Below are 57,671 nucleotides of genomic sequence, written 5' to 3'. Positions count from 1 at the left end.
CGATTCCGGACGGCCAGGTCAGACGTATCAGCTTGAACTTTGAAAATGCCAGCCAAATCAGGACAAGGTAGCTAACGAGAATGATAAACATCGTTTGTCCTGTCGTAGCAGGTGCCAGGCTGACGCCAACGTTCTTCAGTCAGTGCCGTCAGAACGCTGTCTTTTCCCTTGTCGAGGGGATGCGACGTTAGTCCCGGCTGGCGGCGAAGATGTCTTGCCATTTCGCGCCAATCGCGATGGTTTCTGCTGATTGCCCGTATGCGGCTCCTTCCCGGGTCGGGACTCGTTTCCTTGAACAGCTCGCTGACGCCGATAGATGACGGGCTGTATTTCTGTCAAACGCATGAAGACACGGCTGAAGCTGCTCGTTCCCGCATAGCCGAGGCGCTGGGCGATCTCAAATATGCGCTGGTTGGATTCTAGAAGAAGGTAGCAGGCCGTATCGAGGCGCACTTCCGCAACCATGTCGCTGTAGCTGGTGCCCATTCGGGCGAGATGCCGCTGCAACGAGCGCGGACTCATCCCGAGTTGGAATGCGGTGCGTTGAAGCGCTGCGTCACCGTGACGCAGTGAGGCAGCAATCGCCGCCCGCACCGAGTATCGGGATGGGATGTGAACAGGCTTCATGGGACCGAAGACATGTGGTGAAGAGCCGAGACCGCCTCGTCTAGCCTTCGCTTTTGCTGGAGCATGATGGGAGAAACGTCGGAGGTCTTGCCATAAGCCGCCAAGTTAGGACCGAAGGGCGCGCCGGCTCCCACTGAGCCAGCCCAGTCTCTTCGCCCAATGCAGCGGGTACATATTTTGCAATACACGCCAACCGGGAGCCAGTAAGCTCTAAGCTTTCGGCAACTCAGCCGCACTGCACACCGAAGCTGGAAAGTCGCCGAACTCAATTTCTGCGCGAGAGCCCAAAAATGACCGTACTTCCTTTAACTCGTTGCCAATTCATTATCCCTTTCGCTCACATTTGCAATGAGATCGGTGCCCCAACGGAGGCGTTGCTGACCAAGTTTCGCCTTCCAGCTTCTTTAGAAGAAAAGCCCGAGCACTACATCCCAATCCTGCTAGCCGTACGTTTCGCGGAAGCAGCACAGCGGTCGCAAGGCATCGCAGACATTGGATTCCAGGCTGCGCGCCGGCTGCAATTCTGCCACCTGAGCGAAAAGATGCGCGCCATCATCCGCTTCTCGCCGACGCTGTTCATTGCCTTGCAGCAATTGTGCAAATGGGCAGCGCTTGAAGACACGAACTTGAGTATGTGGCTGGAGCGCGACGACAGTCACGTGAGAATTTGCAGCAAGCTTGCGGACACGGCCGGGGTGCCGCATCTTGAGCATTCGCAGTGGCTTCAGAATGTCATGTCGATGCATATCGTACGACAATTTTCCGGCCCCCACTGGATTCCGGCGACGATGGCCTTCGAAGCCCGCTATGAGCCGAGCCTCGAGACCCGGTCGTCCTGGCAAAATACCCGCTTCATATCGGATCCGAATTCCTCATGGATCGATATTCCCATTTCATTCCTGGATTTCCCCAATCTCGCAAGCGAGACGTTGGCACCTTCACATAACGACGGCGTTGGGCCGTCCGGCCACGAAATCGTCTCCGCAGTCAAATTGATGCTGCCATCCTACCTGGACGATCGAATTCCAACGATCGCAGAAATGGCAGAGATGGCCGGCATCAGCATCAGAAGCTTTCAACGTAAGCTCTCAAGCGCCGGCGTTTCATATTCTGACCTCCTTGACGGAGTGCGCTTTGAAAATGCCGCTAAACTTCTGCGCGATACGGATGCCAAGATTATCGATGTCGCATTTTCTTCGGGCTACTCCGACCCTGCGCACTTCACTCGCGCCTTCCGACGCTTTTCCGGAGTTACGCCGAGAGAGTTTCGCGACAAATGGAATCCGCAATAGGCGTCGCGTTACGCTCGTTGCGAGCCCGTCGAGATCATACACCATGGCCAGCGTGCGTTCGTACTGATGTTGGCTGAACGGTACGACTGGATGCGGGTCGCCTGTCTCCGGGCATATCGGCACGACAAATAGGAGCAGCGTCGTCAATACGGTGGAGCGGGCCGAAATGGATGGTGGCGAAGCTGACCTACTACGAGCGCTGGATCGTGGCGTTCGCCTGTATCTTGCTCAGAAAAGAGATCCTCACGCCGACCGAAATCGCACTCGAGATCAAGGAGGTCGAGGGTAAGCGGCACCACCGCCGACGACAGCGAGGGCGCGTCGACCTTCAGGCCTTCGATCGCCGACAGCGCGGAAATGGCCGGCGTGATCGCGCCGTCGCCATAGAGCAGGGCGGCGCCGACCAGGCCGACGACCAGCAAATGGGCGCGCCAGGTGCCGGGCGCCGCGTTGCGCGCCGAGAGCAGCGCCACAGCGCGACGATGCCGCCTTCGCCGCGGTTGTCCGCGCGCAGGATCAGCATGGCGTATTTGACTGAAATGATGAGGATCAGTGCCCACAGGATCAGCGAGACCGTATCCAGCGCGGCAGTTTGGCTGAGTGGCACGCCATGGGCGCGGCGGCCTTTGCGGCGGCTTCCTTCAAGGTGTAGAGGGGGCTGGTGCCGATGTCGCCATAGACGACACCCAGGGCACTTCCTCTATATTGAACTGCGCAAAGCGACCGTCATTCGGCCCCGATCGAGATCATCGCGGTTGCCGATGTCCGATCGTCGCGAACGCTCCAGGGCTCGGCGACGACCTCCAGGCGATCAAGGTCGGAATCCGGAAGAACGCGAATGTCCGCGTCGTCAACAGGGCGGATGTTCCGCTGGCCGGGCGCACCGTGCTTCAGCGTCGAGTCCAGCGCCAATCGGCGAACCAGGCCAATCCACATTCAGGATTCCCATAGCTGAACGTTGCTGAATCAGTGCGTTCCGGACGTTTTGATTCGGAGCGGGCTGATGGATGTGAAGGGCTATGAGCTAAGCGAGGCGCAACGAGCTCAGATTGCGGCTAGGTGCCTTACGACACTCCGTTTTCTGAGGGGCTCAACCGCAAGTCCATCATTCCATGTCTTCGCGCTTCATCACGGCGCCCATCAATGAGCCATCGCAAAAAGTCAGTTCCAGTAGAATTTGGTCTTGAAGCGTCGCCCAGTCACCACAGTGGTTAAGAGCGCTGCGTTTCGAGCACGACGAATTACTGTGGAGAGCTATCTGTAATCACGAGGCTTTCTCGAACGTCGTGGTCTTTGTTCGATTAAAGGCCGCTCTCAACAGAGTCCTGACTGCTGCCCTACATTATCCATCATGATGTCTATCACTTCTGCGTGTGGCGCCTGTTGAAATAATGAAGCAGGAGAAGCGTCAAACCTGAGCGACACAGATCTCGGGTTGAGTCGACAGGCGAGTTTGGGAGCGGGACAATCAAGCGGATCGTGGTGCCACGATGTCTGCTCCCTTCACCGGGGCAGGCAAGTCGAGGATATTTTTTCGCTGTATCCCGACGCATCCTGCGCATGGGTTGTGCCGCGCTTGCGGTTGCTGCCTGGTCGTTGTGCGAGTCCGCTCACGCCTTCGACTTCTTCGGCCTGCTCGGTTCAGACGATCCGCCACCCGTCAGCGCCACGACATTATCCTACCGCCTGGTGATTGAGGCCAAGACGGAAGATGGCAAGGAGGATAGCGATGCGGAACAGGCCTTGCGCGACGCCTCCGCCACCTATCGCCTTCGACAGGAGCCGCCGCCGGACGGAGACGGTCTCGTGCGGCGCGTTCAGGCCGATATCAACCCGATGCTCGATACGCTTTGGGGGATTGGCCGCTACAACGCAGAAGTCGACGTCGCCATCGACGGAGTTCCCGTCTCCCCGCTCGATGAGGCAGGGTTCACCGCCGCAGCCCGCCGGGCCGATGCCCTTCGCAACAAGACCGTTGTTCCGATCAAGGTCACCGCGCGGCTCGGCCGGCTGTTCAAGCTGCGCACTGTCGACGTCGACTATCCGCGCGACCTGGCGCCGCAAGGGTTGCCACGCCGCGCCTTTGCGCTGAAGCCGGGCGACCCGGCTGTTTCGGCCGACCTGCGCGCCGCACAGTTGAAACTCGTCGACTGGTTCCGTGGCAACGGACATCCGCTGGCGAGGATCGCCGACGTGAAGGCAACCGTGGATCACGCAGCGGGCGCGATGGATTTTCGCCTGCGGGTCGAGCCGGGCCCCAAGGCCGGCATCGGCGCCGTCACCGTCTCGGGCGACGGGGCTGTCGACCCACGGGTGGTGGCGACCCATGTTTATCTGAAGGAAGGCGAGCCTTATTCTCCGGAGCGGCTGGCGCTGACCAAGACCTCGATCGCCAAGATCCCCGCCATCGGCGGCATTCGTATCCGGGAGGCCGATAAGCTCGACGTGAACGGCAACCTACCGGTCTTCATCGATGTGACGGAACGACCGAGGCACGCGGTGGGTCTCTCGGCGAAATATTCGACGGTCGATGGTCCCGGCATTTCGGGCTACTACGAGGACCGGAACATCTTCGGCGGCGGCGAGCGCCTGCGGCTTGAGGCGTCCGCCTCCCTGTTGCAGCGGATCGACGGGACATCGTTCAACGGCTTCAACAATCTTCACGCGTCGGATTTCGGTGCGCGATTCACGGGAACCTTCATCAAGCCGGGCCTGTTCGGCACCTCCAATGATCTCTTGATCGAAGCCACGGCGTTCCGCGAACGCGTCGGCAACAACGAACTCGGCGGCTATACCGACGATACGGTGCGCGGCACGATCGGCGTGGTGCATCGCTTTTCGGAGACCGCCTCGTTGCAGGGCGGCCTTCAGGTCGAGCAGTCGAGATCGCAGGACGTGCTGGGCCGGGTCGATGCGACGCTTGTCGGCTTCACCGCGACTGGCCGCTACGACACGACAGACAGCCCGCTTGATCCCACGCGCGGTGTGCGCCTTGCTGCGACCGTCAATGCCTATTCGAAGCTGATGGGCTCAACGATCGATCTGTTTGAGGGCCGCGTCTCGGGTTCGGCCTATTACGCGCTCGATGAGCAGGCCGATTACGTGCTGGCTGGCCGGCTGGCAGCGGGCTCGCTCGCGGGAGCGCCGCTGGCTGACATTCCGGATTCGCACCGCTTCTTTGCGGGCGGCGGCGGATCCGTGCGCGGCTATGGCTTCAACACCATCTCGCCGATGATGTTCGGTCAGATCACAGGCGGCAGCAGCCTGATCGAAGGCTCCGCTGAAGTGCGCGTCAGGATCACGCCAACCATCGGCCTGGTGCCGTTCTTCGACTTCGGCTCGGTGTCCCGTTCGTCGCTGCCGGGCTTCAGCGATTATGTCGGCTACGGGGCCGGGCTTGGCCTGCGTTATCTGACGCCGGTGGGCCCGATCCGGCTCGATGTCGCGACACCGCTGAACCCACGGCCAGGAGACAGCCGCTACGCGATCTATGTCAGCATTGGGCAGGCCTTCTGATGCGCGTGCGACGGTCCCTTGTCGTCGGTTTCGCCGTAGCGGCGCTTGGGCTTGTTTGCGTCGCGGTGCTTGGCATTGTTTTCTACGGAATGGCGAGCAGAACCGGTGCAAACCAGCAGGACGTGCTCGCCAGCCTCGTCTCGCGAACGCTCTCGACGCCCGCGACCCAGGTCCACATCGGCGCCGTCGATGGCGTCCTGTCGTCGGACGCGACGGTGCGCGACGTCAGCATCACCGACAAAGACGGAGTTTGGCTGACCCTCGACAAGGCCCGTCTCGTCTGGCGGCGCGCTGCCCTGCTGATGGGGCGGCTGGAGATCGATCGGCTTGAGATCGGCACGCTCGATATCAAGCGAAAGCCGCTGCCGTCCGAGCAACCGGCCGCGGCGTCCGACCAGCCGATCCTGCCGGAGCTTCCCGTGAAAGTACAGGTGAAGGCCTTCGACCTGCGTGCACTGGTGCTGGGTCAGCCCATTCTCGGCGAGGCCCTGAGCGTCAAGGCGACCGGCAATACCGAACTGGGCTCGCCCTCTGAGGGCCTCGTTTTCAATCTCGACGCGATCCGCACCGATTTCCCGGGCCGCTTCAAGGCCGCGCTCGGAGCCTTTGTGCCGCAGGGAAACGCATTGACCCTCGACGTCACGCTTGATGAGCCCGCCCACGGCCTTGTGTCCAAGATCGGTCATTTGCCCGGCGAGCCGCCCGTTACGTTCGCGCTTGGCGGCAAGGGCACGCTCGACAGCTTCCGTGGCGCCCTGAAGTTTCAGGCCGGCCCGACGATCGACGCGGCCGGCGCGATCACGCTCGATCGCAACGGAGCGGGCCGTGTCCTTGCAACCCGCCTCTCGAGCCATCTCGGGCCGCTGCTGCCGTCAGTTGCCGCGCCCGTCTTTGCCGGCGAGACCACTCTCGACAGCACGACGCATTTCGGCGACGACGGCAGCGTCGCGCTCGACGGACTGACGCTCACAAGCCGTCTTGCGCGGCTCGACGTGAAGGGGTTGCTCGGCGCCGACAAGATGATGGATTTCTCGGCCTCCATCCGCGCCCTACCAAGCAATGGCGCCGTCACGGAAACAGATCAAGGTTCGATCCGCAGCCTGGCTTTCGACAGCAGGGTCAATGGACCGATCAAGGCTCCGACGCTCACGGCCAAGCTCGCAATGGCGGGGGCCCGCTTGCCGGACGGAAATCTCGACTCGCTCGATGCCTCGCTCACGGCGATCCCTCGCGCCGAGGCCAGCGACCTCGCTACGCATATCGTGCTGGATGTGAATTTGCGGGCCTTGGGTATCGCGCCGCGCGATCCTGGTCTCGCAACCGCCATCGGCAACAGCGCTTCGCTGGTGCTTCACGGCAGCACCGATCTGGGCGGCCACGCCACCATCGAGCGGCTGGAGATCGGCACGCCCACGGTCCAGGCCACCTATGCCGGTGACGTCAGCCCCGATCGGCTCCACGGCCGCGCGAACGGAACCATGCCTGACCTCGGCCGCTTCAGCGATCTCGCCGGGTTCAAGCTCAAGGGCTCGGTGGCGATCGGACTCGATCTCGACGCCGACCGCGCGCACGGCCGCTTCGACGCGAAATTGTCCGGCACCGGCGAGGAGATCGCGACCGGGCTCGCGGCGCTGGACGGGCTCACGGGACCGCGCGTCACGCTTGCGGCAGATGTCGGCGCGGATAGCAGCAACGATACCTACACAGTCCGCGACGTTTCGGTCGACGGTGCCCGTGTCGCGGTTCGCGCCAAGGGAACGGTAACCCGCGAGACGAGTGATCTGTCGGCGCATGTCAGCTTGCCTGATCTTGCCGCGGCCGATGCGCGCCTCACGGGCACGGCAGCTGTCGACGTCGGCCTGACCGGAGGGCTCGCTCGTCCCGGCGTGTCGTTCTCGGCCTCGGTGGATCACGCCACCGCGATGCGGCGCCCGATTCCGCACCTGGAGCTCGCCGCGACCGCCAGCGACTTCAAGGGACCTTGCACCGTCGATGCCAGGCTCGACGGTTCGATCGACGGCAAGCCGGCGCGCGGGATCATGCAAGTGAGCCGTCAAGCCGGCGACGCAGCTGCTTCGGCCTTCGCCGGATGGGATGCCAAAACCGTCGACATCGCGATCGGCTCGGTGTCCTTGAAGGGGGCAGGGACGATCGATGCGCAGAGTCTCGCGCGCGGACAGTTCCGCTTCGCTGCTGGCTCGCTCGCCGACTTCTCGCCGGTTGCCCTGATGGACCTCGCCGGCTCGGCGTCGCTCGATTTCGCCGCATCCGTCGATGGCGGCCAGCAATCCGTCCGTCTTGCCGGCAAGGGCGCGGCAATCCGCGCCGCCGGTGCCGCGATCCGCAGTTTCGATCTGCGCGCCGATGCGGCCGATCTCTACCGTCATCCGCTGCTCAACGCCGACGCCAAGGTCACCGGCGCCGAGATCGCCGGTCAGACCGTCTCGAGTATCGCGCTAACCGCGCGTGGGAACGCCGGCACCAGCAACCTTGGTCTGTCGGCCAATGCGGCCGGCTTCGATCTCGATGCCGCAGGGGTACTGACGGCTAAGGATCTCACGCGGTTCGATCTCAATCGCTTCACCGCGCGACGCGGCGCCAGGGCGATCGCGTTGCAGGGGCCGGCGAGCTTCACGCTCGACGATGGGAGCATGCGGATCGAGCATTTGGCTCTCGGCGTCGGCAACGGTCGCTTTACGGTTGACGGCAGCGTCGGCAAGACGCTCAACGTCAAAGCCATCGCCAGCGCAATCCCGCTCGGCGAGGCCGATGTCGTGATGCCGGGCCTGGGCCTTGCCGGGACGCTCGACGCCTCGGCGACGATCGCGGGCTCAACGAGCGCTGCGACAGGCCAGTACAAGGTGACCGTCAAGCAACTGACCACGCCGCAGAGCCGCAGCGCGGGCCTGCCGCCGATCGACGTCGCGGCGGATGGCCGCATCGAGGGAAGCCACGCAAGCATCGCCTCCACGATTGCCGCTGGAAAAGCCGGCACGATCACCGCCTCGGGCACGGTGCCGCTCGATGCGGCCGGGTCGATCGCGCTGACCGCGAAGGGCCGTCTCGACGCCGCTGTCGCGAATGCCGCGCTATCGGCGTCCGTCCGGCCGTATCGTGTCCGGCACCGTCGTGCTCGATGCGCGGCTAGGCGGCACGCGCGCCAAGCCTCAGATCGGCGGTGCCGCCACCTTGAGCGGAGGCACCTTCCGCGACAGTCTGCTCGGCACACGCTTCGACGGCATCGAGGCGAAAGTCAGCGCCGAGGGCGACCGTATCGTCGTGGAGCGCCTCACCGCGACGACGCCCAACGGCGGCACATTGTCGGGCTCTGGCCAGGTGCGGGTTGCGCCGGACGCCGGTTTCCCCGGCACGGTTTCGATTCGCGGACAACAAGCGACCCTTGCCGCCAGTGCGCTTGCGACCGCGCAGGCCAATCTCGCGATCGACGTCAGCGGTGCTCTGGCGCGCGATCCCCGGATCAGTGGACGGGTCGACCTGACCCACGTCGCCGTCGATATTCCTGATCGCCTGCCGTCGACGCTGAAACCGATCGACGGCATCAATCATGTGAACGCCTCGGGTCAGGCGGCTGCACGCCTCGCGACCGGCGCGCAAGGCCGAAGCCTTGAAGGGCAGCAAGGGGCGCGCGGCGCTGTTCGATGCCGCGCTTGACGTTTCGGTGTCGGCACCGAACCACGTCTTCATTCACGGCCGCGGGGTGACTGCGGAGCTCGGCGGCTCCGTGCATGTGGGCGGTACGACCAACGCTCCGGTACCAAAGGGTGCCTTCTCGCTCTATCAGGGCAAGCTGGCGGTGCTTGGAAAGACTTTGACCTTCACCAAAGGCAACCTCTCCTTCAACGGCGATCTTGCCCCCGAGCTCGACTTTGCTGCGGAGATCTCGGCCTCCGACATCACCGCGCAGGTCGGCATCTCCGGGCCCGCCGCCGCGCCGGTGTTCGCTTTCACGTCGCAGCCCGAATTGCCGCAGGACGAGATTCTGTCGCGCATCCTGTTCCAGAAGACGTCCGGCAGCCTGTCGACGTCGCAGGCCCTGCAGCTCGCGGAGGTGGCGGCGCAGTTCGCAAGGGGTGGTGAAGGGACAATGGACCGCATGCGCCGCTCGCTCGGCGTCGACAGCCTGGATGTGAGCGCCGGCGCAGGCGGCCCAATGGTCGGCGCGTCGCGCGCGATCGGCGACAGGTTGAGCGTGGGGGTGCGGACAGGCGCTAGCGCCAACCAGTCGGGCGTGTCGGCCAATGTAGACGTAACGCGCCATATCCGCGTGGAATCCGATGTCGACGCAACCGGAGCAACGTCAGTCGGAGTCGGCACGCGCTTTGAATGGTAAGTTGGGAACACTTTCTACCGAAGTCATCGCATGTGTCAGTGTCGCGTATCAAGCCTATCGACAAAATCAAACTTGCCCGAGAGGCTCGCAATTCAGATAAGCAAGCCGATAAATGCATCGAGAAGCGGCCTCGGCACCTGTCTGAGGGACGAACCGAGGCCGCTTCACAAGCGCCCGTGAAGAGAGCTCGCAAGTACGAATTTTCATGTCGAACGTGGCGATCTTTCGATCATCAGAGCTACCGCGACGATGTTCCGTCATTGATGGTTAATCGCTTCCGGCTTTCGTATGCGGGGGGTGCCAGCGAAAGTCCGCGCCACAGTAACACGGCGAATAAATCAAACTCGCCGGTTGAGGCCCATCGAATTCCGCCACAAGTACATGAGCAAATGCAGGATGGTTGAAAGCATCCACTGTGATCACTGCGAGGAAGAGTTTGCGCCGGAGGAGTTGGTCATTCTTGAGCCACCGTCCGGCCACGGTGAGCTGATTTGCGCTCGCTGCGTCGAAATCATGCTTCGTCGAGCATCGCGGAATTGCCAGATTGGCGACAGTCTATGTGCCTCTGAGTTTTGCCCCCGGCGAGGCCTATCAGTTTGACTGGAGCCACGAAGTGGTCCTGCTGAGCGGGGTCACGGTGATCGTGAAGGTGGCTCACGTCCGGCTTTGCCACAGCCGGATGCTGTTCGCGCGGGCCTATCCGCGCGAGACACAGGAGATGGTGTTCGACGCCCATGACCGGGCGTTTGCGCTGTTCAAGGGAGCCCGCAGGCGCAGCATCTACGACAACATGAAGACCGCGGTGGAGACGATCTTTGTCGGCAAGGGACGCCTCTACAATCGCCGCTTCCTGCAGATGTGCAGCCACTACCTGGTCGACCCGGTGGCCTGCACGCCGGCGTCGGGCTGGGAGAAGGGCCAAGTCGAGAACCAGGTCGGGCTGGTCCGCGAACGCTTCTTCACGCCACGGCTGCGCTTCAAGACGCTGGATGAACTGAACGCCTGACTACTCGAAAAATGCATCGCTTACGCCAAAGCGCATCGGCATCCGGAGTTTGCGGACCAAACCATCTGGGAAGTCTTCGAAGCCGAGCGACCAAAGCTCGTTCCGTATGCCGGCCGCTTCGACGGCTTCCATGCCGTGCCCGCCTCGATCTCCAAGACCTGTCTGGTGCGCTTTGACAACAACAAATACTCGGTGGCGGCGAGCGCAGTCGGACGCCCGGTCGAGGTCCAGGCTTATGCCGATCGCATCGTGATCCGCCAGGACGGCCGGATCGTCGCTGAGCATCAGCGGTCCTTCGGGCGCGGCGAGACGACCTACGATCCCTGGCACTATGTGCCGGTACTGGCTCGCAAACCTGGCGCCTTGCGCAATGGAGCTCCCTTCAAAGACTGGGTGCTGCCAGCCGCTATCGAGCGGATCCGGCGCAGGCTTGCCAGCACCGACGATGGCAATCGGCAGATGGTCGACATCCTCAACGCGGTGCTGACTGACGGTCTGCCCGCGGTGGAAGCCGCCTGTGCCGAAGCGCTCGGTCACGGCGTCCATTCCGCCGATGTCGTTCTCAACATCCTGGCCCGTCAACGCGAGCGCGCTCCACCGGCCAACATCATGACACCGGCTGCCCTGACGCTTCGCCATGCGCCGATCGCCGATTGTGCCCGCTACGACAACCTCCGGAGGACCATCTGATGGAACGGACCCAAATCTTCGACCTAATGAGATAGATCTTGCGAGCCTGGGCCTCGGTCACGCCGCGGCAAACCACGACGGTCGCTCCTGCTTCGGTGTCATTTCGTCGCTCGTCCTCCGCTCGGGGCTATAGGAACACAGGCCTCTAAGTCAGAGTTATCCGCGTTGTTGTAAGGAGTTCTGCGGTGGTCACCACGATGATCTCTGCAAAGGATCTAGAGCTGATTGCCCTTCGAGAGCTTCGAAGCGTTCTCGGGGGCGAATACATCGCCCATGTGGAAGTTGATCCCATAAGTGACGAGTGGCGTCTCAACGTGACCGCGCGGGACGGCGCCGATCTCGACCGCATACAGGAGGCAATCAAAACAACGACGAACAGGCTCAAGCAACGATACGTCCTGCGGACTGATTGGTGAGGCGCCGGTCGTCATGGGCCGACATCCTCCCCATGGATGACACCGGTTAGCCGCTCGTCCCGCTGGCCAGAGGGGGTCCGCACGAAGGCGAGCGCTACCGGCGAGGAGAAAATCCTCGGCTCGGCGCGGTTCTCCCGCCATAGCCGGCGCCCATTGACCAAGTCGTTGTAGGCGGGTGCGGGCTGCCCGATAGTTCTAGCGGCTTCCCACCCTCGCGGATCGGCGCGATCATTGGGAATGGGATCCAAGTCTCGCGAGTACATGTTCGGGTCGACGGTCAGCCATCTGGCCGAGCGTGCTGCCGATGCTCGACGGGATGCCGACATATTGGCCTGCCAGGCGTGGAACGCCCGCATGCTCGCCTTCCGGGGCCGGCCCAGCCGTCCCCGGCGCTCGGCGACGCGCTCAACGCCGCCTACCGATACCTCGAGGTGAAGTGCCTCGGCTGCGAGACCCACCAGACGGTCGCGCTGGATGTCGTCCGGCGGCCGAAGTGGACGCCGATCCACGAACTCGAGCGCTACTGCGGTGCAAGGGCTGCTCCCGCCAGCAGGGCCAGTCGTATAAGCGCAGTCATCTCGTGGCACTCCGGACCACAAAGATCTCCGTCATGAACCCGCCGTCGACCTGGTGGCCTGCGGAGCGGTAGAGCCGATGAAGAACTGACCTAGTCGCCAAACCGAACAAACCCGACGAAGTCCGGCAGGTTTGAATGCGACTGCGCAACATTCTCGATCCTATGCCTGGCCGATGGCATGAACCGTGCACGAGACTTGCTGCCGGGAATTTCAGTGTCCCGGTTCAGGAATAAACTGTCGCCTGGTGTGTGATTCTGAGACCAGCGGCCCGACAAATTGGGGAGGTATCATTGAACAACACCCTACCTCTACACGCCAGATTCATTGTTCGAAGAGGAAGCACCGACTGGATGGTTTACGATCGAGTACTTAAGGGACCGGCGCAGTTGGAAAAAGGTGGCCGTTTCGCCGAGAAACTGACGATGGAACAGGCCGAACACATCAAGCAGGCGCTCACGAATTCCCTCATTATGCAGGCGGGAGCGCGTTCGGTCTCTCAGCCACCGACGTCTACGGCTAAGCCTCGGTCGTGAAAGCGGTAATCGACCATCACATCGGTGCTCGCAAACCGCGAGATGAAAGCCACTCGGTCATCTGGGAGGCGTTGTCCGCCTGCCGCGCCTTGCGCAGGAGTCGTTCGCGCTCGATGCCCGGTGGAGTTCCTCTTGCCTCTTTGCGCCGGCGCTGAAGCGTTGATAAAGCGACGTGGAATGTTTGACAGGATGCCGTTGCTGCATGACGCACTTCCTTGCTTCGTGGAAGGCGGGAGCATGATGCTCTCAGTCACCGGTAAATTGCCAAGCGGCCGAGCGGTGATATTCAATATGTAGCTACCCAACCTCTATCAAAACAGGCCACCGCGCCGAATATTCGCGGCGGTGTCGGTTTGCGGACCGGGGCCAAAAAGCGGAGTGTGGCAGGATCACTGGCTTGTAGCTGGCCACCGTCGGCGCATACTCCCTCGATGACCGAGCAGCTACCAGCTTTCATGGCTTGCAAAAATCCCGGCACTGGCTGGAGGATCGATATTCTATGGCCCGATGGCGAAACGGAAGTTATCAAGGGCTTTGTTACGGAGCACGACGCGACCAAGTGGATTTCTGAGCACTCGACGACGTGGCAAGAAAATCCGGACCAACCGCGCTAGACAATTGACCCACCATTGGTGATCGCCACCCATAGGCGACCGATTCCTAGCGGCTTCTCTCCGCATGCGATCGGCGCCATCATCCGGCCATGCACCAGCGTCGATCCACGAAATGGTCCGGCCGCATCCTCCTGACCACAGGATGGGCGGAGATCGCGATGGGCCTCATTCGATAAAAAGTACCAAGTCATCTGATCCGGATCCATCCGCAGAACGTCACAAGATAAGAACTGGATCATCGTGTTGGAGGCGGGCACAGTTGTCTGGCCCTCGCCTGAAAGGCCTCGTGTTTCCCGAGCGACGCAAGATCGAAAATTGTAAGAAGATACGATGCCTCGCTCCGAGCCGAGCACTTCCTCGTTGTGGAAGGATACGACCCGCCTCTACAAGGCGAGGAGATAGGCAGGCTGATCGCGAATGCCCTTGAGAGCCGAATTGTAGACCGCGACCACGGTATGGCCCAGTAGAGAAGCTGCTACGTTCTTGCTCCAGATCAATCCAAACCTACGCTGGAAGGATAACATAACATTGATCAACCTTGGAAAGGAGATCAATTATGTCACGTAAAACCTTTATCGCTATTGCCGCATCTGCCATCATTGGAACGGGCTGTCTCGCGATGGTTTCAACTGACGCGTTGGCGCGCGGTGGTCGTGGCGCGGGCGGCGTTCACCATGGCGCTGGCGTTGGTCACCATGGTGTTGGCGTCGGCGCCCGTGGCGTTGGCGTACGGCCTGGAGTGGCCGTAGGCGTCGGAGCTGCTGCCGTCGGAGCTGCTGCCGTTCGCTGCGGATACGCGCCCTACCCACCGTGCTACTAACGCTATGGCAGAACCCGATCCCCGTTAAAGGGGACCGGGCTGCTGTTGGTGCGCGGTATTAGTCGCGATTGAGAGTTTGGCATCATCTCCTAGATCAATGCTTATCAGACCTGGGCGGGGTGAAGGAGCCACGAATGCCCTTGGCGAGATATTTTCTCGTTGTTGGCGCAGTGCTGCTCGTGCTGCTGTTCATTTCCAATGCATATCTTGCAAGGTCGCAAGTCACGGCAGGCGCAGATAGCAAACCTTTCATCATCCGCATTCATTCCGATCGGAAATGGCCGGAGCGCATTATTTATGATACCAGCGCCCCGAAAATCATTCCTCCGCAACTCGCGAGTACAGAGGGCAGCATCGTCGCCACGCCTTCGCTCATCGACGTTCCCGCCAGAACCAAGGAGCGGGATGCAATGGCGCAGCTGCGGCCGCCCGATGCCATCCAGCTACGACCGTCCGCATCAAGAATGCAAGAGTCAAAGCAACAGCGCTTTCGCAAAATTACAAAGAAACGTGCGAGGCCACCCGCATTGCAGGTCGCGCGGCAGTGGAGATTTGGGTGGTTCGGAAATGGCGTCTGGTAAGCCAACCTGGTCGACGCCTGTGAGACATTAGAGCTACATATCGATGGAAATTGGTTGCGCAGAAGGGCCGTAGCCCTGTGACCATTCGTCGGAAGCCGCTCGCATCGGCCTACTTCAGACGTATCGTGACTCCGCCCACGGCAGCCGATATCTTGGCGCCCACCTCCGGGCCGCTGAGCTCAGGATCACGTCATTGGCGTTCTGCAAATTGGATACCGCAAGGCGCCGCCCGCACAGGGCAGGAGCCCTCGATCGAGGCCGGGTCCTCTGAGATTGATGGCCCGACCGACAATCTTGGTAGTCGAGGCGCCGATCGTGAACCGACGCTTATGCCTGACACCGTAAACGCTTGCCGCGAAGGACGAGCACGCCCTCACCGCCGCCGACCCCAACGATGAATCCGCCTTTGGTGAAGATCACGCCGACTTGACCGGTTTCGGCACGCGATGGCGTAATGAAGCCAGCTACGCGTCCGAACATCTTCGCTACGAGACCATATATCGAGATTCAGCCAAAGCCGCATTGAAACTGCTTGAGGCCGGCAAGGATCGATCTCGTCTTCAGCGATATCGTGATGCCGGGGACCATCGACGGCGCCGGGCTGGCGAGAGAAATTCGCTCGCGGTTTCCCAAATTGCCGGTAGCGCTTACGACGACTATAGTGATGCTGCAAAGGCAGCTCTCCCAAACCTGAAAATACTGCGCAAGCCGTGCGATATCGAGGCACTCAGAGACTTCATCATATTGCGCCTCCGAGATCGCCGAGAACATCCGGTGTGCCTCTGGCGTCAAGCACGATCGACGCCTCGCACGGAAGTTGATCGGACGTTCTCGGCAGGCCGGTGTCCGCCCCTTCTCGGCTCCAAGACGACGTCCCTGAGATCATGTGGGTCGTATCGTCGCCGATATCTTGATGCTAGGCTCGACAACGGCAGGGTGCACCTGCTCCCTGCTTCACACTGGACGGGAGGACGACATGCCTGAGAGCGTCTACAAGGTCATTGAGCTGATCGGGTACCAGCAACGACTCCTGGGAAAAGGCCGCCACCAATGCGGTCGAGCAAGCTGCAAAATCTCTGCGAGATCTCCGCGTTGCCGAGGTCGTCAAACTCGATATGCAACTGGATGAAAAAGGAAAAGTAGAAGCCTATCGCGCCAAGCTCAACGTATCGTTCAAATTTGAGGGCACCTGAGCCTCACCACCTCGCCCCGCTTGCGGGGCGAGGTTTGGCTGGTTGGAGAAAGATGTCAGGCGCGGTCGCCGGATTTTCATACCTTTGTTCAGACCACATGGCTTGGAGACGCGCCTCGACCACGGCAGGGAGACAGAATGCCCAGCCGCCTCGCGCCCCAGGCATTTCCCTGGAGAGCGGCGGCGTAAGTGCTCCACTCGTTCGTCTCCTTCGTGCGACGCAAACCTCGAACCGCGCAGACAATGGCGCGCCGCCCAGGAGAGCATATTGCGATCCATGGATCCTGATTGCCTCGTTGTCTTAGATTTCCACGGTGTTAGTCTTTCGAAAACGCCCAAGGGAGGGAGCCATGGCAGATCGATCGACACAACCACCGACTTGGGACCCCCTCGTCATCGCAGGCCAATTGCACGCGATAGCGAAGCAGAGCCAATCGCTCATGCAGCGCTTTGCCGCGAGCCAGACCGACGCCACCAGGATCGGCATGGGAGACACCTCGACGCTCGGATTCGACTTCATCGACCTCATGACGAACGTGATGTCCCACCCTACCCCGGCCGCGAAGGCCCAGATCGACCTCTTCAACGAGAGCGTAGCGCTTTGGCAGAAGACCGCAGAGCGCATGTGGACAACGCGTCCTTCCGAAGCCGAAAAGCCGTCGGACAAGCGATTCAAACACCCGGATTGGACCGAGAATGCGGTCTTCAACTACGTCAAGGAGAGCTATCTCGTCGTCGCCAAGTCGATCCTTTCGACCGTCAGGGACGTCAAGGGCATGGATGAAAGCTCGGCTCGCAAGGTCGATTTCTACACCCGTCAGTTCGTCGACGCCATTTCTCCCTCGAACTTCGTCGCAACCAATCCTGAGGTCCTCAAGGCCACGCTGGATACCGGGGGACAGAACCTGCTCCGCGGGCTGGAGAACCTGCTTTCCGATCTCGATCGCGGCGACGGCCGCCTGTCGATCACGATGACCGATATGAAGGCTTTCCGGCTCGGCGAAAACATCGCGACGACGCCGGGAAAGGTCATCTTCCAGAACAACCTGATGCAGCTGATCCAGTACACTCCCTCGACGGCCGACGTTCGGAAGCGGCCGCTCCTCATCATTCCGCCGTGGATCAACAAGTTCTACGTTCTCGACCTCCAGCCGAAGAACTCGCTGATCAAGTGGGCGGTCGACCAGGGCCATACCGTATTCGTGATCTCATGGATCAATCCGGACGAGAAGCTCGCCGGAAAGGGATTCGAAGACTACATGCTCGAAGGTCCCGTGGCGGCTTTGGATGCGATCCAGAGAGCCACTGGCGAGCGGCAGGTCAACGCGGTCGGCTACTGCCTAGGTGGCACCCTGCTCGCCTCGACGGCTGCCTACCTTGCGGCGAATGATGACGACCGCATCGCAAGCGCGACCTATTTCGTGACGCTGGTGGATTTCTCCGAGGTCGGCGACATGGCCGTCTTTATCGACAAGGAGCAACTCGCCTCCCTGGAATGGCGCATGCGCGAGCGCGGATATCTCGAAGCCCATGACATGGCAACGTCGTTCAACATGTTGCGTGCGAACGACCTGATCTGGTCGTTCGTCGTCAACAACTATCTGCTCGGCAAGGAGCACCTTCCGTTCGACCTGCTGTTCTGGAATTCGGACTCGACGCGGATGCCGGCGGCCATGCACTCGTTCTACTTAAGGAAGATGTATCTCGAAAATCTTCTGGCCAAGCCTGGTGGCATTGTGCTCGCTGGCACGCCGATCGACCTGTCCAGGATCAAGATCCCGACCTTCATCCTGTCGACGCGCGAGGACCATATCGCACCTTGGAAATCAACCTACGCGGCCACGCGGCTGTACTCGGGTCCAGTCAAATTCGTATTGTCGGCATCAGGCCACATGGCGGGTGTCATCAGCGCGCCGGGAAGCAAGTATGGCCACTGGACCAATGACGAGTTGCCGGCCGATCCCGACCAATGGTTCTCCGACGCAGCCAGCCATCAGGGCTCCTGGTGGCCTGTCTGGGACGCCTGGATGACCCGCCTGGATGATGTGCGGGTTCCGGCGCGCCGGCCCGGCGGGGGCAACCTGCCCGTAATCGAGGACGCCCCGGGCGGTTATGTGCGCGTCAGAGCCGTCGCGTAACGACAGAAGCCAGTCCACCCGTCACGGCGGAGTTAAATACAAGAGGGGCTCAAGAAGCGCCGGAAACCCTAGGTGCGATGGGCAAGCGCGCACCGCTATCAAGCGTGAGTCCAGCCCGAACTGGCATCGTTGAGCCAGCGCCGGGTTGCGTCGTCGGACTAGCCGGGGACCGCGAACTGCCCGTGCGGAGCCGCGTCTTGGGCGGCAGGAACGAACACATGCGGCGCATGGAAGCGTCCGGGCTTGGCTCGATGAACGGACGCCGCGTTGGCGGACCCGCAGATAGCAATAGAAAGAACCACCGTCAGGGACAAAGGCAAGGCGGCACGCATCGCACTTCGCCTGATCACGTTGCGCACTGACTCGACTATGCTGCTATGGATCCGCCCCGAGCGACTGGCCGCCAAACTTGGATGGATCGTTGTAGCTGGGAACGTCGTGGTACCGAACCGGCGGCTGACGCAGCGCGTAGGCCGGGCCCGCAAAGGCGGCGAAGCTCGAGGCCACGCCGACAGGACGACGCGATGACGCGCGCGAGAATGATGCACTGTTGCCGCATCGGCGGATGCATTCATGTTATTCGGCGCACGGTTTGACCCCGGATCGCCGCCGAACGTTGACCCCGCCAACCTCGCCAAATCCCTTGAACCATCACCGGAATGTTCTTCACGTGTGGGGTCAATGATTGGAAGCCGATGGGGTCAAAGTTCGGCGCCTATTCACAACCGCCTTCAGCGTCGCCGCGTCGACCGCACCAGTAATCCGCATCCGAGCTCCGACAGCAAACTCGATCTCGATCGCCCCGCCGGCCGGCTCTACCGGACCAGGCGTCGCCCCCGGTTCCGGTACCTGTATCGCCGGTATGACGCTCGTGCGCTGATCGGCGGCATCCGGCGGCTCGGGACGAGACGCTCGCCGCCATCGCAGCAGCAACGAGCGCGAAACGCCATATCGCCGCGCCGTCGCCGCGACCTGGCGCGGCCTGTAAGCTCTCCAGGACGATCTCGAGCTTCTCGTCCTCGGGCCGGCGCCGTTCTTATGCTCCTCGAGCTTGAGGGACTAAGTCTCGTCGCACAGGACAGTCTTTGAGGGCACGTTGCGCACGGTCGCATCGTGGTAGGCCGCACAAGCTCGCCAGCGTCAACGAGCGGCTTCGGAATCGTGCTGAAAAGCACGTTTGTCGCACGCGAGCGTCTAAATGGCTCCGAAAGGCGTCTAAACGTTCGCACTCTGCGCTGATAGAGTGAGACGCTATTTGCTTGATCTTGCTGAGGGATTCATGGTGGGCGCACCAGGGCTCGAACCTGGGACCCGCTGATTAAGAGGCAGCTCCTTTATGGGTTGTTGCAAATACTTAGCTATAAAATCCCCTCTCGGGGCGGTCATATACATCAATAGGTTACAGCCGGATTGTAAATCATAGTCCCTGCCCTCAGCTTCTGCGCCAACGCAAATAGGGAATGGAAAGATAAATAAAAACAAAGGAGTTCGCGCGTGCCTGACCCGTCGCGTGAGTTCGAAGATGCCTAATCTCAAGAACATCTCGCCGCTCACCTGGGTGCTCGACCGCTGCCGATAAGTCGCCACCGGACTAGGCTGGCATCGCCAGCCCGCTCCACGGCCTTCCCTCACGGTTTTTGAGGCTGCGCTGGATGCCCAGCGCGGATGAGTTTCCGACAGCATGCTCGCTTTTCAAGGCCCGGTACAGCCAATCGCCTGCGCTTAGCGACGCGTCAGGCCCGCGGCCCGCGAAACCGTTTTCACCAGCTGGCGAAACCGGCCGGAAACACTCGGCTGATACCACATCCCCCAAAATGATAAGGGGAAGTGTCATGATGGAAATCGCGATCATCGGTCTGCTGTTTGTAAGCACCATCATCTTTGGCGCTCACGCTTACGACGCGATCCACAGCCATTGAAGAGTCGTGAGAGCCCCGGCGACGACGCTGCCGGACGACATCACCAGGGCTCATCACGCGGATTGCCCCCTAGAGGCCGCATCTGTTCGTCCGCGGCCGAGAAGGTGATGGTCTTCAAAATTCCGGGAGCCAGCGCTTCAGCTCTCTTTACCCGGCCAATATTTCGCCTTGGTGGCGATCCAACGCTCCGGATCGGCTTCCGTATCGAAGTCTCCGATGTGAGAATCCGGCCCATTGCCAGTCTTGACCGCCACAAACCAGCGACCATTCCTTGTCTTTTCAGGCTGAAAGTGAGGTGTCTTGATCGTCATGCCGCTGAAAATGCGATGTTGGCCCTCAACATTCCAGAGCGCTGCGACAGCACGAAAGCATAGCCCATTTGGAGCATGCTCTTCTGGCACAAAATGTATGGCCCAGACGAACTATCAGAATCGCAAGGCTGTCGTTGTTCGACTTGCAATAGATCAGGCTCGCTCCGTACTCGCGCGGATACAACGAACACGCTCTGAGGCCCATCATGGGCAACTCAGCGGATAGCGTACGGGGAACTTCGCTATGCTAACGATATCCAGGCAAGAGATAGAAACGCTCATATGCAAGTGTGACGCTTGCGGTCGCTACATGGCCTTGTTGGCCGAGCTACCGTCCGTTGGCAAGCACGAAGCCGTCCATGTATTTCGTTGCCATGGCTGCAATTCGGTGAAGTCGGTGCAAGAGGCTCGGCGCTAGTACGAAATGCTCACCGCCGACTGCGGATTGCGGCGCCAGGGACGCAATCGAACGACTCTACCGCAGCTGCGCCCGCGCTGACGCGACCGATCGCTTTGCAAGGTTACGGTGGTGGTAACCATGCCCCGCACGTCGTCGCAAATGCTGCGGTTGACGGACCGGACGACGCGCTTTTGTTTACGCAATCGGCCGGAGATCGCCGAAGGGATAGATCCGCCTCGAACAACAACCAGGAGCTCGTTGCATCGCGCTGCACCTACTGAACCTGGGTCGAGACATGCTGATGATCTGCACGCCAGAACCGAACTCGAACCGGTCTGATCACCAGGTCAGCGCACCTTGCGGCGCACCGGAAACATGCCCCAGTGAGAACAACTGATCCACTCGCCGTGGTCGGTCGCGAATGCAGTTGCCGATGTGGTAGAGGTCATGATCGTCTCCTTACATTGTACGAACGATCTGGAAGTAGGAAGCGGCCACCGCGTCACCACTAAAATTCTGTTCAGGCGCGCCTGTCGATTGGCTGGTCATCGCGAGGGCAGCACCACGCTGCTGCGCGACAATCCGATTTCCGGCTCCGGATCCGGTCCGGCCTGAACCAGGCCATCATGGCGCATCGAGAGCTCCGAAACCGGTGACGTCGCCGCCCGTTCGAGCAGTGCATGCAGCTTCGGATGAAGCCCTTCGCCGCGCGACGCCGCGAGAGCGCTGAATTGATGAAAAGCGCACATTGTCGAACTCCTGGGCTGCTCGCGGCAAGATGTGGGACTGCTACGCGAGCACGCGACAACGATCGACCGCGAACGGCCGCGCAGATCGCGTGAAACGTAACCGGCCATGAGGAGGTAGTGGGTCGCGCCCGGATATCGATTAAATACGCGTTCATTCACCGGCGCCGCCGGCGGCGACGTCGGTTTCCGGATTTCAGCAGCGTGACCAGTCCATCGCTCGCCGCGCAAATGATCGATTTCATCGATCAGAACGGCCACATCAATCTATTAGATAAATTCGATGCCGAGAACCACAATTGGCGTAGCCCCTGGAGAGACGCCAATGACCGATGCGATCGATTTCCGCCGTTCTTCAATTAAACCCGTCATCCGCGATGCCATCGTGTCGCATATGGAACAGGCGCGCTCGGTCATTCCTGGCGTCGCGCTGGCCGGAGCCGTCGCGCTCGCCGCAGACCTGCTTCACAGGGTTCCGGGGGCCGCCACGTTCAGTCCGATGATTCTCGCGATCACGATCGGGATCGCGGTACGCAATCTTGTCGGCACGCCATCCTTCGCCGGCCCGGGAATTGCTTTCAGCATGCGCCGTCTGCTCCGGTCCGCGATCGTTCTGCTCGGCTTTCAGATCACGCTGGCCCGGCTTGCGGCCGTCGGCGCAATCGGTCTGTTCGTCGTGACGGCGACGCTCGTTGCCACCTTCGTATTCACTCTCGCAGCCGGTCGCCTGCTCGGCGTCGATCGGAAGCTCACCCAACTGATCGCTGCGGGCACCTCGATCTGCGGTGCTTCGGCAGTTGTGGCCGACCAACAGCGTCACCGAGGCATCCGACGAGGACGTCGCCTATGCGATTGCCTGCGTCACGATCTTTGGTTCGATCGCAATGTTCGTCTATCCCGTGCTGCCGCATCTTCTGCATCTCGACGGCGCCGCCTATGGGCTCTGGAGCGGGGCATCCATCCATGAGATCGCGCAGGTGGCCGCCGCTTCCTTTCAGAACGGCCAGCGCGCCGGCGAAATCGCGACGGTCGCCAAGCTTGCCCGTGTCATGTTGCTTGCACCCGTGGTCCTGGCCCTGGGCGTCGCGCCCCGGGCGGGAGCCAGGCGCGGGTCCAAAAGGCCGCCCCTCCCCTGGTTTGCTATCGGCTTTGTCGCGGTGGCCGCCATCAACAGTTTCGTGACGATCCCGGCAGACGCTAGAAGCGCAACCGTCACTCTGTCGACGTTCCTGCTCACGATCGCACTCGCCGCCATGGGCCTCGAGACCGACGTCTCAAGACTCTACGCGAAGGGCTTGCGGCCAGCTATATTGGGCGGGTTCGCCTTCCTGTTCATCGCAGCTTTCAGCCTGACGATCATCAAACTCATGGGGTGACCATGACGCTCGAACAACTCCGGATCTTTGCCGCGGTCGCCGACAAGCAGCACGTCACACAAGCCGCGCACGAACTGAATCTGACACAATCGGCCACGAGCGCGGCAATCGCCGCGCTCGAAGGGCGTTATGGCGTCAAGCTGTTCGATCGGGTGGGCCGCGGCATCGTTCTCACGCATATGGGCCGCTGCTTTCTCAACGAAGCGCGGGCGGTGCTGGCGCGCGCACATGCAGCCGAGCAGGTGCTGCGGGATTTTGCCGGGCTCACGGCCGGAAAGCTTGTGATTTCCGCCAGCCAGACGGTCGGCAGCTACTGGCTGCCCGCGAGACTGCTGGCATTTCAGGCGACCTATCCCGGCATCGAAATCGAAGTCAGGATCGCCAACACCGAACAAGTCGCGACCGACGTTCGCGAAGGCATGGGCGGATGTCGGCTTCATCGAGGGCGACGTCGACGATCCTGCATTGTCCGCCCGCCGCGTCGACACCGATACGCTGGTCGCTGTAGTGGGCGCACAACACCCGTTGGCGACCCAGCAGTCGCTTCCTCCTGACTGGATGATCAGAACACCATGGATCCTTCGCGAGCCGGGCTCCGGAACGCGCGCCATGTTCGAACGGGCCTTGAAGAAACGCGGGGTACGCCTCTCCGACTTGACGGTGCAGCTCGAGTTGGCTTCCAACGAGGCAATTCGAACGGCGGTCGAGACCGGCCGCTGTGCCGCGGCCATTTCCGATCTGGTGGTCGAAAAGGCGATTGCGGCGAAGCGGCTGTTCCAGCTGGACGGCGAACTGGCGAAGCGCTCGTTCTACGCTTTGCGTCACAAGGAGCGGCATGTGAGCAAGGCCGAGGCCGCGCTGATGTCCAGCATCGCTGCGGGCGCTGCCGCGTAGAAAGACCTGCGACCGCGGGCGACACTTCTGCGACAATTGAACTGATGCCTCGCCGGCAACGCCGCGAGCGTTGTCGCCGCGCACTACCGTCCGTGCGCATTCGATCGTGTCCGGTGATCGGAACGATCTCATCATCTCGTTGGATTGCTACCGCACCGCGGCCTACGTCCTAGAGAAGCGACAGGCACATCGAACACCGCCTGCCGGAAACATCGAGATGGAGATTCACAATGATCGGTTCGTACCGCGCATTCCTCGCGATTGTCGCGCTGGCCACCACGGCTTCGGTACTCGGTGCGCCGCTCGCGCAGGCCCACAACGAGATGCATTTTTCGAGCAAAGGGAGTATCATTCACTCGCATGAGCGGTTGCGCTTTAGCAACCGGCATCTGCCGTGCAGCCATCAGGCGCCGCAGCAGCAGGTCGCAGATCCGTTTGCGGACATGATCCTCGGATGAGCGATGCATGAAAGTGTATGCGTCACCTCGACAGGAGCTCTCGATGCAGCAACATCGCAACCAAGCACGCTCTCAAGCTCTGACTCGCCGCGCCATGCTTCGCACCATCGGAGTGGCGGGCATGGCGCTTGCATCCTCGTCGGCCTGGGCAGATCAATCGGTGGAGCTGCCGATCGCCGGCGGTCCGCGACAGCGGCCGGTGACGCACGACTTCCCGCAAAAGGGATCGATGATCCTGCAGCGCACCCGGCCACCGCTGCTGGAAACTCCAATGGAAGTGTTCGATCGCGGTGTATTCACGCCGAACGACCAGTTTTACGTGCGCTGGCACTGGGCCGTGATCCCGACATCGGTGGATGCAGCGGCCTTCAGGCTTTCCGTAAGCGGTCACGTCAATCAAGTGCTGTCGTTGTCGATCGGCGATCTGCTCAAGCTGCCTCGCGTGGAGCTTGCCGCCGTCAATCAGTGCTCGGGCAATTCCCGAGGCTTCTTTTCACCTCGTGTCCCCGGTGCGCAGTGGGCGCATGGCGCGATGGGCAATGCGCGATGGACGGGAGTGCTGCTCAAGGATGTGCTCGACCGCGCGGGCGTCAAGCCAGGCGCGATTCAGGTCCGCTTCAACGGACTGGACGAGCCTGTGGTACCCGAAGCGCCCGATTTCCGAAAGTCGCTCGACATCGATCACGCGCGCGACGGCGAAGTCATGATCGCCTTCGCGATGAACGGCGAGCAGCTGCCGTTGCTGAACGGCTTTCCGCTACGTCTGATCGTGCCCGGATGGTACTCGACCTATTGGGTCAAGATGCTCAGCGACATCGAAGTCCTTGATCGCGCGGACGACAATTACTGGATGGCGACTGCCTATACCGTTCCGGATACGCCGCACGCCAACATCGCGCCGGGCCAGACCGGGGTAAAGATGGTTCCGATCAGCCGCATGGTGCCGCGGTCCTTCTTCACGAATGTTGCGGAAAATGCGTCACTTCCAGCCGCCGCCAGCGCAACAATCCGCGGGATTGCCTTCGGAGGCGACACTGGCGTCTCCAAGGTCGAGCTTTTGATGGATGAGGGCCGGACCTGGCAACTCGCGACACTTGGCGATGACTTCGGAAAGTACAGCTTCCGCCGCTGGCAGATGAGCGTCCCCCTGTTGGAGAAGGGCCATCATTCACTCATGGTCCGCTGCACGAATCTGAGCGGCGACGTTCAGCCCGCAATGCCCAACTGGAACAACAGCGGTTTCATGCTCAATGCCGTCGAGACGGCCCATATCACCGCCATTTAGGAGCAATTTCATGCGCCACGCCATCATTGCCCTTGGCGCCTCGTTGGCTGCCCTGCTAACGCCGACCTCCGCCCGAGTCCAGCCCGCTCCGGAAATCACATCGACAACCGTGGAGCTTCCTGCGGGCGATGCGCTGTTTCCGGGTGAATCCAGCGCGGATGCTATCAACAATAACTGCCTGGCCTGTCACTCCGCGGACATGGTGTTGAACCAGCCTGCCCTCTCCAGGTCCGTCTGGGACTCCGAGGTCCGCAAGATGATCAAGGCCTACAGAGCGCCCATCAACGTAAAGCGACGTACCCGCGATCGTCGACTATCTCGTCAGCACTAAGGGGACGAACTAGCGTCAGGCCTGCGACCAGCCCGAGCTGGCGTTGTCCAGCCAGCGCTCGGTGTCTTCATCCGTCCAACCGGGAATGGCGAAGCGAGGACGGGCGGACATCGCCGCACCCGGAGCTGCCAATTGTTGTCGATGGCCGTGCGCACGTGCCGCGGGGGCGACCGGACCGTGCGTTGCCGCGGAAGCGGCGAACGAAATCAGCAGAAGACCAAACACCAGAAGACAACGCATTGAGATCACCCGAGATCGTTTTGCACGATCGATGCGGCGTGCGGGACGTGCGACCGGATCCTGCGGATCACATCGCGGGAGGCTGGCCACCGAGCTTGGATGGATCGTCGTAGCTGGGCGTGTCGTCATAGTAGGTCTGCGGTCGAACGGCTGCATAGGACTCCCTCGGGACGGTGAAGGTTTGCCCATGATGCGTGATGGCCCGATGTCGGGTGTGGGTACCATGCAAGGGAGCCGCGCTCGCACATGCGGTCAGTGAGATCAAGAAGCCTGCGGCTAAAAGAGTACGCATCGAACTTTCTCCAGTTGTTCACCTTCTGGAAGTGATGCGCGTCGTTCGTGATCCCAATCTGCACGGGCTGCACGAAATATCACATTACCGGCATCGTCCGTCGCGGCACCAGCGATCGCCTTCGAGGCCGGAACGACTCGAACCGGCGCACGCACAAGAGCTCAGGACAACAATCTGCGCCAGCTATTTCCAGTACTGGGCGACAAGCGGAACAACGAGTCCGATCAGGACGCCGTTTAACCCGATGCCAACCGCGGCGAATGCGGCACCAAGCTCGTTGCGTGCCGCGACCTGGGCCGCCGCGACGCCGCTCCCGGCAATTCCGGCCGCAAGACCGTGGGCTCGCCAATCGTGGATGTTCAGCGCGGTCAACATTTTCCGACCCGCGACTGCCGCTACAATACCGCCAAGGATCGCGAGCGCGGCCGTCAGTGCCGAAATGCCACCGACCTGGCTGGAGACCGCGACCGCAATCGGCGTGGTCGCCGCTTTCGGCGCCATCGAGAACGCAACCGCGCGTGAGCCTCCAAGGAGCCACACCAGACCAATCCCGCTGAGGATCGATGTAACGGAGCCCGCCAGCAATGCAAGTCCAACACTCAGAAGATTCTCCTTGATGAGCCGGGCACTTCGCGCCAGCGGAACGGCCAAGGCGACAGTTGCCGGGCCGAGCAGAAAATTGATGGGCTGGGTTGCCGCAAAATAGACCCTGTAATCGGTCCCGGTCATCACGACGGTGCAAGCTACGAGAATGATGGCCGTGAGCACCGGGCTTGCGAAGCTCGAACCACCGCAGGCCCGCTGCAGCGCGTTACCGAGGGCGTAAGCCGACAGCGTTACCACGAGCCAGAGCACGGGCGTCGCACCAAGCGAAATCCAGAGTCGATCGATTGCAAGCATTGACAACAGCCTGACGTCGTTCAACGCGTCTTCACGCCTCGCACGGTGTCCGGCGACCGCCTCGCGGCGCGGCGGCGAATGCTCCAATGCATCACCAACCCGGTGACGGCGAGGCTCAGCAATGTCGATCCAATCAGGCCCGCGGCAATCGGCAGCCATTCCGCCCGCAGTACCCCAGTCTCCGCAATGAGACCCACGCCGGCCGGCACGAACAGTAGCCCCAGGTGACGGATCAAGGTTTCAGCAGTGTGCTCCACGCCGGCAATCACCGGCGACTTCGCGGCCGGCCCTTCCATTCTCAAGACCAGCGCGGCGGCCAGAATCGACATGCCGATCACCGGTCCCGGTACGGGAAGCGCAAGAACCTGGTGAAGCAGATCGCCGGCGAGTTCGCACGCCAGCAGAACAAGAAACGCGGGGACGATCATTTGCTACGGCGGCGTGCGCGAGTTCAACATCCGCGACAGATCGACCCCTCCAGCATTTTTTCAAGCCGCGCATCCTCCTTGTCGATGGCTGGGTTCGTGCCGAGCAGCGGCGCTTTCATGGCGTGGCCGATCCCACCGGACGACGGCAGCGCAGTACCCAGGGAATTCGTTCCCGGCGTGGCGGCACTCGTACCGAGCGCGCGCCCCATCGACATGTGCGATCCCATGGATCCCCCCATACCGCCGCGGGCAAATGCCGTGGTGACGGAGAGGGTGAGACAAAGTGCGAAGCAAAACAGGGACAACAGTTTCATGACTCGTGTTCCAGGCGTTGAGATGACCTGAACTTGAAGTAGGCGTCACGCGCGGTCCGCGCCGAGCACGATCGCGAGAGCGATCCTGACAAGGAATACAGACTCGGTACGGCGGACGTGGACGACCTCAGTTGGATTTCGTCGTCTCAGACGGATGATCCGCGACAATGCGCAGTTCCTGTCACGTAGACCTGCGAGGGTGTCACAACGGCCGATTCCGCCACGGATGCGGCCGCGACGCACGATTGCCGCCGGACCTGGACAGCACATATTGGCCAGCGTGGCGGACGAATGTCTGTATGCAGTTGGAGCCTTGGCAAGGTTCGGGTGCATCCGGGCACTGGAGGAGCGAATAGTCGAGCCGAACGACGTTTGAGTTATCGTCGTATGTCGCGAAGTAGTGACCTGCTTCAGCATTGGCGCCGCACCTGGCCCAAACAACCCTCCTGATTCCGGATGGAAGGCGAGCGATCCTTCCGGCACTCATTGGAGGATCAGAGGGGACGACCGGCACCGCATAACCAGGCGACGCCCAAGCCGAGACTGCCATGCAGATCAGTATGAATGGAATTCGTTGCATGTAGCACCTTCGCAGACCGCAGTTCCTCAGGAGGGCATCTCCGATGATTAGATCATCCAGACTTAAGACTAGGCGGTAGATGCGCTCCGGCAAGGATCATGACAGCGAATTGAAATCTCTGATCAGGGTCGCGGGCGCGCGGCCGGCACCCGACTGCCCGGAGCTATCGCGCTCCGCTCTCGAAAGTGAGTTGGATTGGTCGGCCCCGGTGCCTACGTTTACTTCGACAATCGAGCGTCTGGGATTTCGAATGCGTAAACATATCTGTGCGACGGCCGCCCTTCTGTTGAGCGGTGGCAGCTGTCTGGCGCAAGTCTCGACCATGGGCACGACCGCCATGGCCATTCCGACAACACCGGGTGCGATTGTGTCGTCTCCGCTGGCAGGGCCAAGTCCGTTCACGAGTCTGTTCTCGGCCGCGACCATTCCCGGTGCGCCGGCAACCACTCTGGCGGCGCCCCCGCTGGCGCAGGATCCGACACTTCCGGGAACGAGCGTGAATTGCGCGCCGACCGAAGTGGAGCTTTCGCCGTCCGTGGACAGCGTCACTTCCACGAGCAGCAGCGCTTCCGCGAGTCCCACGGTGGCGATGAGCGCAGAAATCCCAATGGGTACCATCACCGGCATGTTGGGGCCGAGCGCACCGACAACGGGTACAAGCTTGTCGCCGACCTTGCCGGCGGCCATGCCCGTGACCATCGTAGCCACGGTCACCGGCAGCACGACAGGCACGGTCGCACCAGCGTCGATACTCGCTGGCTCCACACCAGGAAGCTCGTGCACGTCGGCGCCCGGGAGCACGCTGACCAATGCTGCGGCCTTGCCCGCCTCCACACCCGCCGTCCCGCAAGGACCTCCACCGGGAACCATTCAGTCGCCAACGGCGGATGCCGACACGGCCGAGACCAGCATCAGCCCCGCACCGGACGTCGTGCCAGCCCCGAACACGGCCGCATGCAGCGAAAGCATTTCGATGGACCTCGCCAGTCCGGCCCCGACGAATCCCGCCGACACAAGTGGCGGTGCAGCCATGCAGGGCAGATCGCTCCCCGCAGGCTGCTAAGCAGAACTTATCGCCAAGGATGAATCGTTCCAAGACAAGCCGCCGAGCAGCTCTTCCCGCCCCCCTCAACCCTTCCGGCGAAGGCGAGCCCGGCCTCAGGCTCACCGGGCCGGACGCCTCAGCAAATCTGCGGGTCGTCTCCGTGGTCGCAGATTCCGCCTGGCTGGTCCGAGGGCGCCGCACTATCGGCGCCAACGGATGGTACGGACATCCAGGGATGGCCGTCGATTCCATCAGCAAACGGAAAGTCGCTCGCATGATGAGCGGCGTGCCGCTCGAGCATGTGGCTCTCACGTGCGCTTGCAGCCGACGCAAACATCGCGGTGGCAATCAGTGCCGCCGACAAGATCTTCAACATTGTCATCAACCTTCTCCATTCAAACACAAAGCATGTTTGCTCTGTGAGTGAGGTGCGGATTGATGCGGAAATCCGAATGCAAGACTTGCTCACAGCTCCTCAATCAGCCGTGAGCCGTTCACGATCCTCTTTGCTCAGTCAAGGCAGGTCAGCGAAGGCAATCGATGGCTTCTTGACGGTCGGTGAGTGGCGGTTTCGAAAGCATCAGCGAATCGCGAAACCACGCCCCACTTGAATCCGGATATCTTCAAACTTGATTCACTAGGCTGCCTGACATCACGGATCGAGCATCCATCGCCGACCGCGCCGAGCTAGCTAGTCTGCGGTCCGCGAACGGAGACCCGGCTTCCCTCCGTCAGGTTCAGCATCGGGTTGAGAATCACCTGATCACCCGGCTTGACGCCCTGGTGCACCTCGACCTCCGTGCCGAAATCGCGGGCGATCGCAACCTTGCGCATATGAACCACACCGTCATCGACGACTGCAACATGCAGGCCATTTTCATCGAAGACAACCGCGTCCGCAGGGATGATCATCGACTGCGTCTTGCGTGGAATGAACAGCTCGACGGTGCAATAGATGCCCGGCTGAAGCGCACCGTCCGGATTGGGCACGTCGATCTCGGTTAGCAACGTGCGACTCCCGGGCTGCAACGCGGTGGCGATCCGCGTGACCTTTCCCGGAAACACCCGCCCTGGAATCTCTGGAACCCGGATGACGGCATCGACACCCGGCTGGACGCCGAACGCCTCGTCCTGGGGAACGAAAACCTGGGTGCGGATGACGTTCGCATGCATCAGCGTGAACATGAATGTCGAACCGGCTTGCACGAGGCTGCCATTGTCGATGTTGCGCTGGGTGATTACGCCGTCGAACGGAGCCACCACGCGCTGATAGGCCTTGTCCTGCTGCAAAACCTTGATCTGGGCTTGCTGAGCCGCGATGTTCGACTTTGCCACTGCCTCGGCCGCCTGCTGTGCGCGCAGCGTCAGGCGGTCATTGTCGCCCTGCTGGGCGGTCAGCCATCCCTGTTTGACGAGACCGCTGTCGCGCGCGTTGGTGACTTCGGCGAGTTCGCGGCTCGCCTGCGTTTGCTGCAGGGTTCCCTCGGTCTGCGCCAGCGTGGCCTGGGCCTGCGCGACCTGGTGGTCGAGTTCAGGCGCGACGATCTCGGCCAGCAGCGCTCCTGCTTTCACCCGATCGCCGATATCGACGTAGCGCTTTTCGACGTAACCGCTGGTCCTGGCAAATATGTTGGCAGCTTCGAAGGCGGCCGTTGTCGCCGGCAAGGTAACGTTTATCTTGCTGTCGCTGGCGCGGACACTTGCGACCCGGACTTCGGGCACAAACCTCCGCGCTTGTTCGGACGTCGCGGCCACGTCACGCCCGGCCTGATAATGACGCCACCCACCCAAGGCGAGCCCTCCGACGAGCAAGACCAGCGCCGCCGAGCCGAACACGGCTGCTCCGGATCGCCGACCGGGCCTGTCCTCGGTCCTCAGGAAACGTCCGTTCGCCTCACTCGGCCGATCGAGGTCGTGGAGCGTCCGGTCGGGCCGCACATCTATCTCTGTCATGCCTCAGATTCCTCGAACAAGCCATGCCGCGGCTTTCCATCATTCCCCTTACGCAGCATGGCAAAGAGATAAGGGACGATGAGCAGGGTTGTCGGCGTTGCAAACAGCAGTCCGCCGATCACGGCGCGCGCGAGTGCCGCGTTCTGCTCCTCGCCGGCACCGCCGATCGCCATCGGGATCATGCCAACGATCATCGCTGCGGCGCCGTCATCAGCACCGGCCGAATCCGGGTGCGACCGGCGCTCAGTGCCGCCTCGAAGGCGGAATACCCCTTCAGCTGCTGCTCGCGCGCAAAGGTCACCAGCAGGATGGAGTTCGCCGACGCAACACCGACAGACATGATTGCACCCATCAATGAGGGGACATTGAGCGTGGTCCCGGTGATGAACAGCATGGTCACGATGCCGCAGAGCGTCGCGGGCAAAGCCAGGATGACCACGAAGGGCTCACCAAAGCTCTGGTAATTCACGACCATCAGCAGATAGACGAACACCGCCGCGAACACGAGCCCGATGCCGAGATCCCGGAACGAGTCGTTCATGCTCTGGATCTGGCCGAGGACCTGGATCGAATTGCCGGGCTTTAATTGCTTTTGCAGTTCGGCAGTGACCCTGCCGATGTCAGCCGCGACGCCGCCGAGGTCGCGGCCCTGCACGCTGGCATAGACCTCGTAAACCGGCTGGACGTTGCTCTGATTGGCGTTGGTCGGCACCGTATCGCGCTTGAAGGTCGCGATGTTGCTGAGCATGCCCGGCACCGTCTGGCCACTGGCGGCGAGCGACGTCGACACCGGCGTGTTGGCGAGCGCATTGAGCGAATTGACCTTGTATTCCGGTGTCTGCACGGCGAGGTAGTAAGGAATGCCGGAGCTCAGATCCGTCCAGAAATTCGGCGACACCTGGACCGACGAGCTGAGGCTGACATTGATGTTGGTCGCGACCGTGCTGGCGTTTAGGCCGAGCTGAGCGGCACGGGTCCTGTCGATATCCGCATAGAACGCCGGACCATCGATTTCCTGCTGGAGATGGGCATCGACGATACCCGCAATGGCGGCCAGCCGCTTCTGAAGCTCCTTGGCGACCGCCAGATTGTTGGCTCCATAGCCGACAGTCCGAACGTCGATCTGCGCCGGCAGTCCGAAGTTCAGTATCTGGGTGACGATGTCGGCGGCCTGGAAATAGAAAGTGTCCTCCGGGAACGATGCCGGTAGGAGCTGACGCAGCTTCTTGACGTACTCCGCAGTCGGCTTGTGACCATCGCGGAGCGAGATCAGAATGACGCCGTCATTGATGCCGATGGTCGAGCCGTCGGCGAAGGCCAGGTTATACGCCCGCGCCGGCAGCCCGATATTGTCGACGATGAGCGAACGATCCTTCTCGGGAATGACTTCGCGGATCTTGTCTTCGACCTTCTGGAATATGGCCTCCGTACTCTCGATCCGAGTTCCCGCCGGCGCGCGGACATGGAGCTGGATCTGGCCACCGTCGATCAATGGGAAGAAATCCCTTCCCACCAGGCTTAGCATCACCGCGCCCAGGCCAAGCATCAGGATCGCGGCAATCGGCACGACGGCGCGGCGTCGAAGCAGCAATCCGAGAAGCCGGGAGTAGCCGTCACGCAGCCGCTCGAAGCTGCGCTCGAAACCGTTGGACAGGTGTGAGAACAGCCCGTCGGAGACTTCGCCGTGGACGTGCCGGCGCTCCCCCCTTCAGCAGCAAACCAATCGTGATCGGCGTCAGTGTCCGCGACAGCCCGTAGGACGCAAGCATCGCGAACACGACGGCGAGGCCCAGCGGCGTAAACAGGTATTTGGCGGGCCCCTCGAGGAACACCACCGACGTGAACACGCAACTGATGGCGAGGGTGGACACCAGCGTGGGTACCGCGATCTCGGCCGCGCCATGCAGGGTTGCGTCCGCGAGCGACATGCCCTCCTCCGTCCACAGCCGGTGGGTGTTCTCGATCGTGACGGTCGAGTCGTCGACCAAGATTCCGACGGCCAGGGCGAGGCCGCCCAGCGTCATTGTGTTCAGCGTTTCTCCGAGGAAGTAGAGCACGACAAGCGACGACAGGATCGCCAGCGGGATTGAAATCATCACCACTAGGGTCGAGCGCCACGAACCCAGAAACAGGAGGATCATCATGGCGGTCAACCCGGCCGCGATCGCTCCTTCCCGGAGCACGCCATTCACCGAATTCGTCACGAAGACCGACTGGTCGAATAACTCCGTGATCTTGAGCCCGGGAGGTGCGGCAGCGCGAACCGCAGTCAACGCCTTCTTCACGCCGTTGACGACTGCCAGCGTCGAGGCATTGCCATTCTTGATGATGCTGAGAAGGACCGAGCGACGACCGTCCTCGCGGACGATGTTCTGCTGCACCATCGAGCCATCGCGCACCTGGGCAACGTCCTTCAGCAAAATGGTGGCGCCATTCGAGAACTTGACCGGGATCTTGTTGAGGTCGTCGATGGTCGCTGGCGTCGCATTGGTACGCACCGTGTACTGAATGTCTCCCATTTTCGCGGTGCCGGAAGGCAGCGTAAGATTTTGAGTGTTGACCGCGTTGACGATATCGAGCGGCGTCAGGCCTCGGGACAAGAGCTTGTCGGGATCGATGTCCACCATGATCTGCCGGTATTTGCCGCCGGCCGGTGTGGGCAGAGTGACGCCGGGAACCGGCGCAAGCTGCTGCCGGACACGATAACAATGCCGAAATCATAGAGTTGCTGCTCGTTGAGCTTGTCCGAATTCAAGGCGAGCTGCAGTACGGGAACGCTCGACGCATTGAACTGCACGACGATCGGCGGCTGGATGCCCGGCGGCATCAGCGCGCGAATCGAGTTGGTCGCGGAGACGATCTGCGCGATAGCAAGGTCGAGATTGACGTCGGGCTGGAAATAGATCTTCTGCACCGACAGACCGTTGAGGGTCTGCGACTCCATGTTCTTGATGCCATTGACATTGGCGCTGATGGAATACTGGCTGTATGTACTGACGCGCTGCTCCATCTCCGGCGTAGACAGCCCCGTATACTGCCATATGACAGTCACCACAGGGATACGTATCTCCGGAAAGATGTCCGTCGGCATCGACCACAGCGCCGCACCACCCAGGAACAGGATCAAAGCCGCCACCACGTAGAAGGTGTGCGGAAACCTCAACGCAAATCGGACGATTCCCATTCAAAACCCCTGCGCGCCAGGCGGCGCAAAACGCTCGGCAGGACACCCCGTCGATCGGCCAGCCGCCTCAATCAAGTTGGAATTCGGTCGCGCAAAGATGAAATGACGAAGCCATCGCGCAATTTCACCTTTTGGTCAGGCATCGCGCAACCGTGATCGGCCGCCGCTCCCGCTCACATCGAGACAAGCCTGCACAAACCAGCGCACAGGCTCGATGCTCGTGCGCCTCACGCAGCCATTCCGTCGCCGGCTGCCCGGGTTGCTTGTATCGTCGCGCGCTTGACCTTGGCGAATGCAGACGTCTCGATCTGTCGCACCCGCTCGCTCGAGATCGATAGTTCGCAACCGAGTTGGTCAAGGGTCAATGGAGGCTCCGCGAGCCGTCTGGCCTCGAAGACGCGCCGCTCGCGCTCGGTCAAGACCTCCAGCGCGGCACGCAGCGCCGCCGACCTGCGGGTCGTCTCGTCATGCTCCGCGACGATCTCCTCCGCATCCGGAGCATCATCGAGAAGCATCGCTTCCCATTCTGTCGACCTATCGCCATCGCCGATACGGGTATTCAGGGACAGATCGCCACCGAGCCGGCTATCCATTTCGATCACGTCGCGGACGGTCACATCGAGCTTGTCCGCAATGGCCTGGGCAACCTCCGGGGTCAGCGCCACAGTCTCGCCTGCGAGCTTCCTCATTTCGCCGCGCAGCCGGAAGAAGAGCTTCTTCTGCGCTGCCGTCGTGCCGATCTTGACCAGAGACCACGAGCGCAAGATGAATTCGTGGACGGTCGCCTTGATCCACCACACGGCATAGCTCGAAAACCGCGCGCCGTGTCCAGGTTCAAAGCGGGAGGCTGCAATCACGAGCCCAAGATTGGCTTCCGCGATCAGGTCGGCGATGGGAAGACCGTACCCCTTGTAGCCGCGCGCCACCTTGGCGGCGAGGCGAAGATGGCTCGTAACCAGTTCATCGGTCGCGCTTCTGTCGCGCCGCTCCTGCCAGCGCCGCGCGAGCTGTTGCTCCCGGCCGCGCTCGAGCAGGTCGTAGCGCCTGATGGCTGCGGAATAGGCGAGAATGCCAGCCGACTGCAGTGCTGGCACTCCGGTGACATTGGCGGTGGCCTTTTGAACCTGCATTTGCTGCTCCTACGTTGGTCCGGCACCTCAACTGTAGGAAGACCGCAGACTGGGCGGCCACTAAATTGAGCTTAAGAAATCTGAATTCGGGTTTAACCAGCGTTGACGCGTCTCGCTCGCCGAACCCTAAAACCAATTTTAATTGAGCTGATCGCCCCCCCTTGGCATCTTCAAGGCAGCAACACGCACTCGTCTGCGTGACACCGACCACATTAGCTTGCCATGGAGTTCGATGTGCCGTTCTTTTCCCGTGGATTCGTGCGCAGACGCGCTATCTCGCTAGCAACCAGCCTATCGGTCATGGCGACATCATTTGCTCTCGCGCAAAATCCGAAGCCCGGTTCCGAAGCCCGCACGAAGGATGCGGACGAGCAGCAGTTTCTGTTCGATATCGACCTTGCGGTGAGCAACATCAGCCGCATCATGATGCCGGCGGACGACATCGATCGTGATTTCGTCAATGTGATGGTCCCTCACCATCAGGGCACGATCGATATGGCGAGCGCGGAGATCAAGTACGGCCACAACGACGAACTTCGGCAGCTCGCCAGGAGAATGGTGAGCCAGCAGAAGCTGGAAATCTCATCCCTGCGTCACGCGCTGCCGGCCGGCGTCAATTTGATGCCATCGACCGGCGCGGAGGCTGCCGCGCGCTTATCGAATTGATGGCATCTCGCCACATCGTGAAGACTTGACAGCACTGTTCATCCGGAGCGATTCAAGATGTCCGTCCAGATCCATGATCCCCTTCGGCAATTGCTGGCGCATCCCGCCCCAGGCGGCAACGAGACGGGACGTTCGGCGTCCGTTGCAGGTGGCCGCCTGTCGCCCCTTCCGCCGACGGCCGCCGAGACAGAGTCCAGAGATCAAGTCGTTCGGTCGCTGCTTGAGGCCCTGAAGGTCGCTACGCACAACAATGATCGTCAATGCATGGAGGCGCTTCGGCTTGCGATCGCGGTCAGACAGTTTGGTCTGGGGTCTGCCGAGGAGCAATCGACCAGGGCCGATCAGGCCACGGTTCGCGGCCGCCATGTCCAGGGGCTGCAGAAATGGCGGCTCAAACGTGTCGTCGACTACATCGATGCCAGCATATCGTCGAAAATGACCTCGCGCGATCTGGCTGCCATCGCAGGACTCAGCCGCATGCACTTCGCCTCTCAATTTCGCGTGGCGACGGGCCTTCGCCCGCACGAATTCCTGCTGCGGCGGCGTATTCGACGCGCTGCGGAATTGATGAGGGACACCACGATGCCGATCATGGAGATCGCGCTTACGGTCGGCTTCCAGACCCAAGCCCATTTTACGACCGTCTTCAAACGGTTTACGGGATGCACGCCCCGGTGCTGGCGGGTCGGCAACCACATGTCGCCGCGGTCCGAACTCGGGCTGACCGCCACAGAACTCCTGTGACAGCGCCCGGTCTGCCGATGTGAGCCAGGCGACGGCAGCTGGAACCAGCCCCGTCGATTTCGAGGCTTGCCTGTGGAATGACCGCGCCGCTGCCAGAAGCGGGGCGGCGGCATCAGACCACGGCCTGGTGAACGCCGAACCGTCTCTCGAACTCGGGGACATTCACGATCCCCCGGCGGTGGGTTCCGGCACCAATCTTTCCAAGATCATTCCACGCCTCGATCTCGAAGAGAACGCTCTTTGCGCCAACGCTTTTGACGCGCGCAAGCGCGCGTACCCGACCGCCGATCGGCGTGGCCGCCAGATGCCGGATATCGACCGACATGCCGACGCTGACGTAGCCCGGCGGGAGGGCGGCTGCGACCGCGAGGCCGGCGGCCATTTCCATGTGCAGGATCATCATCGGGGTCGCATAGACTTGCGGCATGCCCGGAACGAAATGCCCGACCGTCATATCGGTGGTGACCACAATCGACACGGCTGGCAGCCATGCCGATGGCGATATTCGTGCTCGGCTTCATCTGTCTCAATTCCTCTGATCGCTTCAGTCCTGTGGCGCAGACCCGTCCGTGACGTTGGCGCCCGCGCGCTCGATCCGGATCGGGACACCCTTGGAAGACGGCGTGAAGCTAAGGCGATCGTGCGCATAGAGCGGCACAAGCGGATTGGTCTCCGGGTAGTAGGCCGCGCAGCAACCGTTCGGGAACGAGTATCCGACCACGCGGAAGTTGCGCACCCGCCGCTCTCGACCGTCCGTCGACACGGTCACCAGATCGACGCGATCGCCGTCTGCGAGCCCGCGCTTGTCCAGCTCGAACTGATTGAGGAACACAATGTCGCGTTGGCCGTAGACGCCCCGGTAGCGATCGGACAGCGAATACAGCGTGGTATTGTACTGATCATGGCTGCGGATTGTGCTCAGCCAGAGCGTCTCCGGATGATCGTCGATCGGATCTTCGCCGAGGCCCTCGAAGACCAGAAAATTGGCTTTGCCGCCGGGTGTCACCCAGATGCGCTCGCGCGCGGTCGAGACCAGATGGAATCCGCCGGGCATGCGAATTCGTGCGTTGTAGGCCTGGAATATCGGCAACACGCTCTCGATCGCCTCGCGAATAAGATCGTAGTCGGCGACGAAGCCGTCCCACTCGACGACGGAGGACTGCCCTAACGTCGCCCGGGCCATGCCGGCAACGATCGCGGGTTCACTCAAAAGATGCTCGGAGGCAGGCTGGTTGCGACCGGCCGATGCGTGCACCATCGACATGGAGTCCTCCACGGTGATGGACTGCGGCCCGGTCGCCTGGACGTCAATCTCCGTGCGGCCAAGGCAGGGCAGGATCAGGGCATCGCGCCCGTGAATCAGGTGACTGCGGTTGAGCTTGGTCGAGATGTGGACCGTGAGATCGAGCCGCCTGAGCGCATCTTGCGTCAGCTGCCAATCGGGAATTGCGGCCGCAAAGTTGCCGCCCATCGCGATGAACACTTTCGCTTCACCGCGAATCATCGCTTCGAGCGCCGTGACGACATTGTGACCGTGCGCACGAGGTGCCTTGAAGCCAAAGCGGGATTCCAGCCGATCGAGGAAATCTCCGGACGGTGTCTCGGTGATGCCGACCGTACGATCTCCCTGCACGTTCGAATGGCCGCGAACCGGGCAGATGCCCGCGCCTTCACGGCCGACGTGACCGCGAAGAAGCGCGAGATTCGCCAATTGCTGGACGTTTTGTGCGCCGCGCCGATGCTGGGTGATGCCCATACCGTAGACGATGATCGCACGCTCGGCTTTCATGTAGACATGCGCGGCATATTCGATCTCTTCGCGGCTGAGCCCCGAGCAACGCTCGATGTCGATCCATTGCGTGGCCCTCAGGTCACTTGCCAGTTCATCAAGGCCGTGGGTGTGGTCACGGATGAAATCCCAGTCCAGAACGGCCTGCTCGCCGCTCGCTCGCGCCGCAGCGTCTTCATCAACCAAAACCTTCATGAGGCCCTTGATCACGGCGACATCGCCGCCGACACGCACCTGGTAGAGCTGCGAGCTGATCTGCGTCGAGCCTAACGTCGCCATCTCGACCGGGCTCTGCGGGGCCTGAAACCGTTCCAGTGCGCGTTCACGGAACGGATTGAACGAGATGATCGAAGCACCACGGCGGGCGGCATCGCGCAAATTGGTCATCATGCGCGGGCTGTTGGTGCCGGGGTTCTGGCCAAAGATGAAAATGCAATCGGCCTCGTCGAAATCCTCCAGCAAGACCGTCCCCTTGCCCACGCCGATGGACTGCGGCAAGCCGACGCTCGTTGCCTCGTGACACATGTTCGAGCAGTCGGGGAAATTGTTGGTGCCGTACTCGCGCACGAAGAGCTGATACAGAAAGGCGGCCTCGTTCGAAGTGCGGCCGGACGTGTAGAACTCCGCCATGTTCGGGTCTGGCAGCGCCTTCAGATGGCGACCGATGATCGAGAACGCCTCGTTCCAGCTCACCGGGAGGTAGCTGTCCGTCGCTCCATCATAGGCCATCGGATGCGTGAGGCGGCCTGCCATCTCGAGATCATAGTCACTCCAGGTGGCAAGTTCGGTCACCGAGTGCTCGGCGAAGAACTCCGGCGTGCAACGCTTGGCGGTCGCCTCCCACGCTACAGCCTTCGCACCATTCTCGCAGAACTCGAATGACGAGGTGTGCTTCGGATCGGGCCAGGCGCACCCGGGACAGTCGAACCCTTCGGGCTGATTCATGCATCGGAGCGTAGTCGCTCCCTTGATCGGAATCCGCTGCTCAATCAGATGTTCGCTAAGCGCCTTGAGTGCACCCCACCCACCAGCCGGATGATGATAGGGGCGAATTGTCTTCCGTTCCGACATCGCAAGAACCTCTGCGGGGACCGATGCAGAACATTTGCAAATCCGGTTGCCGACTTTCTTTCAAGAATGCCGGCTCGTGGCGACGCGCCAGACCGGAGACATCGTAGTGCATTCTCGAAAAGCTGACGTCCTCTCTGGATTGGTACTTGTCGGCGCTTTCCTAACTCCATGGAGAGAGACCGCTGTTGACGGCTCGGCGATGCAATCTTCCTGGAGATGCGATCATGATTTCGAGACGAAACCTACTGGCGGCCTCGGCAATGGGCGCGGCAATGACAGTGTCCGCAGCGAAGGCCGGCTCCTTCGGCAATCCGGATGAGCCGCCCCAGGGCGCCATCAACGCGAAGGGCTCGGGAAACCTCCGCGATCCGGGCCCGCAGAGTGAGGCTCTGGGCAATCAATTTCCTTCCGCGCAATCTCCCCCGGCCACCGATGTCGGCGACATGCCGACACCGTGGGCGTCCTTCAACACCGCGCCGAAACGCATCCAGAATGGCGGATGGGCGCGCCAGGTCACTGTTGCCGATTTTGCCATTTCCAAGGAGATCTCCGGCGTCAATATGCGCCTGACCGCCGGCGGCATCCGCGAGCTGCATTGGCACCAGGCCGCCGAGTGGGCCATCATGACCTATGGCACCTGCCGTGTGACGGTGCTCGATGCGCACGGTCGTCCCTATGTCGCGGACGTCAAGGAAGGCGATCTCTGGTATTTCCCGCCGGGAGCGCCGCATTCACTGCAGGGCTTGGGCCTGGATGGATGCGAATTCGTGATCTGCTTCGATGATGGGCATGCCGACGAATTCAACACCTTGCTCGTCTCGGACTGGTTCGCTCACACACCGCCCGAGATCCTGGCCAAGAACTTCGGCGTTCCGGCGGACGCATTCGCCAGGATCCCGCTGCACAACCTCTGGATTTTCCAGGGCACCGTGCCCGGCGACCTTGCCGGCGACCGCGCCGCCATCCAGAAGGATGCCCCCGTCGCCACTCATCCTTTCGTCTTCCCGCTCGGATCCTCCCGTCCGTTCAAATCGTCCGATACTGGAAGCATCCAGATCGCCGATAGCAGTAATTTCAAGGTTTCAACGGCAGTGTCGGCCGCACTGGTCACAGTTCGTCCGGGCGGCATCAGGGAGATGCACTGGCACCCCAATGCGGACGAATGGCAGTATTATATCAAGGGCAAGGCGCGCATGACCGTGTTTGACACCGGTCCGAACGCGCTGACGATGGACTTCAATGCCGGCGACATCGGTTATGTCCGGCGCAACCTCGGGCACTATGTCGAGAACGTCGGCGACACCGATCTACAATTCATCGGCGTGTTCCGATCCCCGCACTACGAGGAAATCTCTCTCTCCAACTGGCTCGCGCATACGCCACCGAAACTCGTGGCGCAGCATCTGAATGTCGACGAAGCCACGATCGCGAATTGGCCCGACAATGCGCCGGGCGTCATGGCGAAGCGATAAACGAGGCGGTTCGAACCCGGTTAGAAGCCATCGATCAGCAGAACTGATCGATGGTTTTCTCATTGGTCGGCATTTTGCTCCAGGCACGTAAGCGTCGGGAGTATGGCTTGCATTCCGATGACGCAACGTCGTCACATCGCCTTCACGTCGTCGAACGATTTGGCGATCTGCCTCAACTTTTCCGAGAGCGCCAAAAACTCCGCTGCGCGCCGATCGCTTTTGCGCCAGGCCAGTCCTACCTTTCGCGAAAACGTCGTGCCCGGCAGCCGCGAATAAGCAACGGCATCCCGCTCGGATACGGCCAGGGCGGGCACGAGCGTGCAGCCCTCGCCTGCAGCGACCATATATTTCAGCGTCTCCAGGCTGGTGGCGAGACGATTGGTCCGGCCAGGAGCGGAGCACCCGGCGAGCGCCTGCTCGCGCAGGCAATGGCCTTCCTCCAGGAGCAGCCGTTCCTCGGCATCAAGCGCGTCCCAGGTCGGACCGCCCTTGCGGGACGCGGGATGCCCCTTCGGGCACGCCAGCAGGAACGACTCGGAAAATATCCCGGCACTTGTTAATGCCCCGTCGGTCTGCGGCAACGAGAGAAGCACGGCGTCAACTTCGCCGCCGATCAGCTTGGGCACGAGCTCGCCGGTGAGACCCTCGCTCAGAACAAGAGTGAGTTCTGAGTATTTCGTGCGAAGCGCCGGTAATATCCTTGGGAAGAGATACGGCCCGAGCGTCGAAATCGCGGCGAGCCGCAGCACACCACCGAACGGCTTGTCCGACCGCTGGACGATCGTGAAGAGAAGCCGCGCTTCCGCCAGCACGCGACGGGCTTGTTCGACAAAGGACTTGCCTTCGGCCGTGACAATGACGCGCCGTGTGGTGCGCTCGAAGATCACCATGCCGAGCCAGACCTCGAGCTTGCGAACCTGCGCGGATAGCGATGGTTGCGCGACCCGACAGTGCTCCGCGGCCCGGACAAAGCTGCCGTGGTCCGCGATGGCAACGACATATTCGAGATCGCGCAACGAAAGGCCGCTCAGGTTCATCGCACAGACCTCCACTTATAGGTCACGACTATCGAACTAGATAATGACAGGGCCCGCATCTATCAATCCATGCGCACATCATCAGCTGAAGCGTCCGCCGCCCCGAGCCCGAGGCGATGGCCGGGATCGATGGGCCCTTGAGCCAGGATCCGCGGACCCCTCGCGTTGTGGCCGACGGAACCGCTTTTTCGCCTTTCACATGTGGACAGACACGAGCGCGGATACGGAGATGTACGGCTTCCGCTTCTGCCGCCGCCAAACCGATGGCCTTTCGAGTCCACGCCTCAAGCCAAAACCGACGCGACCGAAGCGATCTGGCCGCATCGCCGTGCAAATGCGCAATGCAGGCCGGATCAATCTGGTTACTTGAGTGCGGCCGCCTTGAGCGAAAGCAGGATTGTCGATGGTCCGATTGAACAACGAGCAAAGCTGCTCTGGCGATGTTCGGTCCAGCGTCAAGGCTCGCGTGCCATCCCCTAACGAACTCCGGATTGTGAGGCACCACCTCTCAATCCGATAGCATTCTTGTCATTCTCCTATCGATCAAAGGATGACAACTTTCCTTTCACCACCAATGCAGGAGCACCCCAGTGAACGACAAGGCTCAGAGACCGTATTTGACGCACGCATCCGGCGCACCGGTCACGGATAACGTCAACATCCAAACAGCCGGACCGCGCGGACCGGCGTTGCTGCAAGACGTCTGGCTGATCGAGAAGCTCGCGCATTTCGACCGGGAAGTCATTCCCGAGCGGCGAATGCACGCCAAGGGTTCGGGCGCTCACGGCACATTCACGGTCACCCACGACATCACCCGCTACACCAAAGCCGGGATCTTCTCGGAAATTGGCAAGCAGACGTCGATGTTTGCGCGGTTCTCGACGGTCGCGGGCGAGCGCGGCGCGGCGGACGCCGAGCGCGACATCCGAGGGTTCTCGCTCAAATTCTATACGGAAGAAGGCAACTGGGACATGGTGGGCAACAACACGCCGGTCTTCTTCTTTCGCGATCCGCTACGCTTTCCCGATTTGAACCACGCCATCAAGCGCGACCCCTATACGGGCATGCGGAGCGCTGACAACAACTGGGACTTCTGGACGCTGCTTCCCGAGGCGCTGCACCAGGTCACCGTGGTCATGAGCGAGCGCGGCATCCCCAGGAGCTACCGTCACATGCACGGCTTCGGTAGTCACACCTACAGCCTGCTCAACGCAAGCAATGAGCGCGTCTGGGTGAAGTTTCACTTCCGCACCCAGCAGGGCATTCAGAACCTGACTGACGCAGAGGCACAGTCTCTTGTCGGCCAGGATCGCGAAAGCCACCAGCGAGACCTCTTCGGCAGTATCGAGCGAGGCGAGTTTCCGCGCTGGACCCTGTTCATTCAGGTGATGACGGATGAGCAGGCGACGAAATTTGCCTACAACCCGTTCGATCTCACCAAGGTCTGGCCGAAGGCCGACTATCCGCTCATCGAGGTGGGCTATTTCGAGCTCAATCGGAACCCCGAAAACGTCTTTGCCGAAGTCGAGCAGGCAGCGTTCTCACCTGCCAATATCGTGCCGGGTATCGGTTACTCGCCGGACAAGATGCTGCAGGCGCGCTTGTTCTCCTACGGAGACGCGCAGCGGTACCGGCTCGGTGTCAACCATCACCACATTCCGGTCAACGCACCGAAATGCCCGTTCCATAGCTATCACCGCGACGGCGCCATGCGGACTGACGGCAATCTTGGTCGTACGCCGACGTACTGGCCAAACAGCCGCGGCGAATGGACCGACCGGCCGCAGCTGAACGAGCCGCCTCTCGAGATCACCGGCGCTGCCGCCCACTGGGACCACCGGCTGGATGACGATCACTGGCAGCAGCCAGGAAATCTATTCCGCAAGATGACCTCGGCGCAGAAGCAGACGCTGTTCGACAACACCGCACGCCAGGTGGGCCAGGCCGCAAGGCACATCCAGGAACGCCACGTCGCCAACTGCGCAAAGGCGGACCCCGCCTACGGCAAGGGGGTCGCCGACGCTCTCGCCAGGTTCGCCGAGGGCAAGCTCTAGCCATCGTCAGAAGACGGCGAGACCTCGCTTGGACGCATGCCCGCGCCGATCGGCGCGGGCACAGCGAGGCACCGCTCCCTTCGCGCATCGCGTCCGGTTGGGATGATCTCAGGAGGAGCCCGAGCATGTTCGACTACATTGGCAGCTTCGAATGCGCCATCAATGCTCTCAAGCAAGAGCAACGATATCGCGTGTTCGTCGATCTGGAACGCCGAGTGGGACAATTTCCCCATGCCGTTTGGAATGGACCGGACGGCAAGCAGGACGTCGTCGTCTGGTGCTCGAACGACTACCTGGGCATGGGTCAGCATCCGAAAGTCGTCGAAGAGATGTGCCGCGCTGCGCGCAGCATGGGAGCGGGCGCAGGAGGCACCCGCAACATCTCGGGGACAAATCGTGCACTCGTCGAACTGGAGGACGAAATCGCCGACTTGCACGGCAAGCAGGCCGCCCTCGTCTTTACATCGGGTTATGTCTCGAACCAGACCGGCATCGCGACGCTTGCGAAGCTTCTCCCGGACTGCGTCATCCTGTCCGATGCGCTCAATCACAACTCCATGATCGAGGGGGTGCGTGCGGCCGGTTGTGCGAAGGAGATCTGGCGGCACAACGATATCGAGCACCTGGAGCAGTTGCTCTCGCGCGCAGCGCCAAACCGCCCCAAGTTGATCGTCTTCGAAAGCGTCTACTCGATGGATGGAGACGTCGCGCCGATCAAGCAGATCTGCGATCTCGCAGATCGTTACGGAGCAATGACGTATCTCGACGAGGTGCACGCGGTCGGAATGTACGGGCGGCGCGGTGCCGGCATTGCCGAACGCGAGGGCATCATGGATCGGGTTGATGTTGTCGAAGGGACGCTCGCCAAGGCCTTCGGTACGCTCGGCGGCTATCTTGCCGGGCGAAGCGCCGTCATCGATGCGGTGCGATCCCATGCGCCGGGATTCATCTTCACGACCGCGCTGCCGCCGGCCGTTGCTGCCGCAGCGAGAGCGTCGATAGCCCACCTCAAGGCATCGCACCGCGAGCGCGATGCGCAGCGCATGTCCGTAGCAGCCACCAAATACGCTCTGCGCAAGGCCGGCTTGCCCGTGATGCCAACCGAAACGCACATCGTGCCGGTCATGGTAGGGGATCCCGAGCTGTGCAGGCGGGCGAGCGAGCTTTTGCTCCACCAATGCGCCATCTATATCCAGCCAATCAACTATCCGACCGTCCCCAGGCGCACCGAACGACTGCGAATTACACCGACGCCGGCACATGATGCTCGGCTGGTCGAACAGTTGGTCGACTCCATGGTCTGGGTCTGGCGGGAACTCGGTCTCCCCCTGGCAAAGCGGCACCAGCCTTCGGAGCGCCCCGGATTGACATTAGCCGCGGCCGGCTACTGAGCGACATCATCGCAAATGCGGCCTCTTTAAACTCGGAGCCGCCCTGCCGTCTTGCCCGGCGCGGAATCAGTCTATGAGGACGTGCACATGACCATTCTGCACTCCAACGCCGGCGGGCAGACGAGTTCCCGGAAGATCGGGGTGCTGTTGCGCAATCTCGGTACTCCGGACGGGACGGACTATTGGTCGGTCAGACGATGTCTCTCCGAGTTCCTGTCCGATCGACGGATGGTCGGAGCGCCAAGGCTACTCTGGCTCCTTGTCCTGAATCTATTGATCCTCGCCAAGCCACCACGACGAAAGGACAAGGACTACGGCGATCTTGAACTACGCCCGGAATGAGAGCCCGCTCAAAACCATAACGAGGTCGCAGGCAGAGAAGCTTGAGCAGTGGAGGGCCTGCTCGGAAACACACCTTGCGAAGTCGTCGTCGAGTGGGGGATGCGATACGGAAATCCGTCCCTGAAAGCCGCCATCGAGCGCCTGGGGGCGAAAGGATGCGATCAAATCCCCCTTCGTCCCGCTCTATCCGCAGTATTCAGCCGCCTCGAGCGCAACCGCATGCGACAAGCTCTTCGAGGTCCTTGCAGCCATGCGACCAACCGGCGTTGCGCATAGCCGCGACTCATTTCGAAGAAGCGGCGTATATCGATGCAATCGCGGATTCAATGACCGAGGGCCTGCTTAGCGCCGCCCTCGAGCCCGACGATATCGTCGCGTCGTTTCATGGCATGGCGCTCGACACCCGGCTGATGTAGCCACGATGCGCAGAGCGCGACGATCACCGGGATAGCACAGCCAGGCTGGTGATAACTCCAAACATTACAATCCAGGTGATGATCAGGTCTCTGGGCATATTCAAGCGCTTTCGGTTCATCCGCTCCAACGAAGGCGGCTTCAGACCTCACCTTCCATGGGTCCGGGTCGCGCGGTCTCAAATGCAGGTAGGCAGCCGCATGCTGCTCGACCGCGCACAATTGCGAGAGCGGATCGCTAAAGAAGAGTTCGCCCTGATCAATGATGTCCCTCCGCGCCCCCGACCTTGCCTCTGAACACCCGATATCCGATCGCGACATACAGCACCATCAAGGGGAAGACGAAGAGGCCCTCGCCCCAGAACATGAAGGCGAGACTGGCGTGAGGCGCTGCCGCTTCGTCGATCGTGATCGAAAACGGGATCATGTAAGGCCAGAAGGACAATGCCAGCGTTCCAAACGCCGCGACGAAGATGATGGCGACGGCGGCGAACGGCCAGCGATCGTCGCGATGCAGGATGCTGCTCGCCAGCATGACCGCGGCGGCGGCTCCGACCACCGGAAATACAAACAGATAGGGCCGGTCGAGCCATCGATGCATGATAGGAAGGTTTTCGATCAGGGCATGCGCGAAGACGACGATCAGAAACGCCAGGACGGCAAGCGCGAGCCCGGGAATTTGGCGACGAGCCGTGTCACGAACGCTCGACCGGCACTTTTGCACCAGCCAGCTGGCGCCCAGAAGAGCATAGCCCGAACACAGCCCGACGCCGCACAACAGCGAGAATGGGCTGAGCCAGCCCAGAATGCCACCGACATAGACCCCGTCGGTGAACTCCAGGCCCTGCACCAGGGCTCCGACCGTCACGCCTTGCATGAAGCTCGCAGCGAACGACCCGCCCACGAAGCTTACGTCCCAGATCCAGCGAAACTGCCGCGCCGCCCTGTGGCGAAACTCGAAGGCAACGCCGCGCAGGATCAACCCAAGCAGCATGATAATGACCGGCAGATAAAAGGCCGACAGCAGCGTGGCATAGACAAGTGGAAACGCGCCCCAAAGGATCACGCCGGCGACGACAAGCCAGGTCTCATTGCCATCCCAGACCGGCGCGACAGTGTCGAGCATCGTATCGCGATCCGCCTCGCTGCCGGCGAAACCAAACAACATGCCGACCCCGAGATCGAACCCGTCGAGCAGCAAATAGATCAACATGCTGATGGCCAGAAGAGCAACCCAGAACAAGACCATCTCTATTCTCCCGCGCTGCGGCAACCTGGTTGAATGAGCTCCGGGTCGGCGAGCGACATCGGGCGGTTTGGAGAGGCGCCGTGCGGCGGCTCGACGACGAGGCGCGTCGGACCGGTGCGCAAGAGTCGATAGATGTAGAATGTGCCGAAGGAGAAGATGAAGAGATAAATCGCTCCGAATAGCACGAGCGAGGTCAGCGCCGCCGGCGCAGTCAGGAACGGCGTTACGGCGTCCGCCGTTCGCAGCAATCCGTAGATCGTCCAGGGCTGTCGTCCCACCTCGGCAACATACCAGCCGGTCAGAATGGCGATGAACGGAAGCGGGAAGCTGAGAAAGATTGCCCAAAGCATGATTCGGTTTCGGCGCAGACGTCGTTTGATGCTCAGATAGGACCCGAACCACGCGATCGCGAGCATGATCAGCCCGCAGCCGACCATAATGCGGAAGGTTACGAACGGTATCAGCACCGGCGGGCGATCCTGCGGCTCGAAATCGGCCAATCCCACCTCCTTCGAGGTCAGGTTCGAGCTGGCGATGATGCTGCCGAGGATCGGCACCTTGATCTCGTATTTGTTGCTTTCTGTCGCCGGATCGGGAAGCCCGATCAGCACTTCGCTCGCGGGCTGCTCGTCATGCCAGCGCCCCTCGATGGCCGCGAACTTTGCCGGCTGGTAGTCGTGAACGTAGTCGCCGACCAGGTGACCGAACGCGAGCTGGGCCGGGATTAGAAGCGCTGCGAGGAACAGTCCCATCCGCAGCATCACCCTGGTCTCGGCGTAGTGGTCGCCGCGCAACGCGTACCATGCGCCGGTCGCAGCAACGCAGAATGCGCCCGTGAGATACGCCGCCAGCAGCATGTGCGGAAAGCGCGACCATACGACCGAATTGAAAATGATCTTCGTCCAATCGTCCGGTACGAAGTAACCGTTCTGCAGCACATAACCGACCGGTACCTGCATCCAGCTGTTGTTGGTCATGATCCAGAAGGCGGACAAGGTGGTCCCGAGCGACACCATCGCAGTGGAGAACAGATAGAACCTTGGCGGCACTCGCTTGCGTCCGAACACGAGGACTCCGAAGAAGCTGGCCTCCAGCATGAACGCCGTGAAGGTCTCGTAGGAGAGAAGTGGACCCTGGATAGGTCCCGACATCTTCGCGAGAACGCTCCAGTTCGTCCCGAACTGGAATCCCATGACGACTCCCGAGACAACGCCCATACCGAAGGCGACGCCGAAGATCTTGAGCCAGAACTCGAACAGCGCCTGATAGACGGGACGGCCCGTTCGCATGTGCATCGCTTCGAGGACGGTCAACCAGGCCGCAAGACCGATGGTGAAGGCCGGGAAGATGATGTGAAATGAAATGGTGAAGCCGAACTGTATTCGCGACAGCAGAAGCGCCGTTGCATCCATGTGAGCTATCCTTTCCCCTCACGGGCCTCGCATTGATCCCGTCCTGGTGCAGGTAGGGGGCGCTTCACCACGGCCTTTTCCGGCGCGAATGGATTTTTGCGCATTTGCACGCGGGATCCGGCCGAAGATCCCGTATGGCGAGTGGCCTTCACTCTGCGATCGGGCAGTCGGAAAAGATGAGGCGATCGGGATGGGTAAAGATCTCATAGCCATCCGCACGGGCGACCGCGATCAGCGTGATGCCCGCCTGGTCGGCCGTTTCTACTGCGAGCGAGGTCGGTGCCGAGACCGCGACGAGGACAGGGGCCCCGATCCGCGCGGTCTTTTGCACCATCTCAACCGACACGCGGCTCGTGAGGAGGATCGCGCCGCCCGCCCGAGCCATGTCCTCCCGCATCAGCGCTCCGGCGAGCTTGTCGAGGGCGTTGTGACGGCCGACATCCTCCCGCACCAGACCTATGCCCTTGTGCGGTTGCCAGAAGGCCGCGGCATGCACGCTCCGCGTCTTCTGATTGAGCTCTTGTAGCGGAGCGAGAGCGCTCATGGCGTTCAACAGGTCGCGTGCACGAAAGGTCGCCGTGCTCGATACCTGCCGTGGCGTGGGACAGGCCTGCTCCAGGCTTTCGATTCCGCACAATCCGCAGCCGACCGGACCGATCATGGCCCGGCGACGCGCCGAGAGTTCGTCCGCCCGGTGTCGGTCCAGCCACATCCGAACCTCCATTCCGAGGTTGTTCTCCACGATCTCGATGCTGGCAATCTCGTCCCTCTGCTCGATGACGCCCTCGGTCAGGGCAAAGCCAACCCCGAAATCCTCGAGATCGGCCGGCGTAGCCATCATCACCGCGTTGGTAGATCCGCCGAAGGTGAGCGCAATCGCTCTCTCCTCGGCTACACATCTCGATGACAGCGTGGGGTTTCCACCGCGCCAGAGAAGTTTCGCGCGCTGCTGTAGCGAACTATCGGCGATCATGACCGCTCCTTCCAGGTACCGTACCAGTTCAGATAGCCGCGCCTCCCGAAAGACGTTTTCGTACCGCGATCGCATTTTCTTGATCGCACGGCAGCGCTTTCGGGCAATCGATCCGCGCTGCTGCGTGCGAATTCGAAAGATCATTCGGTGGTCGACGACGATATCGGAGCCAAGCCCAATCAGGCGGACCGGGCCGCGCCGATCGCCATTCCGGGCTTAATGATAGCCAACTCAATGCATGGAGCATGCGAGCATGACCAAGCCGGAACGTACGGGTGCCGGTGCACCCAGACGACCCGTTCACCAGATGCTGGTGCCATTCCCGGTCGCCTACTTCGCGGCGGCATTCGCGACCGACCTAGCCTATTGGGGGACCGCCGAGGTGATGTGGTACCGGTTTTCCGTCTGGCTGATCGCGGGTGGACTGGTCATGGCCGCCCTCGTCGCGCTGGCCGCGGTGGTCGATCTCTTTCGTAACCAAAGACCGGCATGGATCCGCGCGCTGGCCTACGCGGCCGCGGTCGCGCTGTCCATTCTCAATGTCCTTGTCCATAGCCGGGACGGCTATACCGCCGTGGTTCCCACGGGGCTAACCCTCTCTGGCGCCGTCCTCGTCGTTATGGTTTTCGCGATGTCCTCCGGCTGGACGTTGACCCATCGCTATCGCATCGGAGCAAAGGCATGACCGAAGTCACGACGAGTTTGCCGCGGGTTGCTGCCATCATGGTCGCTGTGGCCGGGTTGGGTCTGGCCGGCTGCAACAATACCGGAGAGGTGACCCAAGGCTCCAGATCGGCGCAAATCCGGCGCTGCCGCCGCTGCAACAGTATCTGCTGCCACCGATCCGGATTGCGACACCGGTGGCATGGGGGTCCGAGACCCCCAAGGTCCCGCGGGGGCTTCAGGTCCACGCGCTTGCCGCAGGGCTGCAGCACCCGCGATCAGTTTACGTCCTGCCGAACGGCGACGTGCTGGTCGTCGAGAGCAACGGTCCAAAGGCGCCGGTTTTCCGTCCCAAGGATCTGATCACCGGCGTGGTGCAGTGGTTCGCCGGCGCCAAGGCGAAGGACGCCAATCGCATCACGCTGCTCCGCGACACCAATGGCGACGGCATTCCCGACATGCGGACGGTGTTTCTCGATCACCTCAATTCGCCGTTCGGTGTCGCGCTGGTCGGCAACGATCTCTATGTCGCGAACACGGACGCGATCATGCGCTATCCGTATCAGGAGGGACAGACCAGCATCACCGCCAAGGGCACCAAGCTGACCGATCTGCCGGGTGGCCCGATCGATCATCATTGGACCAAGAGCCTCGTGGCCAGCCCGGACGGATCCAAGCTCTACGTCGGCGTCGGGTCGAACAGCAATGTCGGAGAGAACGGCCTGCAGGCGGAGTATGAGCGCGCCGCTATCTGGGAGGTTGACCGCGCTACCGGTGCCCATCGCATATTCGCAAGCGGTGTGCGCAACCCGACAGGCCTGCAGTGGGAACCGACGACCGGCAAGCTTTGGGCGATTGCCAACGAACGCGACGAGATCGGACCCGACCTGGTGCCGGACTATCTCACTTCGGTGAAGGACGGAGGCTTTTACGGCTGGCCGTATAGCTACTATGGCCGGCATCTCGATCCGCGCGTTCAACCGCAACGGCCCGATCTCGTTGCCAAAGCGACCGTGCCGGACTATGCGCTCAGCTCCCACGTGGCTCCCTTGGGGTTTGCCATGTCCTCCGGCCACAATCTGTCTGCTGACTATCAGGCCGGCGCCTTCGTCGGAGAACATGGCAGCTGGGATCGAACGCCGCTTAACGGCTATAAGGTCGTTTTCGTACCCTTCAAGGACGGCAAGCCTTCCGGCCCGGCGCAGGATGTCGTCACCGGCTTCCTTGATGCGAACAACCACACCCATGGCAGACCTGTCGGCCTCGCCATGGATCGCAGTGGTGCACTGCTGATTGCCGACGACGTCGGCAACGCGGTGTGGCGCGTCTCATCGGCTGACGAATCGGCTACGCCGAAACCGGCTTCGTAGCGATCAAACCAACGTGCGGTCCAGGCGGGCGTGGAAACCGGCCTGCCTCCTCTCGCGCACTCAGGCCCTTGATTGGTGCGTGAAATAGGTCTGCTCCTGTCATCGAATTTAGTCGGATCGGCGCAGCCATCGCCTATCTCGGAATCAGGATGGAGGTTGACATGTATCTGCAAATCAAACGATGCATCGCTGTTGCGACGCTGCTTCTTGCGATCGGCGCGTCGACTCCAGCACTCGCCTCCACGGCGGCCGCACTCCCGCAGAACTCCGGCCTAAGCAACGTGCTGGTCCAGCTAGAGCGCGGCGAGCTCGTCAGGTTGCGTTCTGGAGGACCCTTGATGACCGTGTCCTCGATCAAGGGCGACCAGGTCCACTGCGTTTGGACCGAGGATCGCGGCCAACCCGCCGATGCGACCTTCCCGGCCGACGTGCTGCAGCGAGCGGCTTTGGAATTACCCTGGAGGTGAGGATGCTGATTACCCTGGTTGCAATTCTCTGCAACGGAACTCTTTGCCTGGAAAAGGTCGTTACCAATAGCGAGCAATCCGGCATCACCATGAGTGCATGCGAGACCAATGCCCAGACTGAGATCGCCGATTGGCTCTCGCATGGCCCTTACAGCCAGTGGAGGCTGCAGGGCTACAAGTGCGTAATCGGGCCATATGCTCCGAAGCGATCGGCCTAGACGCCATGTATTCATCATCAAGTATGATGCAATTCTGATCCAAACCGGCTGGGCCATCTCCTTCCCGCTGTCGTTCGGCGCCAGCGACTTTCGTGGTGCGCGGCATTCTGTCGGGAGGGCTCCCGCGAGAGGGCGTCGGGGTCGGTCCATTGGCGCCGCGACCTCACGTCTCCGAGATGCGTCACCACGTCGCGTCCGACCGAGAGCTCTCAGTTTTCGGATCCGCCATCACGCATCTTCAACGCCGCCTCGAAACACTCGATAAGGCCGTCGCCATCGAATGGCTTCGTCAAGTAGCAAATCGCTCCCGCCGCAAGCGCCTGCGCCCGGGTCCTCTCATCGGGAAACGCGGTGAAAAAGACAAAGGGAACGCGGCTCCCCTGGGCACGCAGGTGATCCTGCAATTGAACGCCGCTCATGCCAGGCATCTGGACATCGGTGATGACGCACGCGAAGTCGTCAATACGTCCCGACCGCAAGAACTCTTCGGCCGATGCGAACGTACGCACGACGCATCCGAGCGACCTCACGAGGCTGTCGGTCGTGACGCGCACGGATTCGTCATCGTCAATGATAGCAACAAGTGGAAGTTTCGACACAACGATCTTTCCTTGGTGCGGAGACAGAATCCAACGCGTCACCGTCCCGGCGGCTTCAGATTGCACCATAGATCGAGATCGCAAAACGATACCTGAGTATAGATTTCCGCCTTCAACCTCTTGGGCGCCGGATTCCGAGCGAGTCTGCCATTCCCACAAGATCAACTACGGATCGCGCCTTCATTTTTCGCATCATGTTTACACGATGGACCTTGACCGTAATCTCGCTCACTCCCAGCTTTGCCGCGACCTGCTTGTTCATAAAGCCTTCGACGACGAACCCCATCACCTCCCGCTCGCGTGCTGTCAGGGAGGCAAGCCGAACTCGGATATCTGCGACAGCCGTCTCGCTGTCGCGTCGCTTTTGGTCTCGCTCGAGCGCTTTGCCGACGGCATCCAACATGTCCTGGTCGCGAAAAGGCTTGGTCAGGAAGTCGATCGCACCGGCCTTCATCGCCTGGACCGACATCGGGATGTCGCCGTGCCCCGTCATGAAGATGATCGGGACGCGAATACCAGCCACCGCCAATTCGGCCTGGAAGTCGAGGCCACTGACTCCCGGCAACCTGATATCGAGCACCAGGCAACTTGCTGCATCAGGCATCTTGATCTGCGCGAACTCGCGGGCAGAACCAAATGATTCCACCCGTAGTCCCACAGACCGGAACAGACTGCCGAGGGTTTCTCGCATCGCCACGTCGTCATCGATGATAAACACGACATTCTCAGACGCCGTTGCGGGGTCGCGCTGTGATCTGGAGGTACCGGTCACGCAGCCTCCTCCTGATACGTTGGCAATGTGAATTGGAATCGCGCGCCCGGGCCGGCGTTGTTAACGGCCGCCAGCCGTCCGCCGTGAGCCTCGATGATCGAGCGGCAGATCGAAAGTCCCATGCCCATTCCACCCGATTTCGTCGTGAAAAATGCCTTGAACAACTTGTCGGCACTGTCAGCGGATATTCCAACGCCTGAGTCGACGACATCCACCACGACCCGCCGTGCTTCGTCCTGATAGGACCGGATGACCAGCTCACGCGCGCGGCCCACGATCGGCTGCATTGCTTCCACACCGTTCATGACCAGATTGATGATCACCTGCTGCAGTTGAACCCGATCGGCCATAACAATAGGAAGGGCCGGCGCCAGTTCCAGCCTCCAACGCACATGGCGCGTGGTCAGTTCGCGCTGCACCAACGCTATCACCTCGTCAATGATACCGTTGATGTCGAGCAGCTCCTTCTGCGATTCGGCATTCTTTGCGAGATTGCGAATCCGCCGGATCACTTCAGCGGCCCTGTTCCCTTCCTTGATGATCCATTCGGCAGCTCGGCGCGCTTCGTCCAGATTTGGAGTGGCTCCGTCGAGCCAACGCAGGCAGGCGCTGGCGGCATTGACGACAGCGGCAAGCGGCTGGTTCACCTCGTGCGAGATCGACGCCGTCATTTCTCCCAGCATCGTCACGCGCGTCACATGCGCCAGCTCCGTCTGGGCCCTCTGCAGCCTCTCCTCGGCTTGCTTGGTCGCGGTGACGTCAACCACGGCCCCAACGTACTCCAACTGGCCGGCCTGATTTCTGCCGACGTGAGCGACGACATGGGCAAACTTGACGGATCCGTCGGGCATCAGGAATCGATGTTCGTAATCAAGATCCTGTCCCTTGAGCAACGCGCGCTCGCGCGCCTGCTCCACGAGCGCCCGATCTTCCGGATGAACACGCTCAAGGATCATTTCGAACGTGAGAGAATGTGACGGGTCATATCCAAGAATTCTGAATAATTCCTCCGACCCCACGCGCTCGCCGGTGGTGACATTCCAGAAAAAGCTGCCAGTTTGACTCACCCGCTGTGCTTCGACCAATTTGGACTCGCTTCGCCGCAATTCTTCCTCTGCCCGCTTGCGGTCCTCGATATCGGTTGACGAGCCGTACCATTTGACGATGTTGCCCGTCTCGTCGCACAGCGGCACGGCGCGGAACAGGAACCAGCGATACTCACCATCGAACCGCCTGAGCCGCGCTTCGAGCTCGCCCGGCATGCCTGAGGCTCTTATCGCGCTCCATTTCTGCAGCATGGCCTTCTTGTCTTCAGGATGAAAGGCACGAGGCCAGCCGGTCTCGGCCTGGTCCAGGGCGAGCCCGGTGTAGTCGAGGGCCGGTTGATTGAGAAAGTCGGGAATGCCTTCCGGGGTGGAGCGCCAGACCAGCGCCGGAATCGAATCGACAACCAGTCGAAGGCGATCTTCCGACCTCTTGATTTCGTCAAATGCCTTCTGCAGCTCTTCTTTGGCGAGGTGCTGCTCGGTGACGTCGACGTGTGTACCAACCAGCTGCTCCACTTCGCCGTCTTCTCCAAGGAACGGATGCCCCACGGAGTGTACGTATCTGATCGATCCGTCTGGAACTCCGATCCGAAAGTCGACTTCGAGGTCCGCTTTCTCCCGAACCGCCCGCTGCACCATTTCGATGACCCGTTCCCTGTCTCCCTGCAGGATTCGATCATAGAAGGGCTGCGGTGATACGGCGTCGTCGTTCGGATCAAGTCCGAACAGGTTGTAAACCTCACGGGACCGATACACGAACTCTCCAAGGCGAACATCCCAGGCCCAGCTGCTCGTTCGGCTCAAACGCTGAGCCTCGGCCAGGTAGGCCTCACTGCGCCGAAGCTTCCGTTCCGCTAGTCTTACAGCCGTGACATCCATCAGGGCGCCAACGAATTCGACTCCTCCCGACGTGCTCCTCTCGGCCTGAGCGACGGCACGGACATGCTTCACCGTACCATCCGGCATCAGCAAGCGATGCTCAGAATCGAACTCTTCACCGTCACGAGACGCGCGATCGATAATCCTTTGGACGGAAGCGCGATCCTCAGGATGGGTGCGCTGAACAATAAGCTCGACGCCAGGCTTAGTCGTGCGATCACATCCAAAGATTCGAAATGTCTGATCTGACCAGACGATGTTTCCGGTTTCAACATTCCACCCAAAACTTCCGGTGCCACTCAGCTTCTGCGCCACAGTAGAATACATCTCGCTGCGCCGTAGCGCGGTCTCGGTCCGTCTTTGATCGTCAATTGCTATATGCAGATCTCTACCGGAACGTTGAAGATCATTTGCGGCCTTCCTCTGCGCCGAGATCACGAATGCCACGACAGTCGCCGTGAGGAGGAACAGAATTTGGCGAGGCACCTCCCCGGGAACGGCTGTGGCGAACAGATCGTGTTTCCATAGCGACGAACCGCTCGTCGGCACAAGGTAACAGTGAAAGGCCAATACGCCGAGAAAGACCGCCAACAGCGCCGGGCCGAGACCGCCGAACCATGCAGCAAATATGACCGCGCAAAGCAGCGGGGATACGATTGCCTCGGCGTTCAACAAACGTGTCAGGAGTTCAGCCGCGATGGCCGCAATGGCAACAGACAAAACCGACAGCGCAAACGAAGTCGCGAGCGATGTTGACCACGGTCGGGGAATATCAGATCTCGTCATTCCGGCTGCCCATCAACTTCGGTTGATCTAGACAACATCCCGCAGAGGCACGAACGCCGCGGCAAATTTCAAGAACTCCGTAAACTGGCTTCGTGGAGTTCCAACACGTTCAGGTGTC

The 57,671-nt window shown here is 61.3% G+C and carries 46 protein-coding genes and 9 pseudogenes (1 of these 55 cut by a window edge); 24 read left to right on the top strand and 31 right to left on the bottom strand.

Features of this window, described 5'->3' with window-relative positions:
- Both ACVWW1_RS00845 and ACVWW1_RS00840 read right to left on the bottom strand, forming a co-directional pair.
- Positions 1–91 carry the 5' portion of an HlyD family secretion protein gene (locus ACVWW1_RS00845; protein WP_456654491.1) on the bottom strand. 1,229 nt of this gene lie to the left of the window's left edge, so the window shows 91 of its 1,320 coding nt (coding positions 1–91); the start codon lies at positions 89–91; its stop codon lies beyond the left edge, outside the window.
- A 44-nt stretch (positions 92–135) separates the two neighbouring features.
- Entirely contained in the window at positions 136–486 is a 351-nt protein-coding gene (locus ACVWW1_RS00840; protein ID WP_456656582.1) for a helix-turn-helix domain-containing protein, read from the bottom strand.
- Between the two features lie 431 nt (positions 487–917).
- Here ACVWW1_RS00840 and ACVWW1_RS00835 point away from each other — a divergent pair, with 431 nt between their 5' ends.
- Positions 918–1,919, top strand: a complete 1,002-nt coding sequence (locus ACVWW1_RS00835) for a helix-turn-helix domain-containing protein (RefSeq protein WP_456654490.1) — start codon at positions 918–920, stop codon at positions 1,917–1,919.
- A 272-nt stretch (positions 1,920–2,191) separates the two neighbouring features.
- Here the strand turns inward: ACVWW1_RS00835 and ACVWW1_RS00830 are convergent.
- Together ACVWW1_RS00830 and ACVWW1_RS00825 are read right to left on the bottom strand one after the other, a co-directional pair.
- Positions 2,192–2,609, bottom strand: a pseudogene (locus ACVWW1_RS00830) (KUP/HAK/KT family potassium transporter); the annotation flags it as partial.
- Positions 2,610–2,645: 36 nt separating this feature from the next.
- Entirely contained in the window at positions 2,646–2,855 is a 210-nt protein-coding gene (locus ACVWW1_RS00825; RefSeq protein ID WP_456654489.1) for a hypothetical protein, read from the bottom strand.
- A gap of 624 nt (positions 2,856–3,479) precedes the next feature.
- On the opposite strand from ACVWW1_RS00825, the gene ACVWW1_RS00820 reads away from it, so the two are divergent.
- Positions 3,480–5,435 carry an autotransporter assembly complex protein TamA gene (locus tag ACVWW1_RS00820; RefSeq protein ID WP_456654488.1) on the top strand — a complete coding sequence of 652 codons (1,956 nt, stop codon included), beginning with the start codon at positions 3,480–3,482 and terminating at the stop codon, positions 5,433–5,435.
- On the opposite strand, the gene ACVWW1_RS00815 is transcribed toward ACVWW1_RS00820, so the two are convergent.
- The 3 genes from ACVWW1_RS00815 to ACVWW1_RS00805 form a co-directional block, all read right to left on the bottom strand.
- The gene (locus ACVWW1_RS00815) at positions 5,408–6,289 is read right to left on the bottom strand and encodes a hypothetical protein (protein WP_456654487.1); all 882 of its coding nucleotides are present in this window, start codon (positions 6,287–6,289) and stop codon (positions 5,408–5,410) included. The genes ACVWW1_RS00820 and ACVWW1_RS00815 overlap by 28 nt on opposite strands.
- Before the next feature lie 195 nt (positions 6,290–6,484).
- Entirely contained in the window at positions 6,485–7,822 is a 1,338-nt protein-coding gene (locus tag ACVWW1_RS00810; protein WP_456654486.1) for a hypothetical protein, read from the bottom strand.
- A 69-nt stretch (positions 7,823–7,891) separates the two neighbouring features.
- Positions 7,892–8,101: a hypothetical protein gene (locus tag ACVWW1_RS00805; RefSeq protein ID WP_456654485.1), complete on the bottom strand. Its 210-nt coding sequence runs from the start codon at positions 8,099–8,101 to the stop codon at positions 7,892–7,894.
- Positions 8,102–8,516: 415 nt separating this feature from the next.
- Between ACVWW1_RS00805 and ACVWW1_RS00800 the strand changes: the two genes are divergently transcribed.
- The 3 genes and pseudogenes from ACVWW1_RS00800 to istA all read left to right on the top strand — a co-directional run.
- Positions 8,517–9,107, top strand: a complete 591-nt coding sequence (locus tag ACVWW1_RS00800; protein WP_456654484.1) for a translocation/assembly module TamB domain-containing protein — start codon at positions 8,517–8,519, stop codon at positions 9,105–9,107.
- Positions 9,061–9,786, top strand: a complete 726-nt coding sequence (locus ACVWW1_RS00795) for a translocation/assembly module TamB domain-containing protein (protein WP_456654483.1) — start codon at positions 9,061–9,063, stop codon at positions 9,784–9,786. Before ACVWW1_RS00800 ends, ACVWW1_RS00795 begins: the two co-directional genes overlap by 47 nt.
- A 547-nt stretch (positions 9,787–10,333) precedes the next feature.
- Positions 10,334–11,482: pseudogene (gene istA / locus ACVWW1_RS00790) on the top strand (IS21 family transposase); the annotation flags it as partial.
- 215 nt (positions 11,483–11,697) lie between these two features.
- On the opposite strand, the gene ACVWW1_RS00785 reads toward istA, so the two are convergent.
- On the bottom strand, positions 11,698–11,913 hold the full coding sequence (locus ACVWW1_RS00785) for a hypothetical protein (protein WP_456654482.1): 216 nt from the start codon (positions 11,911–11,913) through the stop codon (positions 11,698–11,700).
- 222 nt (positions 11,914–12,135) lie between these two features.
- On the opposite strand from ACVWW1_RS00785, the pseudogene ACVWW1_RS00780 reads away from it, so the two are divergent.
- Positions 12,136–12,547 (top strand): annotated as a pseudogene (locus tag ACVWW1_RS00780) (hypothetical protein).
- Positions 12,548–14,577: 2,030 nt separating this feature from the next.
- A complete protein-coding gene (locus ACVWW1_RS00775; protein ID WP_456654481.1) occupies positions 14,578–15,024 on the top strand; it encodes a hypothetical protein in 447 nt (148 codons plus the stop codon).
- A 109-nt stretch (positions 15,025–15,133) separates the two neighbouring features.
- Here the strand turns inward: ACVWW1_RS00775 and ACVWW1_RS00770 are convergent.
- Positions 15,134–15,504, bottom strand: a pseudogene (locus tag ACVWW1_RS00770) (hypothetical protein).
- A gap of 27 nt (positions 15,505–15,531) precedes the next feature.
- A complete protein-coding gene (locus ACVWW1_RS00765) occupies positions 15,532–15,795 on the bottom strand; it encodes a hypothetical protein (RefSeq protein WP_456654480.1) in 264 nt (87 codons plus the stop codon).
- 302 nt (positions 15,796–16,097) lie between these two features.
- Here ACVWW1_RS00765 and ACVWW1_RS00760 point away from each other — a divergent pair.
- A pseudogene (locus ACVWW1_RS00760) lies at positions 16,098–16,217 on the top strand (dodecin domain-containing protein); the annotation flags it as partial.
- A 349-nt stretch (positions 16,218–16,566) separates the two neighbouring features.
- Positions 16,567–18,354: a PHA/PHB synthase family protein gene (locus ACVWW1_RS00755; protein ID WP_456654479.1), complete on the top strand. Its 1,788-nt coding sequence runs from the start codon at positions 16,567–16,569 to the stop codon at positions 18,352–18,354.
- A gap of 1,591 nt (positions 18,355–19,945) precedes the next feature.
- Here the strand turns inward: ACVWW1_RS00755 and ACVWW1_RS00750 are convergent.
- The 3 genes from ACVWW1_RS00750 to ACVWW1_RS00740 form a co-directional block, all read right to left on the bottom strand.
- On the bottom strand, positions 19,946–20,233 hold the full coding sequence (locus tag ACVWW1_RS00750) for a hypothetical protein (protein WP_456654478.1): 288 nt from the start codon (positions 20,231–20,233) through the stop codon (positions 19,946–19,948).
- A gap of 177 nt (positions 20,234–20,410) precedes the next feature.
- The gene (locus tag ACVWW1_RS00745) at positions 20,411–20,584 is read right to left on the bottom strand and encodes a hypothetical protein (RefSeq protein ID WP_456654477.1); all 174 of its coding nucleotides are present in this window, start codon (positions 20,582–20,584) and stop codon (positions 20,411–20,413) included.
- A 945-nt stretch (positions 20,585–21,529) separates the two neighbouring features.
- Positions 21,530–21,991 carry a hypothetical protein gene (locus tag ACVWW1_RS00740; protein WP_456654476.1) on the bottom strand — a complete coding sequence of 154 codons (462 nt, stop codon included), beginning with the start codon at positions 21,989–21,991 and terminating at the stop codon, positions 21,530–21,532.
- A 133-nt stretch (positions 21,992–22,124) separates the two neighbouring features.
- Here ACVWW1_RS00740 and ACVWW1_RS00735 point away from each other — a divergent pair.
- The 5 genes and pseudogenes from ACVWW1_RS00735 (at position 22,125) to ACVWW1_RS00715 (ending at position 26,074) form a co-directional block, all read left to right on the top strand.
- Positions 22,125–23,106: pseudogene (locus tag ACVWW1_RS00735) on the top strand (YeiH family protein).
- Positions 23,107–23,108: 2 nt separating this feature from the next.
- A pseudogene (locus ACVWW1_RS00730) lies at positions 23,109–24,000 on the top strand (LysR family transcriptional regulator).
- A gap of 230 nt (positions 24,001–24,230) precedes the next feature.
- Complete coding sequence (locus tag ACVWW1_RS00725) at positions 24,231–24,458, top strand: hypothetical protein (protein ID WP_456654475.1); 228 nt, start codon at positions 24,231–24,233, stop codon at positions 24,456–24,458.
- A gap of 121 nt (positions 24,459–24,579) precedes the next feature.
- A complete protein-coding gene (locus ACVWW1_RS00720) occupies positions 24,580–25,743 on the top strand; it encodes a molybdopterin-dependent oxidoreductase (RefSeq protein WP_456654474.1) in 1,164 nt (387 codons plus the stop codon).
- 10 nt (positions 25,744–25,753) lie between these two features.
- Positions 25,754–26,074, top strand: coding sequence for a cytochrome c (locus ACVWW1_RS00715; protein ID WP_456654473.1), 321 nt, complete (start codon positions 25,754–25,756; stop codon positions 26,072–26,074).
- A gap of 15 nt (positions 26,075–26,089) precedes the next feature.
- Here the strand turns inward: ACVWW1_RS00715 and ACVWW1_RS00710 are convergent, their stop codons facing one another.
- From ACVWW1_RS00710 to rpoH, 9 genes and pseudogenes are all read right to left on the bottom strand, one after another.
- On the bottom strand, positions 26,090–26,314 hold the full coding sequence (locus tag ACVWW1_RS00710) for a hypothetical protein (protein ID WP_456654472.1): 225 nt from the start codon (positions 26,312–26,314) through the stop codon (positions 26,090–26,092).
- Positions 26,315–26,789: 475 nt separating this feature from the next.
- Complete coding sequence (locus ACVWW1_RS00705; RefSeq protein ID WP_456654471.1) at positions 26,790–27,461, bottom strand: LrgB family protein; 672 nt, start codon at positions 27,459–27,461, stop codon at positions 26,790–26,792.
- 65 nt (positions 27,462–27,526) lie between these two features.
- Entirely contained in the window at positions 27,527–27,934 is a 408-nt protein-coding gene (locus tag ACVWW1_RS00700) for a CidA/LrgA family protein (RefSeq protein ID WP_456654470.1), read from the bottom strand.
- Positions 27,935–27,957: 23 nt separating this feature from the next.
- Complete coding sequence (locus tag ACVWW1_RS00695) at positions 27,958–28,248, bottom strand: hypothetical protein (RefSeq protein ID WP_456654469.1); 291 nt, start codon at positions 28,246–28,248, stop codon at positions 27,958–27,960.
- A gap of 676 nt (positions 28,249–28,924) precedes the next feature.
- Positions 28,925–29,662, bottom strand: coding sequence for a hypothetical protein (locus ACVWW1_RS00690; protein WP_456654468.1), 738 nt, complete (start codon positions 29,660–29,662; stop codon positions 28,925–28,927).
- 36 nt (positions 29,663–29,698) lie between these two features.
- On the bottom strand, positions 29,699–29,860 hold the full coding sequence (locus tag ACVWW1_RS00685) for a hypothetical protein (RefSeq protein WP_456654467.1): 162 nt from the start codon (positions 29,858–29,860) through the stop codon (positions 29,699–29,701).
- Positions 29,861–30,560: 700 nt separating this feature from the next.
- Positions 30,561–31,709, bottom strand: a complete 1,149-nt coding sequence (locus tag ACVWW1_RS00680) for an efflux RND transporter periplasmic adaptor subunit (protein ID WP_456654466.1) — start codon at positions 31,707–31,709, stop codon at positions 30,561–30,563.
- 113 nt (positions 31,710–31,822) lie between these two features.
- A pseudogene (locus ACVWW1_RS00675) lies at positions 31,823–35,010 on the bottom strand (efflux RND transporter permease subunit).
- 227 nt (positions 35,011–35,237) lie between these two features.
- The gene (gene rpoH, locus ACVWW1_RS00670) at positions 35,238–36,140 is read right to left on the bottom strand and encodes an RNA polymerase sigma factor RpoH (RefSeq protein ID WP_456654465.1); all 903 of its coding nucleotides are present in this window, start codon (positions 36,138–36,140) and stop codon (positions 35,238–35,240) included.
- Positions 36,141–36,362: 222 nt separating this feature from the next.
- On the opposite strand from rpoH, the gene ACVWW1_RS00665 reads away from it, so the two are divergent.
- On the top strand, positions 36,363–36,806 hold the full coding sequence (locus ACVWW1_RS00665; protein ID WP_456654464.1) for a DUF305 domain-containing protein: 444 nt from the start codon (positions 36,363–36,365) through the stop codon (positions 36,804–36,806).
- 264 nt (positions 36,807–37,070) lie between these two features.
- Entirely contained in the window at positions 37,071–37,550 is a 480-nt protein-coding gene (locus tag ACVWW1_RS00660) for a helix-turn-helix domain-containing protein (protein WP_456654463.1), read from the top strand.
- A 112-nt stretch (positions 37,551–37,662) separates the two neighbouring features.
- On the opposite strand, the gene ACVWW1_RS00655 is transcribed toward ACVWW1_RS00660, so the two are convergent.
- Both ACVWW1_RS00655 and ACVWW1_RS00650 read right to left on the bottom strand, forming a co-directional pair.
- A complete protein-coding gene (locus ACVWW1_RS00655) occupies positions 37,663–38,004 on the bottom strand; it encodes a thioesterase family protein (protein ID WP_456656581.1) in 342 nt (113 codons plus the stop codon).
- Between the two features lie 90 nt (positions 38,005–38,094).
- Complete coding sequence (locus ACVWW1_RS00650) at positions 38,095–40,410, bottom strand: FdhF/YdeP family oxidoreductase (protein ID WP_456654462.1); 2,316 nt, start codon at positions 40,408–40,410, stop codon at positions 38,095–38,097.
- A 224-nt stretch (positions 40,411–40,634) separates the two neighbouring features.
- On the opposite strand from ACVWW1_RS00650, the gene ACVWW1_RS00645 reads away from it, so the two are divergent.
- Complete coding sequence (locus ACVWW1_RS00645) at positions 40,635–41,882, top strand: cupin domain-containing protein (protein WP_456654461.1); 1,248 nt, start codon at positions 40,635–40,637, stop codon at positions 41,880–41,882.
- 131 nt (positions 41,883–42,013) lie between these two features.
- On the opposite strand, the gene ACVWW1_RS00640 is transcribed toward ACVWW1_RS00645, so the two are convergent.
- Positions 42,014–42,919: a LysR substrate-binding domain-containing protein gene (locus ACVWW1_RS00640; protein WP_456654460.1), complete on the bottom strand. Its 906-nt coding sequence runs from the start codon at positions 42,917–42,919 to the stop codon at positions 42,014–42,016.
- Between the two features lie 590 nt (positions 42,920–43,509).
- On the opposite strand from ACVWW1_RS00640, the gene ACVWW1_RS00635 reads away from it, so the two are divergent.
- The 3 genes from ACVWW1_RS00635 to ACVWW1_RS00625 all read left to right on the top strand — a co-directional run bounded on the left by ACVWW1_RS00635 (position 43,510) and on the right by ACVWW1_RS00625 (position 46,706).
- A complete protein-coding gene (locus tag ACVWW1_RS00635; RefSeq protein WP_456654459.1) occupies positions 43,510–44,973 on the top strand; it encodes a catalase in 1,464 nt (487 codons plus the stop codon).
- A 125-nt stretch (positions 44,974–45,098) separates the two neighbouring features.
- A complete protein-coding gene (gene hemA, locus ACVWW1_RS00630) occupies positions 45,099–46,364 on the top strand; it encodes a 5-aminolevulinate synthase (protein WP_456654458.1) in 1,266 nt (421 codons plus the stop codon).
- Positions 46,365–46,451: 87 nt separating this feature from the next.
- The gene (locus ACVWW1_RS00625) at positions 46,452–46,706 is read left to right on the top strand and encodes a ferrochelatase (RefSeq protein ID WP_456654457.1); all 255 of its coding nucleotides are present in this window, start codon (positions 46,452–46,454) and stop codon (positions 46,704–46,706) included.
- A gap of 672 nt (positions 46,707–47,378) precedes the next feature.
- Here ACVWW1_RS00625 and cydB read toward each other — a convergent pair.
- The 3 genes from cydB to fdhD form a co-directional block, all read right to left on the bottom strand.
- Entirely contained in the window at positions 47,379–48,368 is a 990-nt protein-coding gene (cydB, locus tag ACVWW1_RS00620) for a cytochrome d ubiquinol oxidase subunit II (RefSeq protein WP_456654456.1), read from the bottom strand.
- A gap of 2 nt (positions 48,369–48,370) precedes the next feature.
- Positions 48,371–49,780: a cytochrome ubiquinol oxidase subunit I gene (locus ACVWW1_RS00615; RefSeq protein ID WP_456654455.1), complete on the bottom strand. Its 1,410-nt coding sequence runs from the start codon at positions 49,778–49,780 to the stop codon at positions 48,371–48,373.
- A gap of 148 nt (positions 49,781–49,928) precedes the next feature.
- The gene (gene fdhD / locus ACVWW1_RS00610; RefSeq protein WP_456654454.1) at positions 49,929–50,753 is read right to left on the bottom strand and encodes a formate dehydrogenase accessory sulfurtransferase FdhD; all 825 of its coding nucleotides are present in this window, start codon (positions 50,751–50,753) and stop codon (positions 49,929–49,931) included.
- 253 nt (positions 50,754–51,006) lie between these two features.
- Between fdhD and ACVWW1_RS00605 the strand changes: the two genes are divergently transcribed.
- From ACVWW1_RS00605 to ACVWW1_RS00590, 4 genes and pseudogenes are all read left to right on the top strand, one after another.
- The gene (locus ACVWW1_RS00605; RefSeq protein WP_456654453.1) at positions 51,007–51,438 is read left to right on the top strand and encodes a DUF2231 domain-containing protein; all 432 of its coding nucleotides are present in this window, start codon (positions 51,007–51,009) and stop codon (positions 51,436–51,438) included.
- Positions 51,435–52,786 (top strand): annotated as a pseudogene (locus ACVWW1_RS00600) (PQQ-dependent sugar dehydrogenase). Before ACVWW1_RS00605 ends, ACVWW1_RS00600 begins: the two are co-directional and overlap by 4 nt.
- Before the next feature lie 161 nt (positions 52,787–52,947).
- Positions 52,948–53,253 carry a DUF2158 domain-containing protein gene (locus ACVWW1_RS00595; RefSeq protein ID WP_456654452.1) on the top strand — a complete coding sequence of 102 codons (306 nt, stop codon included), beginning with the start codon at positions 52,948–52,950 and terminating at the stop codon, positions 53,251–53,253.
- Between the two features lie 2 nt (positions 53,254–53,255).
- Positions 53,256–53,471 carry a hypothetical protein gene (locus tag ACVWW1_RS00590; protein WP_456654451.1) on the top strand — a complete coding sequence of 72 codons (216 nt, stop codon included), beginning with the start codon at positions 53,256–53,258 and terminating at the stop codon, positions 53,469–53,471.
- Between the two features lie 209 nt (positions 53,472–53,680).
- On the opposite strand, the gene ACVWW1_RS00585 is transcribed toward ACVWW1_RS00590, so the two are convergent.
- From ACVWW1_RS00585 to ACVWW1_RS00575, 3 genes are all read right to left on the bottom strand, one after another.
- Positions 53,681–54,070 (bottom strand): response regulator transcription factor, encoded by a 390-nt coding sequence (locus ACVWW1_RS00585; protein WP_456654450.1) that lies wholly within the window; start codon positions 54,068–54,070, stop codon positions 53,681–53,683.
- A 112-nt stretch (positions 54,071–54,182) separates the two neighbouring features.
- Positions 54,183–54,842: a response regulator transcription factor gene (locus tag ACVWW1_RS00580; protein WP_456654449.1), complete on the bottom strand. Its 660-nt coding sequence runs from the start codon at positions 54,840–54,842 to the stop codon at positions 54,183–54,185.
- Complete coding sequence (locus ACVWW1_RS00575) at positions 54,839–57,553, bottom strand: PAS domain-containing protein (RefSeq protein WP_456654448.1); 2,715 nt, start codon at positions 57,551–57,553, stop codon at positions 54,839–54,841. Before ACVWW1_RS00575 ends, ACVWW1_RS00580 begins: the two co-directional genes overlap by 4 nt.
- Between the last annotated feature and the right edge of the window lie 118 nt (positions 57,554–57,671).

The sequence above is a fragment of the Bradyrhizobium sp. JR3.5 genome, from assembly GCF_054057015.1.
The sequence above is the reverse complement of the archived record's forward strand: the minus strand, read 5'-3'. Positions and strand labels throughout refer to the sequence as shown.

What these genes read in the sequence shown, in the direction of transcription:
- ACVWW1_RS00840 (WP_456656582.1), bottom strand. Translation starts at nt 486, where the DNA reads ATGGGCACCAGCTACAGCGACATGGTTGCGGAAGTGCGCCTCGATACG.
- ACVWW1_RS00835 (WP_456654490.1), top strand. Translation starts at nt 918, where the DNA reads ATGACCGTACTTCCTTTAACTCGTTGCCAATTCATTATCCCTTTCGCT.
- ACVWW1_RS00825 (WP_456654489.1), bottom strand. Translation starts at nt 2,855, where the DNA reads ATGTGGATTGGCCTGGTTCGCCGATTGGCGCTGGACTCGACGCTGAAG.
- ACVWW1_RS00820 (WP_456654488.1), top strand. Translation starts at nt 3,480, where the DNA reads ATGGGTTGTGCCGCGCTTGCGGTTGCTGCCTGGTCGTTGTGCGAGTCC.
- ACVWW1_RS00815 (WP_456654487.1), bottom strand. Translation starts at nt 6,289, where the DNA reads ATGGCTCGAGAGGCGGGTTGCAAGGACACGGCCCGCTCCGTTGCGATC.
- ACVWW1_RS00810 (WP_456654486.1), bottom strand. Translation starts at nt 7,822, where the DNA reads ATGACGGTAGAGATCGGCCGCATCGGCGCGCAGATCGAAACTGCGGAT.
- ACVWW1_RS00805 (WP_456654485.1), bottom strand. Translation starts at nt 8,101, where the DNA reads ATGCTCGATCCGCATGCTCCCATCGTCGAGCGTGAAGCTCGCCGGCCC.
- ACVWW1_RS00800 (WP_456654484.1), top strand. Translation starts at nt 8,517, where the DNA reads ATGCCGCGCTATCGGCGTCCGTCCGGCCGTATCGTGTCCGGCACCGTC.
- ACVWW1_RS00785 (WP_456654482.1), bottom strand. Translation starts at nt 11,913, where the DNA reads ATGACGACCGGCGCCTCACCAATCAGTCCGCAGGACGTATCGTTGCTT.
- ACVWW1_RS00775 (WP_456654481.1), top strand. Translation starts at nt 14,578, where the DNA reads ATGCCCTTGGCGAGATATTTTCTCGTTGTTGGCGCAGTGCTGCTCGTG.
- ACVWW1_RS00765 (WP_456654480.1), bottom strand. Translation starts at nt 15,795, where the DNA reads ATGTTCTCGGCGATCTCGGAGGCGCAATATGATGAAGTCTCTGAGTGC.
- ACVWW1_RS00755 (WP_456654479.1), top strand. Translation starts at nt 16,567, where the DNA reads ATGGCAGATCGATCGACACAACCACCGACTTGGGACCCCCTCGTCATC.
- ACVWW1_RS00750 (WP_456654478.1), bottom strand. Translation starts at nt 20,233, where the DNA reads ATGATGGTGCTTACAAACAGCAGACCGATGATCGCGATTTCCATCATG.
- ACVWW1_RS00745 (WP_456654477.1), bottom strand. Translation starts at nt 20,584, where the DNA reads ATGACGATCAAGACACCTCACTTTCAGCCTGAAAAGACAAGGAATGGT.
- ACVWW1_RS00725 (WP_456654475.1), top strand. Translation starts at nt 24,231, where the DNA reads ATGATCGGTTCGTACCGCGCATTCCTCGCGATTGTCGCGCTGGCCACC.
- ACVWW1_RS00720 (WP_456654474.1), top strand. Translation starts at nt 24,580, where the DNA reads ATGGCGCTTGCATCCTCGTCGGCCTGGGCAGATCAATCGGTGGAGCTG.
- ACVWW1_RS00715 (WP_456654473.1), top strand. Translation starts at nt 25,754, where the DNA reads ATGCGCCACGCCATCATTGCCCTTGGCGCCTCGTTGGCTGCCCTGCTA.
- ACVWW1_RS00710 (WP_456654472.1), bottom strand. Translation starts at nt 26,314, where the DNA reads ATGCGTTGTCTTCTGGTGTTTGGTCTTCTGCTGATTTCGTTCGCCGCT.
- ACVWW1_RS00700 (WP_456654470.1), bottom strand. Translation starts at nt 27,934, where the DNA reads ATGATCGTCCCCGCGTTTCTTGTTCTGCTGGCGTGCGAACTCGCCGGC.
- ACVWW1_RS00695 (WP_456654469.1), bottom strand. Translation starts at nt 28,248, where the DNA reads ATGAAACTGTTGTCCCTGTTTTGCTTCGCACTTTGTCTCACCCTCTCC.
- ACVWW1_RS00685 (WP_456654467.1), bottom strand. Translation starts at nt 29,860, where the DNA reads ATGGCTGCACCGCCACTTGTGTCGGCGGGATTCGTCGGGGCCGGACTG.
- rpoH (WP_456654465.1), bottom strand. Translation starts at nt 36,140, where the DNA reads ATGCAGGTTCAAAAGGCCACCGCCAATGTCACCGGAGTGCCAGCACTG.
- ACVWW1_RS00665 (WP_456654464.1), top strand. Translation starts at nt 36,363, where the DNA reads ATGGAGTTCGATGTGCCGTTCTTTTCCCGTGGATTCGTGCGCAGACGC.
- ACVWW1_RS00660 (WP_456654463.1), top strand. Translation starts at nt 37,071, where the DNA reads ATGGAGGCGCTTCGGCTTGCGATCGCGGTCAGACAGTTTGGTCTGGGG.
- ACVWW1_RS00655 (WP_456656581.1), bottom strand. Translation starts at nt 38,004, where the DNA reads ATGACGGTCGGGCATTTCGTTCCGGGCATGCCGCAAGTCTATGCGACC.
- ACVWW1_RS00650 (WP_456654462.1), bottom strand. Translation starts at nt 40,410, where the DNA reads ATGTCGGAACGGAAGACAATTCGCCCCTATCATCATCCGGCTGGTGGG.
- ACVWW1_RS00645 (WP_456654461.1), top strand. Translation starts at nt 40,635, where the DNA reads ATGATTTCGAGACGAAACCTACTGGCGGCCTCGGCAATGGGCGCGGCA.
- ACVWW1_RS00640 (WP_456654460.1), bottom strand. Translation starts at nt 42,919, where the DNA reads ATGAACCTGAGCGGCCTTTCGTTGCGCGATCTCGAATATGTCGTTGCC.
- hemA (WP_456654458.1), top strand. Translation starts at nt 45,099, where the DNA reads ATGTTCGACTACATTGGCAGCTTCGAATGCGCCATCAATGCTCTCAAG.
- ACVWW1_RS00625 (WP_456654457.1), top strand. Translation starts at nt 46,452, where the DNA reads ATGACCATTCTGCACTCCAACGCCGGCGGGCAGACGAGTTCCCGGAAG.
- cydB (WP_456654456.1), bottom strand. Translation starts at nt 48,368, where the DNA reads ATGGTCTTGTTCTGGGTTGCTCTTCTGGCCATCAGCATGTTGATCTAT.
- ACVWW1_RS00615 (WP_456654455.1), bottom strand. Translation starts at nt 49,780, where the DNA reads ATGGATGCAACGGCGCTTCTGCTGTCGCGAATACAGTTCGGCTTCACC.
- fdhD (WP_456654454.1), bottom strand. Translation starts at nt 50,753, where the DNA reads ATGATCGCCGATAGTTCGCTACAGCAGCGCGCGAAACTTCTCTGGCGC.
- ACVWW1_RS00605 (WP_456654453.1), top strand. Translation starts at nt 51,007, where the DNA reads ATGACCAAGCCGGAACGTACGGGTGCCGGTGCACCCAGACGACCCGTT.
- ACVWW1_RS00595 (WP_456654452.1), top strand. Translation starts at nt 52,948, where the DNA reads ATGTATCTGCAAATCAAACGATGCATCGCTGTTGCGACGCTGCTTCTT.
- ACVWW1_RS00590 (WP_456654451.1), top strand. Translation starts at nt 53,256, where the DNA reads ATGCTGATTACCCTGGTTGCAATTCTCTGCAACGGAACTCTTTGCCTG.
- ACVWW1_RS00575 (WP_456654448.1), bottom strand. Translation starts at nt 57,553, where the DNA reads ATGACGAGATCTGATATTCCCCGACCGTGGTCAACATCGCTCGCGACT.